The sequence below is a fragment of the Sarcina ventriculi genome (assembly GCF_900456775.1).
Classification (GTDB): domain Bacteria; phylum Bacillota; class Clostridia; order Clostridiales; family Clostridiaceae; genus Sarcina; species Sarcina ventriculi.
In genome coordinates, this window is sequence record NZ_UAUL01000012.1 from 1 (window position 1) to 57,671 (window position 57,671).

60 protein-coding genes, 3 tRNA genes, 2 rRNA genes, 1 other RNA gene and 1 riboswitch (1 of these 67 running past the window's edge) are annotated in these 57,671 nt (G+C 27.7%); of the genes, 8 read left to right on the forward strand and 58 right to left on the reverse strand.

All coding sequences use genetic code 11. The features are described 5' to 3' along the window. The 5 genes from DR020_RS11190 to DR020_RS11210 form a co-directional block, all read right to left on the reverse strand. Positions 1-378: ribosomal RNA gene (locus DR020_RS11190) — 23S ribosomal RNA — on the reverse strand; the annotation flags it as partial. A 198-nt stretch (positions 379-576) separates the two neighbouring features. Then, a 16S ribosomal RNA gene (locus DR020_RS11195) occupies positions 577-2,086 on the reverse strand. Between the two features lie 623 nt (positions 2,087-2,709). Beyond that, the gene (bioB, locus tag DR020_RS11200) at positions 2,710-3,660 is read right to left on the reverse strand and encodes a biotin synthase BioB (protein WP_112365997.1); all 951 of its coding nucleotides are present in this window, start codon (positions 3,658-3,660) and stop codon (positions 2,710-2,712) included. Positions 3,661-3,677: 17 nt separating this feature from the next. Then, complete coding sequence (locus tag DR020_RS11205) at positions 3,678-4,247, reverse strand: biotin transporter BioY (RefSeq protein WP_055260079.1); 570 nt, start codon at positions 4,245-4,247, stop codon at positions 3,678-3,680. Between the two features lie 177 nt (positions 4,248-4,424). Beyond that, positions 4,425-5,186, reverse strand: a complete 762-nt coding sequence (locus tag DR020_RS11210) for a tRNA threonylcarbamoyladenosine dehydratase (RefSeq protein WP_055260080.1) — start codon at positions 5,184-5,186, stop codon at positions 4,425-4,427. A 163-nt stretch (positions 5,187-5,349) separates the two neighbouring features. On the opposite strand from DR020_RS11210, the gene DR020_RS11215 reads away from it, so the two are divergent. Both DR020_RS11215 and DR020_RS11220 read left to right on the forward strand, forming a co-directional pair. Continuing rightward, on the forward strand, positions 5,350-6,186 hold the full coding sequence (locus DR020_RS11215) for a CPBP family intramembrane glutamic endopeptidase (RefSeq protein ID WP_112365998.1): 837 nt from the start codon (positions 5,350-5,352) through the stop codon (positions 6,184-6,186). A 110-nt stretch (positions 6,187-6,296) separates the two neighbouring features. Beyond that, positions 6,297-6,992: a 5'-methylthioadenosine/adenosylhomocysteine nucleosidase gene (locus DR020_RS11220; protein WP_055260082.1), complete on the forward strand. Its 696-nt coding sequence runs from the start codon at positions 6,297-6,299 to the stop codon at positions 6,990-6,992. A gap of 80 nt (positions 6,993-7,072) precedes the next feature. On the opposite strand, the gene DR020_RS11225 is transcribed toward DR020_RS11220, so the two are convergent. From DR020_RS11225 to dnaX, 10 genes are all read right to left on the reverse strand, one after another. Beyond that, entirely contained in the window at positions 7,073-8,314 is a 1,242-nt protein-coding gene (locus DR020_RS11225; protein WP_112365999.1) for a DUF1015 domain-containing protein, read from the reverse strand. Positions 8,315-8,340: 26 nt separating this feature from the next. Beyond that, positions 8,341-9,243 (reverse strand): NAD(P)-dependent oxidoreductase, encoded by a 903-nt coding sequence (locus tag DR020_RS11230; protein WP_112366000.1) that lies wholly within the window; start codon positions 9,241-9,243, stop codon positions 8,341-8,343. Positions 9,244-9,285: 42 nt separating this feature from the next. After that, positions 9,286-10,362 carry a pyridoxal-phosphate-dependent aminotransferase family protein gene (locus DR020_RS11235; protein ID WP_112366001.1) on the reverse strand — a complete coding sequence of 359 codons (1,077 nt, stop codon included), beginning with the start codon at positions 10,360-10,362 and terminating at the stop codon, positions 9,286-9,288. Between the two features lie 114 nt (positions 10,363-10,476). Beyond that, positions 10,477-10,656, reverse strand: coding sequence for a hypothetical protein (locus DR020_RS11240; RefSeq protein ID WP_112366002.1), 180 nt, complete (start codon positions 10,654-10,656; stop codon positions 10,477-10,479). A 72-nt stretch (positions 10,657-10,728) separates the two neighbouring features. Beyond that, positions 10,729-10,911, reverse strand: a complete 183-nt coding sequence (locus tag DR020_RS11245) for a hypothetical protein (RefSeq protein ID WP_055260087.1) — start codon at positions 10,909-10,911, stop codon at positions 10,729-10,731. A 153-nt stretch (positions 10,912-11,064) separates the two neighbouring features. Beyond that, complete coding sequence (locus tag DR020_RS11250; RefSeq protein ID WP_112366003.1) at positions 11,065-12,417, reverse strand: hypothetical protein; 1,353 nt, start codon at positions 12,415-12,417, stop codon at positions 11,065-11,067. Positions 12,418-12,605: 188 nt separating this feature from the next. Next, complete coding sequence (locus DR020_RS11255; protein WP_055260089.1) at positions 12,606-12,884, reverse strand: pro-sigmaK processing inhibitor BofA family protein; 279 nt, start codon at positions 12,882-12,884, stop codon at positions 12,606-12,608. 115 nt (positions 12,885-12,999) lie between these two features. Next, positions 13,000-13,596 (reverse strand): recombination mediator RecR, encoded by a 597-nt coding sequence (gene recR / locus DR020_RS11260; protein WP_055260090.1) that lies wholly within the window; start codon positions 13,594-13,596, stop codon positions 13,000-13,002. A 77-nt stretch (positions 13,597-13,673) separates the two neighbouring features. Then, positions 13,674-14,009, reverse strand: a complete 336-nt coding sequence (locus tag DR020_RS11265; protein ID WP_055260091.1) for a YbaB/EbfC family nucleoid-associated protein — start codon at positions 14,007-14,009, stop codon at positions 13,674-13,676. A 123-nt stretch (positions 14,010-14,132) separates the two neighbouring features. Then, positions 14,133-15,782 (reverse strand): DNA polymerase III subunit gamma/tau, encoded by a 1,650-nt coding sequence (dnaX, locus tag DR020_RS11270; protein WP_112366004.1) that lies wholly within the window; start codon positions 15,780-15,782, stop codon positions 14,133-14,135. A 111-nt stretch (positions 15,783-15,893) separates the two neighbouring features. On the opposite strand from dnaX, the gene DR020_RS11275 reads away from it, so the two are divergent. Beyond that, a complete protein-coding gene (locus DR020_RS11275) occupies positions 15,894-16,379 on the forward strand; it encodes a dihydrofolate reductase (protein ID WP_112366005.1) in 486 nt (161 codons plus the stop codon). 21 nt (positions 16,380-16,400) lie between these two features. Here DR020_RS11275 and wsfD read toward each other — a convergent pair whose 3' ends face one another. From wsfD to DR020_RS11295, 4 genes are all read right to left on the reverse strand, one after another. Next, positions 16,401-17,924 carry a glycan biosynthesis hexose transferase WsfD gene (wsfD, locus tag DR020_RS11280; protein WP_112366006.1) on the reverse strand — a complete coding sequence of 508 codons (1,524 nt, stop codon included), beginning with the start codon at positions 17,922-17,924 and terminating at the stop codon, positions 16,401-16,403. A gap of 22 nt (positions 17,925-17,946) precedes the next feature. Further along, positions 17,947-18,888 carry a glycosyltransferase family 2 protein gene (locus DR020_RS11285; protein WP_235865699.1) on the reverse strand — a complete coding sequence of 314 codons (942 nt, stop codon included), beginning with the start codon at positions 18,886-18,888 and terminating at the stop codon, positions 17,947-17,949. 215 nt (positions 18,889-19,103) lie between these two features. After that, positions 19,104-19,367: signal recognition particle sRNA large type (ffs, locus tag DR020_RS11290), an RNA gene on the reverse strand. 3 nt (positions 19,368-19,370) lie between these two features. Next, positions 19,371-19,460, reverse strand: a tRNA-Ser gene (locus tag DR020_RS11295). A 283-nt stretch (positions 19,461-19,743) separates the two neighbouring features. Here DR020_RS11295 and DR020_RS12295 point away from each other — a divergent pair. After that, a complete protein-coding gene (locus DR020_RS12295) occupies positions 19,744-19,905 on the forward strand; it encodes a hypothetical protein (protein WP_160110478.1) in 162 nt (53 codons plus the stop codon). Positions 19,906-19,995: 90 nt separating this feature from the next. Here the strand turns inward: DR020_RS12295 and DR020_RS11300 are convergent, their stop codons facing one another. From DR020_RS11300 to DR020_RS11330, 7 genes are all read right to left on the reverse strand, one after another. Next, the gene (locus DR020_RS11300) at positions 19,996-20,589 is read right to left on the reverse strand and encodes a GTP-binding protein (protein ID WP_055260095.1); all 594 of its coding nucleotides are present in this window, start codon (positions 20,587-20,589) and stop codon (positions 19,996-19,998) included. Between the two features lie 264 nt (positions 20,590-20,853). Then, a complete protein-coding gene (locus tag DR020_RS11305; RefSeq protein ID WP_055260096.1) occupies positions 20,854-21,315 on the reverse strand; it encodes a hypothetical protein in 462 nt (153 codons plus the stop codon). 48 nt (positions 21,316-21,363) lie between these two features. Then, positions 21,364-21,798 (reverse strand): nucleoside deaminase, encoded by a 435-nt coding sequence (locus DR020_RS11310; protein WP_082412358.1) that lies wholly within the window; start codon positions 21,796-21,798, stop codon positions 21,364-21,366. 20 nt (positions 21,799-21,818) lie between these two features. Further along, the gene (locus DR020_RS11315) at positions 21,819-23,063 is read right to left on the reverse strand and encodes a hemolysin family protein (RefSeq protein ID WP_265327747.1); all 1,245 of its coding nucleotides are present in this window, start codon (positions 23,061-23,063) and stop codon (positions 21,819-21,821) included. Between the two features lie 139 nt (positions 23,064-23,202). Further along, a tRNA-Arg gene (locus tag DR020_RS11320) sits at positions 23,203-23,277 on the reverse strand. Between the two features lie 95 nt (positions 23,278-23,372). Beyond that, positions 23,373-23,939, reverse strand: coding sequence for a TetR/AcrR family transcriptional regulator (locus DR020_RS11325; RefSeq protein WP_055260098.1), 567 nt, complete (start codon positions 23,937-23,939; stop codon positions 23,373-23,375). 72 nt (positions 23,940-24,011) lie between these two features. After that, positions 24,012-25,148, reverse strand: coding sequence for a Card1-like endonuclease domain-containing protein (locus DR020_RS11330; protein ID WP_112366007.1), 1,137 nt, complete (start codon positions 25,146-25,148; stop codon positions 24,012-24,014). Positions 25,149-25,257: 109 nt separating this feature from the next. Here DR020_RS11330 and DR020_RS11335 point away from each other — a divergent pair, with 109 nt between their 5' ends. Continuing rightward, entirely contained in the window at positions 25,258-25,767 is a 510-nt protein-coding gene (locus DR020_RS11335) for a hypothetical protein (RefSeq protein WP_112366008.1), read from the forward strand. Between the two features lie 29 nt (positions 25,768-25,796). On the opposite strand, the gene DR020_RS11340 is transcribed toward DR020_RS11335, so the two are convergent. From DR020_RS11340 to pepT, 4 genes are all read right to left on the reverse strand, one after another. After that, complete coding sequence (locus DR020_RS11340) at positions 25,797-26,630, reverse strand: RsiV family protein (protein ID WP_055260101.1); 834 nt, start codon at positions 26,628-26,630, stop codon at positions 25,797-25,799. Between the two features lie 10 nt (positions 26,631-26,640). Continuing rightward, complete coding sequence (locus tag DR020_RS11345; protein ID WP_058993957.1) at positions 26,641-27,144, reverse strand: RNA polymerase sigma factor; 504 nt, start codon at positions 27,142-27,144, stop codon at positions 26,641-26,643. Between the two features lie 345 nt (positions 27,145-27,489). Then, positions 27,490-27,566, reverse strand: a tRNA-Arg gene (locus DR020_RS11350). A gap of 269 nt (positions 27,567-27,835) precedes the next feature. Continuing rightward, positions 27,836-29,056, reverse strand: coding sequence for a peptidase T (gene pepT, locus DR020_RS11355; RefSeq protein ID WP_112366009.1), 1,221 nt, complete (start codon positions 29,054-29,056; stop codon positions 27,836-27,838). Positions 29,057-29,212: 156 nt separating this feature from the next. On the opposite strand from pepT, the gene DR020_RS11360 reads away from it, so the two are divergent. Continuing rightward, on the forward strand, positions 29,213-30,373 hold the full coding sequence (locus DR020_RS11360) for a L,D-transpeptidase (RefSeq protein ID WP_055260104.1): 1,161 nt from the start codon (positions 29,213-29,215) through the stop codon (positions 30,371-30,373). Between the two features lie 82 nt (positions 30,374-30,455). Here DR020_RS11360 and DR020_RS11365 read toward each other — a convergent pair whose 3' ends face one another. From DR020_RS11365 to cobT, 28 genes are all read right to left on the reverse strand, one after another. Then, a complete protein-coding gene (locus DR020_RS11365) occupies positions 30,456-31,463 on the reverse strand; it encodes an electron transfer flavoprotein subunit alpha/FixB family protein (RefSeq protein ID WP_112366010.1) in 1,008 nt (335 codons plus the stop codon). A 19-nt stretch (positions 31,464-31,482) separates the two neighbouring features. Further along, positions 31,483-32,262, reverse strand: coding sequence for an electron transfer flavoprotein subunit beta/FixA family protein (locus DR020_RS11370; RefSeq protein WP_055260106.1), 780 nt, complete (start codon positions 32,260-32,262; stop codon positions 31,483-31,485). A gap of 19 nt (positions 32,263-32,281) precedes the next feature. Further along, on the reverse strand, positions 32,282-33,421 hold the full coding sequence (locus tag DR020_RS11375) for an acyl-CoA dehydrogenase (RefSeq protein ID WP_055260107.1): 1,140 nt from the start codon (positions 33,419-33,421) through the stop codon (positions 32,282-32,284). 29 nt (positions 33,422-33,450) lie between these two features. Beyond that, positions 33,451-34,233: a short-chain-enoyl-CoA hydratase gene (locus DR020_RS11380; RefSeq protein WP_112366011.1), complete on the reverse strand. Its 783-nt coding sequence runs from the start codon at positions 34,231-34,233 to the stop codon at positions 33,451-33,453. Between the two features lie 103 nt (positions 34,234-34,336). Beyond that, positions 34,337-35,548, reverse strand: coding sequence for an acetyl-CoA C-acetyltransferase (locus DR020_RS11385; RefSeq protein WP_112366012.1), 1,212 nt, complete (start codon positions 35,546-35,548; stop codon positions 34,337-34,339). Between the two features lie 169 nt (positions 35,549-35,717). Then, positions 35,718-36,566, reverse strand: a complete 849-nt coding sequence (locus tag DR020_RS11390) for a 3-hydroxybutyryl-CoA dehydrogenase (RefSeq protein ID WP_112366013.1) — start codon at positions 36,564-36,566, stop codon at positions 35,718-35,720. 80 nt (positions 36,567-36,646) lie between these two features. Next, positions 36,647-36,979 (reverse strand): hypothetical protein, encoded by a 333-nt coding sequence (locus tag DR020_RS11395; RefSeq protein WP_055260111.1) that lies wholly within the window; start codon positions 36,977-36,979, stop codon positions 36,647-36,649. Positions 36,980-37,219: 240 nt separating this feature from the next. Beyond that, a complete protein-coding gene (locus tag DR020_RS11400) occupies positions 37,220-38,191 on the reverse strand; it encodes a 3'-5' exoribonuclease YhaM family protein (protein WP_112366014.1) in 972 nt (323 codons plus the stop codon). Positions 38,192-38,367: 176 nt separating this feature from the next. After that, a complete protein-coding gene (locus DR020_RS11405; RefSeq protein WP_070101209.1) occupies positions 38,368-39,168 on the reverse strand; it encodes a cobalt-precorrin-6A reductase in 801 nt (266 codons plus the stop codon). After that, complete coding sequence (cobJ, locus tag DR020_RS11410; protein ID WP_112366015.1) at positions 39,162-39,893, reverse strand: precorrin-3B C(17)-methyltransferase; 732 nt, start codon at positions 39,891-39,893, stop codon at positions 39,162-39,164. Before cobJ ends, DR020_RS11405 begins: the two co-directional genes overlap by 7 nt. Then, positions 39,893-40,879 carry a cobalt-precorrin 5A hydrolase gene (cbiG, locus tag DR020_RS11415; protein ID WP_112366016.1) on the reverse strand — a complete coding sequence of 329 codons (987 nt, stop codon included), beginning with the start codon at positions 40,877-40,879 and terminating at the stop codon, positions 39,893-39,895. Before cbiG ends, cobJ begins: the two co-directional genes overlap by 1 nt. A 2-nt stretch (positions 40,880-40,881) precedes the next feature. Further along, complete coding sequence (gene cobM / locus DR020_RS11420) at positions 40,882-41,631, reverse strand: precorrin-4 C(11)-methyltransferase (protein WP_055260115.1); 750 nt, start codon at positions 41,629-41,631, stop codon at positions 40,882-40,884. Positions 41,632-41,665: 34 nt separating this feature from the next. Then, complete coding sequence (locus DR020_RS11425) at positions 41,666-42,331, reverse strand: cobalt-factor II C(20)-methyltransferase (protein WP_058993942.1); 666 nt, start codon at positions 42,329-42,331, stop codon at positions 41,666-41,668. A 20-nt stretch (positions 42,332-42,351) separates the two neighbouring features. Then, a complete protein-coding gene (gene cbiT / locus DR020_RS11430; RefSeq protein ID WP_055260117.1) occupies positions 42,352-42,912 on the reverse strand; it encodes a precorrin-6Y C5,15-methyltransferase (decarboxylating) subunit CbiT in 561 nt (186 codons plus the stop codon). Between the two features lie 2 nt (positions 42,913-42,914). Next, positions 42,915-43,517, reverse strand: a complete 603-nt coding sequence (cbiE, locus tag DR020_RS11435; protein WP_112366017.1) for a precorrin-6y C5,15-methyltransferase (decarboxylating) subunit CbiE — start codon at positions 43,515-43,517, stop codon at positions 42,915-42,917. A 12-nt stretch (positions 43,518-43,529) separates the two neighbouring features. Next, positions 43,530-44,606: a cobalt-precorrin-5B (C(1))-methyltransferase CbiD gene (gene cbiD / locus DR020_RS11440; RefSeq protein WP_112366018.1), complete on the reverse strand. Its 1,077-nt coding sequence runs from the start codon at positions 44,604-44,606 to the stop codon at positions 43,530-43,532. Continuing rightward, complete coding sequence (locus DR020_RS11445; protein ID WP_055260120.1) at positions 44,606-45,229, reverse strand: precorrin-8X methylmutase; 624 nt, start codon at positions 45,227-45,229, stop codon at positions 44,606-44,608. The genes cbiD and DR020_RS11445 overlap by 1 nt, the downstream gene beginning before the upstream one ends. Positions 45,230-45,287: 58 nt before the next feature. Further along, on the reverse strand, positions 45,288-46,601 hold the full coding sequence (locus DR020_RS11450; protein ID WP_112366019.1) for a cobyrinate a,c-diamide synthase: 1,314 nt from the start codon (positions 46,599-46,601) through the stop codon (positions 45,288-45,290). After that, a complete protein-coding gene (locus DR020_RS11455; RefSeq protein ID WP_235865700.1) occupies positions 46,589-47,449 on the reverse strand; it encodes a sirohydrochlorin cobaltochelatase in 861 nt (286 codons plus the stop codon). Before DR020_RS11455 ends, DR020_RS11450 begins: the two co-directional genes overlap by 13 nt. Next, positions 47,446-48,957, reverse strand: coding sequence for a cobyric acid synthase (locus DR020_RS11460; protein ID WP_112366020.1), 1,512 nt, complete (start codon positions 48,955-48,957; stop codon positions 47,446-47,448). The genes DR020_RS11455 and DR020_RS11460 overlap by 4 nt, the downstream gene beginning before the upstream one ends. A gap of 117 nt (positions 48,958-49,074) precedes the next feature. Continuing rightward, on the reverse strand, positions 49,075-49,722 hold the full coding sequence (locus tag DR020_RS11465; RefSeq protein WP_055260123.1) for a Dph6-related ATP pyrophosphatase: 648 nt from the start codon (positions 49,720-49,722) through the stop codon (positions 49,075-49,077). A gap of 60 nt (positions 49,723-49,782) precedes the next feature. After that, positions 49,783-50,847, reverse strand: coding sequence for a threonine-phosphate decarboxylase CobD (gene cobD / locus DR020_RS11470; RefSeq protein WP_055260124.1), 1,065 nt, complete (start codon positions 50,845-50,847; stop codon positions 49,783-49,785). A gap of 14 nt (positions 50,848-50,861) precedes the next feature. After that, complete coding sequence (cbiB, locus tag DR020_RS11475; RefSeq protein ID WP_112366021.1) at positions 50,862-51,809, reverse strand: adenosylcobinamide-phosphate synthase CbiB; 948 nt, start codon at positions 51,807-51,809, stop codon at positions 50,862-50,864. A gap of 5 nt (positions 51,810-51,814) precedes the next feature. Then, positions 51,815-52,423: a histidine phosphatase family protein gene (locus DR020_RS11480; RefSeq protein ID WP_112366022.1), complete on the reverse strand. Its 609-nt coding sequence runs from the start codon at positions 52,421-52,423 to the stop codon at positions 51,815-51,817. A gap of 66 nt (positions 52,424-52,489) precedes the next feature. After that, positions 52,490-52,864 (reverse strand): bifunctional adenosylcobinamide kinase/adenosylcobinamide-phosphate guanylyltransferase, encoded by a 375-nt coding sequence (locus tag DR020_RS11485; protein WP_112366023.1) that lies wholly within the window; start codon positions 52,862-52,864, stop codon positions 52,490-52,492. A 29-nt stretch (positions 52,865-52,893) separates the two neighbouring features. Further along, the gene (locus tag DR020_RS11490; protein WP_055260128.1) at positions 52,894-53,649 is read right to left on the reverse strand and encodes an adenosylcobinamide-GDP ribazoletransferase; all 756 of its coding nucleotides are present in this window, start codon (positions 53,647-53,649) and stop codon (positions 52,894-52,896) included. Between the two features lie 100 nt (positions 53,650-53,749). Next, positions 53,750-54,283: a bifunctional adenosylcobinamide kinase/adenosylcobinamide-phosphate guanylyltransferase gene (locus DR020_RS11495; RefSeq protein WP_058993924.1), complete on the reverse strand. Its 534-nt coding sequence runs from the start codon at positions 54,281-54,283 to the stop codon at positions 53,750-53,752. Between the two features lie 7 nt (positions 54,284-54,290). After that, positions 54,291-55,394 (reverse strand): nicotinate-nucleotide--dimethylbenzimidazole phosphoribosyltransferase, encoded by a 1,104-nt coding sequence (cobT, locus tag DR020_RS11500; protein WP_112366024.1) that lies wholly within the window; start codon positions 55,392-55,394, stop codon positions 54,291-54,293. A 213-nt stretch (positions 55,395-55,607) separates the two neighbouring features. Beyond that, positions 55,608-55,791: riboswitch (cobalamin riboswitch) on the reverse strand. 159 nt (positions 55,792-55,950) lie between these two features. Here cobT and DR020_RS11505 point away from each other — a divergent pair. Both DR020_RS11505 and speC read left to right on the forward strand, forming a co-directional pair. Continuing rightward, positions 55,951-57,198, forward strand: coding sequence for a CCA tRNA nucleotidyltransferase (locus DR020_RS11505; RefSeq protein ID WP_112366025.1), 1,248 nt, complete (start codon positions 55,951-55,953; stop codon positions 57,196-57,198). Positions 57,199-57,298: 100 nt separating this feature from the next. Continuing rightward, positions 57,299-57,671: the 5' end (the start) of an ornithine decarboxylase gene (speC, locus tag DR020_RS11510; protein ID WP_112366026.1), read on the forward strand. 1,781 nt of this gene lie beyond the right edge of the window; the window shows 373 of its 2,154 coding nt (coding positions 1-373); the start codon lies at positions 57,299-57,301; its stop codon lies off the right edge, out of view.

Genomic DNA, 57,671 nt, shown 5'->3' on the forward strand with positions numbered 1-57,671 from the left:
TTCATTTACAGGACTATTACCTTCTACGGTAGAGCTTTCCAGCTCTCTTCAATTAGTTATAGTTTCTCGTTATGTTCTATCCACAACCCCGGAAACAAGTTTCCGGTTTGGGCTCTTTCCCTTTCGCTCGCCGCTACTTAGAAAATCGATTTTTCTTTCTCTTCCTCTAGGTACTTAGATGTTTCAGTTCCCTAGGTTTACCCTCGTTAACCTATTTATTCAGTTAACGATACATGGGGTTTCCCATGTGAGTTTCCTCATTCGGAAATCTTTGGATCTCAGACTATGTGCGTCTACCCAAAGCTTATCGCAGCTTATCACGTCCTTCATCGGCTCCTGATGCCAAGGCATTCACCATACGCCCTTTGTAGCTTGACCTTTGTTTCTATCTTTTAGATAGTTGCAATCAATTTTACAAAGAATAGTAAATTTAATTGGCTTTACTCTATTTATTAATACTTATGTGTAATTTTCAAAGAACATAATTTTGAAAGAACTTAGTCTTTCAAAATTAAACAGATATTTAAGAAGCATTCTTTATTATCATCTTAGTTTTCCTAAGATATTCTTCCTTAGAAAGGAGGTGATCCAGCCGCAGGTTCTCCTACGGCTACCTTGTTACGACTTCACCCCAATCGCTGACCCTACCTTCGGCCGCTGCCTCCTTACGGTTAGCTTACGGACTTCGGGTATTGCCAACTCTCATGGTGTGACGGGCGGTGTGTACAAGACCCGGGAACGTATTCACCGCGACATTCTGATTCGCGATTACTAGCAACTCCAGCTTCATGTAGGCGAGTTTCAGCCTACAATCCGAACTGAGACAAGTTTTTGAGTTTTGCTCCACTTCACAGTATTGCTTCTCTTTGTACTTGCCATTGTAGCACGTGTGTAGCCCTAGACATAAGGGGCATGATGATTTGACGTCATCCCCACCTTCCTCCCGGTTAACCCGGGCAGTCTCGCTAGAGTGGTCAACTTAATGGTACCAACTAACAATAAGGGTTGCGCTCGTTGCGGGACTTAACCCAACATCTCACGACACGAGCTGACGACAACCATGCACCACCTGTGTTCCTGTTCCCGAAGGAACTTCCCACATTACTGGTAATTCAAGACATGTCAAGTCTAGGTAAGGTTCTTCGCGTTGCTTCGAATTAAACCACATGCTCCGCTGCTTGTGCGGGTCCCCGTCAATTCCTTTGAGTTTTAATCTTGCGACCGTACTCCCCAGGCGGAATACTTAATGCGTTAGCGGCGGCACAGAGGCTTGGGGCCCCTACACCTAGTATTCATCGTTTATGGCGTGGACTACCAGGGTATCTAATCCTGTTTGCTCCCCACGCTTTCGAGCCTCAGCGTCAGTTACAGTCCAGAGAATCGCCTTCGCCACTGGTGTTCTTCCTAATCTCTACGCATTTCACCGCTACACTAGGAATTCCATTCTCCTCTCCTGCACTCTAGATATCCAGTTTGGAATGCAGCTCCCAAGTTAAGCTCGGGTATTTCACATCCCACTTAAATATCCGCCTACGCTCCCTTTACGCCCAGTAAATCCGGATAACGCTTGCCACCTACGTATTACCGCGGCTGCTGGCACGTAGTTAGCCGTGGCTTCCTCCTTAGGTACCGTCATTATCGTCCCTAAAGACAGAGCTTTACAATCCGAAGACCTTCATCACTCACGCGGCGTTGCTGCATCAGGGTTTCCCCCATTGTGCAATATTCCCCACTGCTGCCTCCCGTAGGAGTCTGGACCGTGTCTCAGTTCCAATGTGGCCGATCACCCTCTCAGGTCGGCTACGCATCGTCGCCTTGGTGAGCCGTTACCTCACCAACTAGCTAATGCGCCGCAGGCCCATCTCATAGCGGATTGCTCCTTTGATTGTTAAAAGATGCCTTTCAACAATGTTATGCGGTATTAATCTTCCTTTCGGAAGGCTATTCCCCTCTATGAGGCAGGTTGCCCACGTGTTACTCACCCGTCCGCCGCTAGAAAAGCTCCGAAGAACTTTTCTCGCTCGACTTGCATGTGTTAAGCACGCCGCCAGCGTTCATCCTGAGCCAGGATCAAACTCTCAAATTAAAATATACTAATTTCTTAGTTTTTATTTGAGTTTAATCTACTCATATTACTTATAAAAGAATTGCTGGTTTACTTAAATTATCTGTTTAATTTTCAAAGACCATTGTTTTTCTTTTTTCTTTGTCGCCCTCAAGCGACTTTCTTAGTTTAACATTTGATTAAACATTTGTCAACAAGTTTTTTAATTTTTTATTTTCAAACTTCATTAATTAAATAATCCTTGCGACAGGTGTTATCTTACCATATAAAACTTATTTAAAGTTTTTATTACTTACCTCATTATCTAAAATTATTTTACTTTTACTAAGTAATATTTCTATTTTCTCTATATTTTATTCATCGACACGCCAGGTATAGTATATTTTATTTTTTATAATATTAACTATAATACAATACTATAAAATATCACCTAGATAAAAACTTTCTTTATTCCATCTTTATTTTTAGATATTTAATATAATTATTAATTTTATATCACATTAAAAATAATATTTTAAAACAACGTATTTCTAAATTTTTATTATAAAAAAATAGAGACTATAAATTAATACAGTCTCTATTAAAAATAATAAATATTTTTTCTCCCATATACTATATAAAATTATTAATATTTTATATAGTAATCACTTTAAATTTAATCCTAAATCTTTTATTAACTTTTTATCATCTTTTATCTTATTTCCACATGTCGTTAATAAGTTTCCTGTAATCGTTGCGTTAGCCCCTCCTCTAAATGCTCTTTCTCCAAATCTTTTAAGATAATTCCTGCCTGCTGCAAGTCTTATTTGCGCTTTAGGGTTTACTAATCTAAATATAGCTATAGTTTTTAATATTTCCTCTTCAGTTAAACTATCCACATTTTCTAATGGTGTTCCTTTAATAGGCATAAGAACATTTATAGGAATTGATACAACTCCTAATTCTCTAAGTTCTATAGCCATGTCTACTCTATCCTCTCTTGTTTCTCCCATTCCTATTATTCCACCTGAACATATTTCAAGCCCAACTTCTTTTGCGCATTCTATTGTTTTTATTCTTTCCTCATAAGTATGCGTTGAACATATATCGCCATAATAATTTTTTGATGTTTCAATATTGTGATGATATCTTCTTACTCCACTTTCTCTTAACGCTTCTAAAGCTTTTTTATCTATAATTCCATGTGAAGCACATAAATTTATAAAAGTATCTTTATTTAATTTTTTATAATAATCTAATACCCTGACCAACTCTTCTCCATTTAATCCTCTTCCTGAGGTCACAATTGAAAATCTATTTACTCCCTCATTTTGATTTTCTAAAACACTATCTAATATGGTTTCATAGTCTACTAAGCCATATTCACTTATCCCTGTATCAAAATAAACTGACTGAGCACAGTATTTGCAATTTTCTGAACACTTTCCACTTTTACCATTTATTATAGAACATAAATCCACAGTATCTCCTACAAATATTTCTCTTATTTCATCAGCTATTTTTAATAATTCATCTAAATTTTTATCATAAAGTTTTAGTGCTTCATTCTTACTTATTTTATATCCACTTATAATATCTTGTTTTAACTTCTTCATTAGTTTAACAAACTCCTTTAATCCAAAATACCATTAATTATTCCTAATTTATTAAGTTTTCTAATTATATTAGGAGCTATTATACTTATTATTACACTTAAAAATATATCTCCTGGTAAAAATGGAACAGCTCCAACTAATATAGATTGTCCAATTGTCATTGTTGCTCCTAAATATAAATTTTCAATAAACATAAGATATATAACACCAAAAGCATATATAACAATTAATCCTATTGTAACTGATATAAATACACTTACAAAATTTATTTTTTTAATTTTATACATTATTAATCCTATTATATATGCACCTACTATAAACCCTATCAAGTATCCAAAAGTAGGCTCAAATATGTATTGTGGTCCCCCACCTTTTGTAAACACCGGTATACCTATTAATCCTATGCCTACATATACAAGTTGTGCTATCATCCCATTTTTTTTCCCTAAAATTATCGCTCCCATAGCACAAAATAAATATTGTAATGTAAAAGGAACATATGGCAATGGAATTCTTATAAATGCTCCTATTGCAGTAAGGGCCGCAAAAAAAGATATTAATACTAGTTCTTTAGTTGTGGTCTTCATTCATTTTCCTCCTAATTATTTATTTTTGTAATTAAATTATTTAATTTAAAAACCTTTCTTTAATTATATTATTATCTCTTTATTTACAACCCTCATTTTTATTTATTCACTTATTTTTAACATTTAAATAAAAATTTTGTTATTTTTTAATACTATAATCCTATAAAATTTCTATGTTTATAGATATTCTTTTATTAAATCTTTCACTACTTCCGATGCAATTATCATTCCTGCAACTGGTGGTACAAATGATATACTTCCTGGAATTTGTCTTTTAGCAGTACATTTTTTTGTTCCTCCTGTACATACACAACCTGTTTTACAAGTTACAACATCATCTTCTTTAGGTTTTCTCGGAATTTCCTCTGAGTAAACAACTTTTAGTTTTTTAACACCTCTTTTTTTAAGCTCATATCTCATAACCTTAGCAAGTGGACAAACCTTTGTTTTATATATATCAGATACTTTAAATTCAGATGGATTTAACTTATTTCCTGTCCCCATAGAACTTATTAAATTTATTCCTTTTTTTTCACAGTATACAGCTAATGCTATTTTAGATGAAACTGTATCTATTGCATCTACCACATAGTCTACATCATTTGGTATTATCTTTTCTAAATCTTCTGGTTTCACAAATATTTGTTTAGTTTCAACTTGGCAATTTTTATTTATTGATAATATTCTTTGCTTCATAACATCAACTTTATTTTTACTTATAGTTTCGTAAGTTGCATGTATTTGCCTATTTAAATTAGTTAAGCATACCGTATCATCATCTACTAATATCAAATTTGAAACACCACTTCTTACTAATGCTTCTACTGTAAAACTACCTACACCACCAATACCAAAAATCATTACTTTACTTTTCTTTAATTTATTTAACGCTTCTTCTCCTATTAAAAGCTCAGTCCTAGATAATGAATGTTGTGCCATATAGAATTTTCTCCTTTTCTTAAAACAAATTAAAATTTACATATAATTATAACACTTACTTTTTATTTATAAACTATAAAATAAAATTTTAATATGTATATCATACATTACATTAATTTTAAATAAACATATTAAAGAAAATAATTAATTTATTGAGGATTTTATGAATTTTTTTTCAAAATTAAATATTTACAAAAGAATGAATAATGGCGAAATAAACATATGTAAACTTTCTATGATAGGAATTATTATTATTGCTTTATTTAATGATTATATATCTGCTACACTAAACATAATTGTAATTAAAACATTATTAATGTTTAATTTACCAATTAAGATATTACAATTAGGGATTATACGATTTATACTTGAATTTCTTTGTACCACACTATCTTTATTGCTAATATGTTTTATTTTAGTCAAAATAAATAGATATTCTAAAAAATCTTATAGAGATCTATCTAAACCTATAAAACTTAAACATGGGTATTATTATGCTGGATTGCTAATAATAGGTCTTAGAATTTTTTTTGAAGGCTCTTTAAGCCACATAACAAAACTAATTCCTATGCCAGAAAATATTTCAAAAGCCTTTGAAACTATGAGTTTAGACCCTATATATTTATTATTAACTGTTTGTGTCTTCGCTCCATTTATAGAAGAATTCATATATAGAGGATTATTTTTAAATGGACTTTTAAAGAAATATTCGCCTAAGGTTGCTATAATCTTATCAGCATTAATATTTGCAATTGCTCATAGAAACATCCCTCAAGGAGTGAATGCATTTTTTCTTGGACTTTTTCTTGCAACAGTATATTATAAAACTCATTCTCTTTATATATGTATATTCATGCATTTTATAAATAACTTTTGCGCTCAGTTTATTGCCTTACTATCTTTGGGCACAATCTCAATAATAGTTCAATCGATTATTTATGTAATTATAGGGCTATACTTAATGTATAAAGGGTTAAAAGGATTAAATGTTATAATTTAATTTAAAATAACTTTTTAAAATTTTATAAAAAGCTGTTAGTAAAATCTCTTTTGCTATATAATAAGCAGTAGAGATTTTATTATATACATAATTTTAAGGAGGATTTATTGATGACATTAGGTATCATAAGTGCAATGAGTGAAGAGCTTGAAATACTTTTACAAGACATGAAGATAGATAGCAAAGAAACAAAAGCTAATATGATTTTCCACAAAGGAATGGTTTGGAATACAGAAGCTGTTGCTGTTGTTTGTGGTATAGGTAAAGTTAATGCTGCTGTTTGTGCTCAAATTCTTATAAGCGAATATAAAGTTGATAAGGTAATAAATGTTGGAGTTGCAGGTGGAGTTGGCAAAGAAATCTATCCTGGTGACGTAGTTATTGGTGATAATTTAGTACAATATGATATGGATACAACTGCATTTGGTGATCCAATTGGGCAAATTCCTAGATTAGATACATTTGATTTTAAATGTGATGAATCATTGGTTGCTTTAGCTAAAGAAGCTTGCAAAGAAAATGGAAATATTAAAAGCTTTGTTGGTAGAATAGTTACAGGAGATCAATTCGTTGCAGATCCTGCAAAAGTTAAATGGTTTGATGAAGAATTCAAAGCTTTAGCATGTGAAATGGAAGGCGGTAGCATAGCGCAAGTTTGCTATCTTAATAAAATACCATTTGTTGTTATAAGATCAATTTCTGATAACGCTAATAATGGTGCTCATATGGATTTTGCTGAATTTACTGCTATAGGAGTTAAAAACTCAACTTCTATATTAAAATCTATGGTTTTAAAAATGAACTAATTCTATAAAATTTATTTAATGTTGATATTAGATATCTTAATATCAACATTTTTACTTAAATTCTGTTTTTAATATAGTATCTATTCTAAACTATGAATAAAAAGCCCACTCCTTAGTTTTGGCTCAAACCAAGTTGACTTAGGTGGCATAACAAAACCGTTATCTGCAATTTCCATTATTTCATCTATCGAAGTTGGATACATTGAAAAAGCTACATCAAAATCCTCACTTACCTTTATCTCAAGTTCTTTAAGACCTTTTATTTCACCTACAAATTCTATTCTTTCATCTTGTCTAGGATCTTTAATATTTAATATTGGATCCAAAATATTATTTTGAAGAATTGACACATCTAAATTATTCACTATATCTAAATCTTTTAATACATCCTCCTTAACCTTTAGTCTATACCAAAAGTTATTTAAATACATGCCAAATTCACCTTTTTCTTTTGGTTTATATTGAATACCTAACGGCAACTTATTTATATGAAAATTTTCTTGTACCTTCCTAATAAATTCATCATAACTATAGCCATTTAAATCTTTTATAACCCTATTGTAAGCTAATATATTTAATTGATTATGAGGAAAGGCTATTCCTAAAAAATAATTAAATTCTTCATTCCCTTTAAACTTTTTATTTTCATTTTTTCTTTTTAATCCCACTTCTACTGCAGATGCTGCTCTATGATGACCATCTGCTATATATAAACTTTTTATATTATAAAATACATTTATAATATTTCGTATAATATTTTCATCATCTATTTTAAAACACTCATGTTTTATTCCATCATCAGATATAAAACTATAAATATTTTTCCTCTGTATACATGCGTTAATTATAGATTCTAACTCACTATTATCTTTATATGTTAAAAAAATTGGGCCAGTATTTGCATTACAAGTATCTACATGATTTATTCTATCTATTTCTTTTTTCTTTGTTGTATATTCATGTTTTTTTATATTATTATTTAAATAATCATCAATTGAAAAACATGCAACTATTCCAGTTTGAGTCTTTCCATTCATTGTTTCGCTATAAATATATATACAAGATTTTTTATCCTTGATTAAAATTCCAGAGTCTATCATATTATCTAAATTTTCTTTAGCTCTTTTGTATACTTTATCACTGTATACATCTATATTATCATCTAAATCTATTTCCGCTTTATCTACATGAATAAAAGAGTATTTGTTTTTTCCTTTTTCTACAGCCTCTTCATAAGTTACAACATCATAAGGAAGTTCTGCTACATATTTTGCTAGTTTTTCTTTAGGTCTTATAGCATTAAATGCTTTAATCTTAACCATCTTTAACTTCTCTCCTTAAAACATTTTTATATATCAAATTTTTCTTTTATTATACATATTATTTCTTCACCTATTTTATCTTGAGCTTCTTTAGTTGATGCAGCTACATGTGGACTTAAACTAACATTTTTGCAACTCAATAATTTTTTATTTTTAATAGGTTCACTAGAAAAAACATCAAGACCCGCTCCTAAAATTTCTTTATTTTCTAAAGCATATAGAAGAGCTTGCTCATCTACAACGTTCCCCCTTGAGCAATTAATTAGAAATGAATCATTCCTCATGATTTTAAATTCATCTTTTCCAATTATAGCCTTATTCCCCGATACATTAATAGATAGAAATTTAGAATTTTTTAAAACATATTTAAAATCTTTAAATTCACCATATGTCTTGTCTATTTCCCCTAATATATCATAATAAATTACATTCATACCTAAAGCCTTTGCTTTTAATGCTAACTCTTTTCCTATTCTACCCATACCAATTATCCCAAGAGTTTTATTTAAAAGTTCTATTCCTAAATATTGTTTTTTATTCCAAGCTCCTTCCCTCATAGTTACATTAGATTGATTTAAAAATTTAGCTAAGCAAAATATATGAGCTAAAACCATTTCAGCCACTGATACTGAGCTTGCATAAGGTGTATTATAAACTTCTATACCTTTTAACCTAGCATAGCCTACATCAATATTATCTATTCCTACTCCACCTCTTATGATTAACTTTAGTTTTTTCCCTTCAACAGCTTTATCAATAATGTCTTTTCTCACTTCTGTAGCCGATCTAACTATGATAACATCAAAGTTTTTTATCTCTTTTTTTAAAGATTCATTATCATAATGAAAATCTAACACATCAACTCCTAAATCTTCTAACTGCTTTTTACAATTAAAATCTAATCCGTCATTAGCCAACACCTTAATCATAAACTCACTCCTTGAAAATCTTTTTAATCACATATTTTTAACTTAATTTAATTTTAAAATGTCATTAATATTTTCAAGTAAATCATTCAAACTTTCTATTGTACAATCAGCCATATGAGCTATCCTAAACGTCTTATCTTTTAAAATCCCATATCCATTTGATATTTGAAATCCTCTTTTACCTAATTCGTTATTTAAATAGGAAAAATCTATATTTCTAACATTTTTTATAGTTGTTACAGTATTAGATAAATATTTTTTATCAGCAAAAAGTTCAAAATATTTATCTGCCCATTCCTCTGTTATCTTAGCCATAACTTTATGTCTTCCAAATCTATTCTCTATACCCTCTTCATTAACAATATAATTTAATTGATAATCTAAAGCATACATATGAGATATCGATGGAGTTGATGGGTATTGATAATTTTTATCCTTAATATATTTATATAAAGACAATAAATCAAAATATTTTCCCCTATAAGTAACTTTTTCAGCCCTCTTTATTGCTTTAGTAGAAAATGTACAAACAGACATACCAGGCGGAAGTCCTATACACTTTTGAGAAGAAGTTATTAATATATCAATCCCTAATTTATCAACTTCTATTTTACTACCTACCGCTGAGCTTACAGCATCAACACAAAAAATTATATCAGGATATTTACCTATAACCTCGGCTATTTCCTCAATTGGATTCATCACACCTGTTGATGTTTCATTATGGGTTATTGTTATTAAATCATATTCCCCAGTTTCTAAAACCCTTTCTATTTCTTCTTTTGTAAACGCTTCTCCCCATTGTTTTTGAAACTTATCAGCCACAATATTATTACTTATAGCCATCTCATACCATCTATCTCCAAAAGCACCTATGGAAAATACCGCTGCTTTTTTCAATGTACAGCTCCTAATAGCACCCTCCATAAGACCACTGCCTGAACTTGTTGATAAAAGTATTTGTTCATTTGTATAAAATATTTTTTTGAAATTATTAATAATGTTTTCTTGAAGCTGAGACGCATCTTTTCCTCTATGTCCTATTAGCGGTAATGCCATTTGGCTTAAAACTTCTTGTCTAACCTCTACTGGTCCTGGTATAAATAACTTCTTATGCATATAATATCTCCTTAAATTTTATTTTATAATTATATGCTTTTAATCTTTTTTCTATTATTTTTCAAATAAAAATAAACCTTAAATTTATCACAATTTAAGGTTTATAAATTATATTTACTTACTATTTTCTAGATTGTTTTTAAACTCATTTTCACACTGTCCTCTTTTTGAGCTTAAACAATTATTACAACTTTTAGTAGAAATTTTACTAGATACAACCCCATTTATAACTGATGAAAACACAAAATCACTACACTCTTGTACTATTCCTACAAACTGTTGCTCTTTATCCATAAAATACACCTCTTTTAAATAAATAATAAAAGTAGATACATTTTATTGTTTACCTAAAATAAGAATTATATTCTATTGCTCATTATCATCTTCCCAAATTAAAACAGATTCAGTTTCTCTACAATATTTTACACATATACATTGTCCTAAATTTCTTGGACATATCCTACATAAACAATTTTTTTCTGTACTATCACACTTATTCTTTTTAAAATCTATGCAATATTTACAGTTTAATGCCGTTCCTACGCTCATTAAAACTTCTCCTCTCATGTTTAAAATTTTATACTTTTAACAATATAAATATTAAATTTATTCTACTACATAGAAAACATTAGTCAATGTGATAAATTCATACGTTATATTTTTTAATAAATATGGTTTGTCTAAATTTTTAATCATTGAGATTTAATTTTTGATTACATTATCACTATTCAAAAACTCTATTAAATTTTTATCATCTTTATCTATCTCATTGTTGATTTCTTTAACTTTAATACCATTTAAATCATTCTTATACTCTTTTACACTATCATCTTCATTCAGTGGGTATTCTTCCATCTCATTAAATGAAAAATTTTTTATCATTTCACAATCTAATAATTCATTCTCTAAATTTAATGATTTAAATATTTGAGTCTTTTGTAGACTCTCTTTATAAATATTTTCATTTAATTTATTATGAACATTTTTTAAAATATCATCTTTCTTTAAATTTTTATTATCTTTAACTAATTTTTTATTTTTTAAATTTTGTTTATTTAAATATAATGTATTTAATTTCATGTATATTATTCCAGCAAAAACAACTTGAATTAAATTAATAATAAGCATTCCTACATCATAAGTTAAAACATTGAAACTTATTAACAATGTAAATCCTATTAAAAATACTATATAACTCATAGCTATTGCGCCACATATAAAAAACATTTTTTTCAATATAGAATTTATATAAAACTTCTTAATATTATCTTTATTCAACATATCGCAAAAATTTTTAAAAACGTATTTTAATAACAAAGTTACTACACACATTGAAAAAATTATTCCAATATTAGCTGATAAACTTCTATTGTATACATCGTAAAAAGCATAAAAAGGCATTATTACAGGATTGTATACAGCATAAATCATATTTAAAATATTTTGAATCCATAAAATTTTTTCACTTATAAATAAACTTCCTGCTCCAAGTACTACACTTACAGTACCCAAAATCACACAATAAACAAAAGTCCCATTTACAAAATCCTTAATTGATACATAATTTATAACAACTAGTAAATATAAGATGCAAGTAACTAAAATCACATAAAATGAAAACAATAAAACATTATTAAATCCTATATTAAACATTGAAACTAAAGTTTTTCTAAAGATAAAATATAAAATAAATTTTATAAATAAATTTATTAAAATAGATATACTAATTATTGTACTTAAAAATTTTAATTCCTTATCTAAAACGCTATTGCTTTTCATTCTAGCTTTTACATAGTTTTTTAATACTTGTTGTTTATCTTTCAAAACAGTATGCACTAAAATACACAGTGTAATATATAGGATTGATATATCAAAAATTGACATTGAAAAACCTCTTTTTAATATATCAATTTTACTAAGATTTAAAGTATCACCACATAACATGACAATTAAATTTAAATTTCCTATAAGTATAAAAATTATAATCGTTAATATACCTGAATATAATATTGTTTTGTTATTCAAATTTTTCTTTCCGTCAATTATGTTATCCATAAAAATCTCCTAAATTAAATAAAATTAAGTATATTTATTTATAGTATTTTTTAAATATATTTATGATTAAATTCTATCAATTTAGTAACACTTTTACAATACAACCATATATTATTATTAGATATATTTACTCCTCCCAATATAATATAAAAAACAGGTAGCAAAATATTTGCTACCTGTTCTTTGTATTATCTTATAAAATTTTGGAATACAACAAGAAATATTATACCCGGAATACCAAAAATTCCTACAATAATAGCTGTAAGTAAATTTATATTAACACTTATACCTACGTATGCTCCAAAGAAATTTACAATCATTAAAAGTATTACACCTAAAACACTATTTATCATTAACCCTACTATTTTTTTTATAGAACTAAATATTAATTTTAGAACTATTATTCCCAATATCAATCCTATAAGTATCATTATAATATTTTGAAGTGTTAATGAATGTATATTCATATTAAATACTGAAGCTATCTATTTATGATAAAATAGCAACAGCGCACCCCCTTTTTACTATTTTTTTTAGATAACATTATATCATTATATAAATATATTCTAAATTAATTTTTTGTTAAATCTCTTTCCTTCCTTCTAATGCTTTAGATAAAGTCACCTCATCTGCATACTCTAAATCTCCACCAACTGGTATTCCCGCAGCAATTCTAGTTACCTTAACATCTAATGGCTTTAATATTTTCGATATATACATAGCAGTAGCTTCTCCTTCTATATTAGGATTAGTAGCAACTATAACTTCCTTTATATTTCCATTCATCCTAGACACCAATTCTCTCAACCTAATATCTTGAGGCCCTCTTCCTTGCATAGGCGATATATTTCCATGAAGTACATGATATACACCATTATAATCCTTAACTTTTTCCATTGTCATTATATCTTTAGGTTGTTCTACTACACATATTTGAGTTTTATCTCTACTTGGGTTACCACATATCGCACAAGGATCTGAATCTGTAAAATTTCCGCATACTGAACAATATTTTATAGTTCCTCTTGCCTTAACTAATGCATTTGAAAATTCCTCAACCTCATCTTTTGGCAAATTTAATACATGAAGCGTTAATCTTTGAGCAGTTTTCTTACCTATTCCTGGTAGTTTAGCAAACTCTTCTATAAGTTTTTCTATAGCAACTGGATAAAAATCCATAATAACCCTCCTAAGTAATTGATAAAACTCCGTTGACTATTCAACAGAGTTTTATCACACTAAATTATTTTTTTATCTTAGAATAATCCTGGCATATTCATTCCACCAGTTAATTTACCCATTTTTTCTGATGTTTCTTGTTCTGCTTTACTTAACGCCATTCTTACAGCAGTTATTACTAAATCTTCTAACATTTCAACATCATCTGGATCAACTATTTCTGGTTTTATTTTTAAGCTTAAAAGTTCTTTTTTACCATTAACTTGTGCTACAACAAGATCTCCATTTGCATTTCCTTCAAATACTGTATTTGAAATTTCTTCTTGCATTTCTGCCATTTGCTTTTGAAGCATTTGTGCTTGTTTCATTAAGTTATTCATGTTTCCCATTCCTGGGAATCCACCTCTTGCCATAAATATATCCTCCTTTTAATTAAGTCTCTAATTATTATATAGTATTTTATTCTTCTTTTCTATAATAATAACCTTTTATTATAATATGAGCATTGGTATTTTTTTAGTAACTATCCTATAAAGCTATTCATCTAATATCTCTAAACCACTACCTAATTTACTTATAAGCTCTTGCTCCAAAGTTATAGATTCCTCATCAGCATCTTGCTTATCTACAACACATCTAAATTTAACTGTTTCCTTAAAAACTTCTGATAAGACATCTTCTACTAACGCCCTATATTCTGGCTTTTCTAACCTATCTTTATTAAACTTAAATTGTTCTTCATATTCTATTGTAATTATTCCATTTTTACAAGCTATAGGTTTACCAGTCCTAAGAGTTGCAAATAAAATCATTGCCCTTCTTGATTTTAAATGCTCCAAAACATCATTCCAAGCCTTCTTAACATCATCTATTTCTAAAGTTGATTCAGAATTTACGTCTAAAAGCGTAGTTGAATCTTTTTCTTCATTAACAATTTTACTTATATCATTTATATTATTATCTGGTACTACACTAACACTAGACGCTTCTATACTTGAGCTATTTTTATCATGTACAGCTTTAATCTTTATATTACCGCTTTTTAATATTTCTTCTAATTTATTTATTCTATTTAATAAAACTTCCTTTGAAGTATCGTATTCTATTTTGCACATTTTAATTATAGCAAGCTCTAAATCAATTCTAGATTGCTTGCTTAAAGCTAAACTATCTTCACCTTCTTGCAAAATTTTAATACATCTCATTATTTCTTCTACTCTAATTCTTAAACTTTGCTCTTTAAGTCTTTCTATATTTTCTTCAGATGTATCTAAAACATCTTCTGGATTATGAGTTATTTTTATCATTAAAAGATTTCTAAAATGATTCATCAAATCCTTAATAAATATGCCCATATCCTTACCGGACATTACAAGTTCTTCAATTATAAGCATGGATTTTTCTATATTTCTTTCAATAATAGCATCTATTAGTCTAAATAGATTATCATTTGTTACAAGACCTAGTATCTTAAGTAAACTATTATAATCAACCTTTTCATTCCCCATAGATATTGCTTGTTCTAATATACTAAGGGAATCCCTCATCGCACCATCTGACACCCTAGCTATTAAATTTAAACTTCTATCATCTGCAAATATACCTTTTTCTACGGTAATTTTTCTAAGTCTAGATACTATTTGTTCTTTATTTATTCTTTTAAAGTCAAACCTTTGACATCTTGAAAGTATAGTTATGGGTAATCTTTGTGGATCTGTAGTTGCTAAAATAAAAACAACGTTTTTAGGTGGTTCTTCTAAAGTTTTTAAAAAAGCATTAACAGCACCCATAGATAGCATATGAACCTCATCCATTATGTAAACTTTAAAATTAGCTTCTTGGGGTGGATACTTTACATCCTCTATAATTTCTCTTATCTTATCAACACCATTATTAGATGCCGCATCAAGTTCTACTACATCAATAGCTAATCCATCATTTATCTTTAAACACATTTCACATTCATTACAAGGTTCCCCATTTTTAGGTTTTAAACAGTTTAATGCCTTTGCAAATACCTTTGCTGTAGATGTTTTTCCTGTACCTCGAGTTCCACAAAAAAGATATGCATGAGATGTTCTTTTATTTATTATTTCATTTTTTAAAGTAATAGTTATATGTTCCTGACCAATAATATCTTCAAAATTTTTAGGTCTCCATTCTCTATATAAAGCTTTATATGACAAAAAATTCACCTCTCTAAGCTTAATTAATTTCTTAAACTCTTAATCTAAATTCTAAAATTAATTATATATGATAAAATTAAATAAACAAAATTAAATTTAAGGAGATATACTATGTTTTCTATAATAGTTGCCCATAGCAAAAATTATGTTATTGGAAATAACAACTCTTTAATTTGGAATCTTCCAACAGACTTACAAAGATTTAAATCACTTACTACTGGCAAAACAATTATTATGGGAAGAAAAACCTTTGAATCCCTAAAAAATCCTCTACCAAATAGGTTTCATATAGTTTTAACAAAAAATCCTAATAAATTTAAGAATCAAGAAAATGTTATATTTACTAATAATTTAGATGAAATTATTAGTAAATATAAAGATTGTAAAAATGAAATTTTCATAATAGGTGGAGAAGAAATTTATAGAATATTTTTAAATTACACATCTAAAATATATTTAACAAAAATACTTAAAGATTTCAAAGGTGATGCGCACTTTCTTAAAGTAGATTATTCATTATTTAAAAAAGACTTTGAAAGTGAAGTCTTTTTAGAAAATAATATCCATTTTATTTTTAAAGATTTCTCTTTAAAATAACTTTAAAGATGAGTAAAGAAATTAATCCTTACTCATCTTTGTCTTTTTCTTTAAGAATATCAAATTAAATATTTTACTTACAATCCAATAGATAGCTATAACTATCAAAATATCGAATATAAAATTAAATAAATATAATTGTTTTGATGTATCACATCTTCCATTTCCAACAAAAGGCATTGGGAATTGCAAAATAGCTATAAGCATTAAACACCATAAAAATTGTATTTTATTTTTTATATAGTAACTTTTTTTATTTTTAATATATTCAAAAATAGATATTATAAAAATTAAAGCAAATGAACCAACTATAAACAATAAATTTTTAGGTAAATAAGTTTTCAAATCTGACCAATAAGTAAATCTATTAAATTTTCCTATAGGTTCCTTGTTATAAGAATAACTGTATTTTCCTAAATTATTTGATGTATTCAAAGCCATTGTCGCTGTATATTCCATACCCTTCATTAAACTTGAAAAATGTGTTAAATAATATATCGCAAGCTTTGAATTGCTCATTTTACTATAAAAAACTTCATCCATATACTCTGTGTGAGGTATAAATCCATCTTTATAGTCATCTATAGCTTGATATGAATTCGTTCCAGAATTCACTTCCATTTTCGGATTTAAACCTAAATCTATTAATGCTTGCTCTTTTTGCTCTTTACTACTAGCATTCTCTAAAACCCCTGTAAACACGGAATTATAATGAGTATCATCACCTATGTCTACGTGTCTAAGATTTATTCCTATAGGATAAGCCACTATAAGAATGAATGCTATTATTAAAACTATAAATTTTTTCTTACCAACTATCTTCCTATTATTCCATATGATTTTCCCTAAAATAAACATTATAATAGGAAGTGCAGATAATACCTGCATTTTAGAACCTATAAATAACCATGCACTTATATATACAAAAATTATGTTTATAAAAACATGTTTATCATTTTTCATAATATGCTTTTTATATATGTAATGTAAATATGATGCTATTAATAACATTAAAGTTGTTATCATCATAGGTTCACCATAAAGTGAATTAAAAAACACTAAATAATTACCATCTAAAAATACAAATAATCCCAATATAGCAAGGACTGTAAATTTAAATTTACTCTTTATATTAAAGTTTTTTAATATTATCACCATAGAAACGATATATATAACAGCATATAAAATAGCTAGGTAGTTAGATTTAAATATATCACTTCCAAATAACTGACAAATTAAATTAATAAATGTTATAAAATACCCCATACTAGTAGATATGATTGTAAGTCCTATATTATATAATGTATACGGCATTATTAAATAATCTGATGTTGTATACTTATAGTATCCTATATGATTTAATATGTAATTATCATAATGTGTTCTAGTTAGTCTACAAACGTCCATGACTCTTTGAAAATCACCTTGGTCAGCTACCCCTGGATAGGGATACGTAAACAGCACATAATAAGTTATGCCAATTGCAACTAAACAAAATAATACTAGTATAACCCTCTTATATTTCTTATTCTCATCCATATTCATAACCTTTCCCCAAAATTATATACTACTTATTATCAAAATTTATTTTTTCTTTAACTAAATATAAAGGCCTATTTTTACTTTCATCGTAAATTCTTGCTATATACTCGCCAATAACACCTAAAGATAATAGTTGAACCCCACTAAAGAAAAGTATGACACACATAGTTGATGCCCATCCCATACTAGTATCGCTCATAATCTTTGTTATTATTGTATAAATTATAAGTAGTATTGATATACCTATTGTACCAATACCAAATATAGCAGTAAGCTTAAGCGGTTTAGTTGAAAAACTTACAATTCCATCAGTTGCAAATTTTATCATCTTCCTCAATGGATATTTTGTTTCTCCAGCAAATCTATCATCCCTATTATATTCTAAAGGCACTTGATCAAATCCAATCCAACTTACCATTCCTCTTATAAATCTATTTTGTTCTGGCATTTCCTTAAACGCTTCAACAACGATTCTATCCATTAACCTAAAATCTCCGGTATCTTTAGGTATCTCTATACTAGCCATATACGATAACACCCTATAAAAATATTTCGCTGTAAGAAGCTTAAATTTACTTTCACCACTCCTTATTTTTCTTTTTCCATAAATAACTTGATGACCTTCTTCCCATTTACTTATCATATCCGGTATGATTTCTGGTGGATCTTGCAAATCAGCATCTATTATTACTATCGCATCACCGTTACAATTAAAAAGTCCTGCTGTTACAGCTGCTTGATGACCAAAATTTCTCGAAAAATCTATTATCTTAACACATTTATCCCCTTTGGCTATACTTTTTAAAATCGCTAATGTTCTATCCTTACTTCCATCATTAACAAAAATTATTTCATGATCCATAGACTCTATACCATTAACAACATTTTTTATTCTATGATAACATTCATAAGCTACTAGTTCCTCATAATACATGGGAACTATTATACTTAAAAGCTTTTTTTCCACTTATATCACCTCATAAATGCGATTTAAAACTACAAAATTATATGATCTTAATATAGCTAAAATATTATATTTAATTGCAATTATATAAAATAATTATAAAACAAAAACCAGGTAGTTAGCACCAACTCGATGTTAAATTACCTGGTTTCTTTATGCATAACTCCCAATGAACTATTTATTAATATCATTGTTTGTTCAATAAATCAATATTTGAGTTGTGCACCCTACTCTGGCAATAATCTATGGCCGTTACCTATGTAGTTAACTCAAATTAGACTTATCCACGGCACATGAAAGTGACTGCTTATCGCTGCTTCCTTCCGGACCTGACGAGGTTCACAGGGTTCCATCGCGTGGGGCCTAACTCTCAACATCACTTGCATAGGTCGACACCACAAATTAAGACCTCGGTAGGGAATTCAATCCTGCTGTAGCGGATTGCAGGTTACAGGGCACCGCTAACTCCCCATCTAGCACAACCTTGGCGGAGAGAGCGGGATTCGAACCCGCGGTAGAGTTGCCCCTACACACGCTTTCCAGGCGTGCTCCTTCGACCACTCAGACATCTCTCCATACTTCGTATTATATTTTTATTTTTGCATTAAATTAAATATTTTATTATTAATTTTAATTAAAAATTTGCATCTAAAATTCAAATCAATTACTTTTTCATTTTATCATATTAGTTTTGATAGTTCAATATAAACATTTAATTTAATAAGTAAAATGTAAAAAATAATATATTTTTTTTAAATATTACAAAACTAATTTTTATATAAAATATTTACAAAATATGTAAATATTTTATATAATTATAGTATAATAACTTTTTAATTTCATAGAGGGGATATTTTTATGGAGAATTCTATAACTAAAACTAAAAAAAAAGAGTCTAAAAGTGCTGTATTTTCGATAAGAATAAAAAGTAGTCAAAAAGAATTACTTAGTAAAAACCCTTGGATAAAAAGAGAGCTAGAAGATTATATAAGAACACATTTAGATGGTTTTTCAAGCTAAACTCTTCTTTAATATACTTTATCAACAAAATTAAAAATAAAAGATGGACTATATACAATTATTTTTTGCAACTAGTCCTCCTTTTATTATTTATCCTAACAACCTATTAACTAATCCATTATCTAATATATTTTCCATATCATTTTTACTTCTATTTACTATTATATGTCCATGTAAATTTAAAGTTTCTATCGTTACAATATGTTCATCAACTAATTTTTCACTTATCTTATTACATTTATTAAGTATTATAAGGTTACTTACTTGTAAACTTGGTAATATTGCCGTAGACATATTTTTAAGTAATATATTTAAAGTAGTGACATCAATTACATTAGTTATATTCCCTATTCTTAAATAAGGCTTTAGTTCCCTGCTATTTAACACTTCTAATAAACTATTTATATCTTTACCTACACTACATTCTATAATTATTCTATCTGGATCATAAAACCTTAATAATCTTAATATTCTCTCCACATTCATTTCATAATTTATAGAAAAATCTTTAATTGTTATCCGTTTTTTATTTATGAAACCTAAATCAAAAATTTCCTTTCCATTCTCACACTGTATCACAATAATTTCTTCTCTATAATTTTTTTTATTCAATATAGATTTTATTAAACTACTTTTCCCTGCATCTAAAAAACCTGTTATTAAATCAACTGTACACTTAGCCACACCGATTCCCCCATGTAATATTAATTTAAATTTACACTCATATATCTCTAATTTTTAATAAAAACAGATTATTTTATATTTTATCCCAAGCATGATATATCTTAAAATTACATATTATATAGTAAATTTATATTCTTTAAATTAAATTTTATTACACAAAAAAAGCCTTATTAAATACAATAAGGCTACAAATTTTAATTCTATTTTTAAAATCTATAAAATAAATTATTTATGTTTCTAATATGTTTAAGTTTTATTCTTATTTTAAGCTATTACCAATGTTTTTATCTCAGATTTATTAGATAAAAACTCTTTTTTTATGCATTCAAAAGCTTTTTTATATCCATGTTTTCCATATTGATAAATTAACATCAGATTTAAACTAGTCCCAAACCAAATTCTACAAAATGTATTATCTAACACTAATTTTTCATAATTATTTCCCTTTATAATTATGTTTTCTTCATCTTGTATCAATTTTGAAAACTGATTCACTAATTCCATTAAAATTTTTTTAGCTTCTTCAGGTCTTTCTTCAATTATATTTAAAAAATAATATGACCACACCTGTAATAAATTTTCATCTATCGATATTCCACAAACCTTATTCCCTATGGTTTTTTTTAAAAAATTATACAAACAGGTAGCTACTTTTTGAGAATTATCATTAAACTTTTTTTCATAAAAATTAATATCATAGCCTACCATCATTTCAATTTTATCCATAAATTATCCCCCTTTTATAATTATATCACAAAAGAGGGATTTAAAGGATTATTTTAATCTTTTACTTTTAAAGAAATTAATTAAAATATCACTACATCTTTTATCATGATACCACACTAAATCAACAAAATAAGGAAGATTAGCATTTTGAAGTATATTTATTATAGAGCCACCAGCACCAGTTGTATCATCTAAAGTTCCTATATGAACCCTAGATATTCTACTTTGAAGTATCGCACCCGCACACATAGGACATGGTTCTAAAGTAACATACAATTCACAACCCGAAAGTCTCCAGTTATCAAGCTTTTTACACGCCTCATTTATTGCTAATATTTCAGCATGAGCTAATGGATTTTTTAAATTCTCTTTAAGATTATGAGCTGTTGCTATCACTTGTCCATCTTTAACTATAACAGCCCCTACAGGAACTTCCCCTAAATTTTTTGCTTTTTTAGCTTCCTCTAAGGCTAAATCCATCAAAATACTATTCCTCCTAAATTTTAGATATATATTCTAACCTTTATTATTCTATTCTTTTTAATATCTTCTACTATAAACTTTATATTTTCATTAACTATCTCTTCGTTTATTTTAGGTATTCTTCCTAATATCCCAATAATATATCCGCCTAAAGAATCAAACTCCTCAGATTCAATTTCTATACCTATTTCTTCACTTAAATGAGTAAGCTTTATACTTCCTTCAGCAAGATATTCATTATCTTTTATCTTCCAAATTTCATTCTCATGATGATCATATTCATCTTCTATTTCTCCAACTAACTCCTCAATTAAGTCTTCTATAGTCACAATTCCAGCTGTTCCACCATATTCATCTAAAACAACAGCTATATGATTTCTAGTCTTTCTCATTTCATTTAGAAGTTCAGTTATTTTTTTAAACTCAAAAGTATAGAAAGGTTCTCTTATAAACTTATTAATATCAAAATCTTCTTCTGAATCACCAAGCAAGACCAAATCTTTAACATTTAGTATTCCAACAACATCATCAATATTTTTATCAAAAACAGGAAATCTAGAAAACTTATCTTCCCTTAGTGTAGCCAATATATCTTCATAGTTAGAATCTTTATTTAATCCTACAATGTCTAATCTTTGAATCATTATATCTTTAACTTGAAGAACCCCAAATTCAAAAACATTGTAAATTAATTCTTTTTCTTCTTCCTCTAAGACACCTTCCTCTTCTCCTACAACTACCATAGTTTTAAACTCTTCTGCAGTTATAAAAGGTTCTGTTTTATTAACGCTTCCGCCTAAAATTTTTATAAAAGCATTCGATATCTTATTACAAACCCATATAATAGGTCCACATACCTTCACTATTATAGTTATAGTTTTTGCTACTTTAAGAGCTATTTTTTCACTGTTTTGTTGTGCTAAATTTTTAGGTATTATCTCTCCAAATAAAAGAACTAACATAGTCATAATAACAGTTGATATAACTACTGCATTAGAACCAAAAAAACTTGCCGCTATAGCACTTGCTAAGGACGCTGAACCTATGTTAACTACATTGTTAGCTAAAAGTACTGCACCTAAAAATTTATCTGGGTTCTCAATTAACTTTTCAACTAATTTAGCCCCCTTAACTTCTTCCTCTACCATGTGTCTAATTCTAATTTTACTTAATGACAGCAATGCTGTTTCTGAAGCCGAAAAAAAACCTGATAATATAAGCATTATTATAAGTATTATAATCTGAAACGTATCAGACTCTCCCAAGAAAACCACTCCCTATTTCTTTTTATTATAGTTTATCTAATCATATATATTTCTAATACTTAATTTATTAAAGGCAACATTAGAAATTGACTATTTACTTGTAAAAAAAAACCCCATATAAATATGGAGTTTTATTACATGGTATCCCCAGTAGGAATCGAACCTACATCTATCCCTTAGGAGGGGATTGTTCTATCCATTTAACTATGAGGACTTACTATGTATTAATTATAATTTTATAGCCTTTAGAATATTATGTCAATACATTATTAAATTATATTTAATAATAAAGTTATTAATATTAAATAATCATATTAATATTCCATTTAAATATATATCTGTAAACTCTTCTATAACTTCATCAATATGTGCATCATCATTATCTAAAAGCTCACGTATTGCAGTAGACATTAAACTACCATAAAAAATATGAGCCATTAAACTTGTATTTCCTTCTTTTATTTCGCCTTTTTCTTGAGCTTCATCTAATATTAACTTTATTCTATTAATATATGAATTAACTCTCTCTCTCAATTCTAATTGTCTTTTTTCAGTTCCCCAAAGCTGACTTAATATTATACTAAAAAAATCTCTTCGCTCAGATAAAAGTCTTAATTGAGTTGAGCATATACATTTTAATTTATCAACAGAGTTTAAATCTGAATCAACAACCTTCTTAAGATTATTTTCCCATCTCTCAACTCCTCTTCGTATTACAAATTTAAATATATCCTCTTTATTTTTAAAGTTATAATACAAGGTGCCTTTTGCAACCCCCGCAACAGCTGCTATTTCATCCACAGTTGCACCAGCATATCCATTAGTTGAAAATACTTTTATAGCAGCAAAAAATATAGCATCTTTAGTATTACTCATAATTAAATTAATCCTCCAAATTCTTTTTATATTCTAATAATATATCATTTACCTTTGTTAAACAATATAAAGTTATTGTTTACATATTATATTTTGTAAATCATTTTTAAATTTATTTCTATTACCATTATATACTACAATACTAATTCCCATTTCTTTTGCTCTATTAATAACTATACTTTTAGATGGTTCCATGGTCGCCACTAAAATTTTTTTTACATTTGCTCCACCTAATTGATTAGCATATATATTTAATTCATTTAATGCAACTTCATCATATTTTTTTGAATCTTTACAAGATATACATATTAAAACAGAATCTTTAACTGCAACTACATCCAATTCATTTTTAATATTTTCCTTTTCTTTGCTCCAAAAAAACACTACACCACTCTTTACATCATCAATATTTTTTATTTCTTTTATTATAAGTTTTGTAAAAATTTCAAACCAAGTACCACTTTTAAAAATAAAACCTTTTATATATTCATTTAAAAACTTAATTTCTATACAATCACCTTTTTGTGTATACGTTATTTGATTATTTTCCTCTAAAAAATGTATACACTTATTTATTAGAATTATCTCATCATTATTTAAATAAGTCGTATTTATCTCTAGCATTTCAGGATTAAAAGGATTATGAATAAATAAATTAGAATCAGTAAGTCTTACTCTATATTTCTCCCAAGTTTCTAAATTATTAGCAATTATAAATGTCATTTTATTTATAATCTCTTCATTAAAAGAATTTTCAGAATCTATTGCAATAGAACCTCCTATACTTTTTATAATTTCTTCTACATTGAGGTCATAAATATTTTCTTTTTTTATAGTTATATCATCCAAAGACATATTAATTATTTGCTTATTTTTTATATCTAAAAATTTACAACAAATATTATTTTTTAACGATAATGTATAAAATATTAATACATCTAAAACATTTTCTGATGTTAAATTAAATAAAGCATTGTTTTTTTTATATTTTAAAATTAAATTTTCTAATTCATCAATGCTCTTATTATCTATATTTTCTTTTAAAAAAGTACATGGTAAATTGGTGTAATAATCTTCTATAGATTTTAAAATATCTAAGTCCTTATTTCTATATAAAAACAAAACACTTTTAGGCTTGTATTGATGAGTCAATAGAATTGAAGAATCATTATGGCAACTTATAAGATTTATAATTAATTCAAATTCCATAAAAATAAATACCTAACTTTCTTTTTTTATGTTATTTTTCCCTTGCAATTTATTTATATTCATTTAATAAATAAGTTATAATTAAATGAATTATAAAGGAGGATAAATAATGAAAAAACTATATATTATTATAAGTATTTTAATAGCAATAATAATTATTATTGTAATTGGTATTCTTATAGCACTTAGGTCAAATCCTACTCTTGCATACCTACAAAATACCAATGAAACTATTATACAAGCTACTGATGCTTTAACTAATATGCAAAAAAATATATCTATAAATTCAAAAAATGACCTTATCTATAATCAGGGTGAAGCTTATGAATATGGCAAGCAATTTGAAAATATTTGGAATAATTATGATAAAAACAATAAAAATACCCCCAACATAAAAGACTATTATACTAAAACTAAAATAATAGAAACTCAAGAAAAACTTGCATATAATTTTCTAACAAATGGGGTAACACTATATTTAAACGGTAGCGCTAACAACGAAGCAACTGGAATATCTTGTATAAAAAAAGCTTATTCAATAATAAACACATTAAATAAAGATACTATTCCAAATACGACAAATGATTTTAAAGAAAAAATAAATAAAATACAAACTTAGTATTCCCAAGTTTGTATTTTTAAATTTACTTATTTTATACTATTGATTACACTATTTGGTATAGTAAATTCTACTACCCCCATATATCCTGGAGCTACTTCATACTCATCAAAAGATATAACTATTTCACCATTATTATTTATATAAAAGTTTTGATTTTTATCTATTTTTTCAAAATCACTATTATCAATGTTCTCATCATCTATAAAATATAATTTATTTTTATCATTTTTCATTTGTTCTCTCATTTGTTCTTTTATATTAGAAGAAATAACATCAACATAATTTGTACCTTCAAACAATCCTTCTAATGTTAATACACATTGCTTTTCTTTATCTATAGTGTAATATTTTACTGTATTATATCCTGAAGCTTCTACCTCTGATGTTTCTACCTTTATAGTAAGATACTTATCATTGTCAGTTATAATCTTAAAGTTGGAATTTATACTTATCTTTCCATTGCTATCAATTATTTTGTTATAAAGAGCCTTTCCATCTTCAATAAATTGATTATTCATAGAAAGTTGCAAATCATTGTTTTTCAACCCTTGTATATTAGGTACATTAATATCTGCATTTTTATTTCCATCATTTACAGTGTAATTTTGAAAATTAATAACCTTAACTATTCCACCTACTACTGGTATACTTTCTAAATTCTCTGCAAATACTTGATTAGTGTTTATTCCTAAAGTTAACGCCATCGCAGCTGCTGTGGTTCCAATTCCTAATCTCTTCATTATCATCATATTTTTATTTAATTTTTTTTCTCTTTCAAAGTTCCTTATAGTTTCATTTACTACTTGATCTAATCTATTTGGTATTCTTATATCTTCATATTTTTCTTTCATATTTTTCATAATTTACCTCCTAAAATTGCATTTGTATATTTAATTTCTTAATAGCAGAATATAATCTTGTTTTTATGGTATTAATATTTTCATCTAACACCTCTGCAATTTCCTCAATTTTCATATCCTCAAAGTATCTAAGTATTACCACAGTTTTATATTTTTCTGGAAGCTTATCCAATGCATCCTCTAAATCGAAATCCTTGTATATATCATTTGAACTAATATTGTTAAAATAAACATCATCATCAACATAAACATATTTTTTATTATCTCTTATAAAATCTATGGAACATCTTAAAAGTATTCTATAAAACCATCCTTTAAAATTTTCTATTTCACCTATAGAATCAATAGATTTTAATCCTTTATATATAGCATCTTGAACTATATCTAATGCATCATTTTCATTTTTAACGTAGCTATATGCAATCCTATAAAAAGTTTCTTTATTTTCAATAATATAGGCTTTAAACTCATTCTCTAAATTTTTCTTTTTAGCTTTAAATTTAAAAACATTCATAACTACTAACTATACCCCCTCACATATTAATCTTTTGAATTATCATATATAAAATCAATTTTATCTTGTATCCTTTACTCTATTTAATTCTTACATTTATAAGACGATTTATTATAATAAAAAGTTTTAAAATTTTATATTTTTTATATTAGTAAATTAAAGAAATCTTTAAATATTAACTATACTAATAAGACGCTGAAAACTTATAAAAAGTTTTTATTTTTTATAAAAAAAATAAGAGCAATATATTTAATAATTGCTCTTATAGTTATGTATAAAATACTTTTTTATTTTATATGCAAAAAAGTCTAATCTTCAATAATGAAAATTAGACTTTTAAAATATTGGTGCGGCGGAGAGGATTCGAACCCCCGACCAATCGGTTCGTAGCCGACTACTCTATCCAGCTGAGCTACCACCGCATATCAATATTATAATATCATAATTATTAAAATAAATCAATAAATACTGAGTTTTTAACAAAAAAAGTTAATTACATATATAGATAAAATATATTGTAAAACAACATTGTTCTACTTAAATTAAAACTATTTTATTCCTAATAAAAATATTTAAAATCAACATTGTCTAAAACAATATTGATTTTAAATAAAAATACAAAATATCTATTTAATATAATATTACTTTTTACACCTAAAATAAAATTATTTTAATAAAACATTATTTTTAGTTATAGATTATTATTCTCTTTTACTATATTTAAAATTACATCTACTGCTTTCCTCATAGATTCTACAGGTATATATTCATATTTTCCATGAAAATTTTCTCCTCCTGTAAATATATTAGGAGTTGGAAGACCCATAAAAGATAATCTTGCTCCATCTGTGCCACCTCTTATAGGTTTCACAAGTGGAGTTACATTAGCACTTTCCATAGCTTTTTTAGCCATATCCACAATATACATTACAGGTTCAACCTTTTCTTTCATGTTTTTATAGCTATCTTTTATTTCAACGGTTACACGATTTTCTCCATATTTTTTATTTAATTCTTTTTCTATTTCTACAAATCTTTCTTTTCTGCTTTCATAAGTATCTTCAAAGAAATCTCTAATTATAAATACTAATTTTGTTTCTTCAACTTCACCACTCATTGATATAAGATGTGAAAAGCCCTCATATTTTTCTGTTTTTTCAGGTACTTCATCTAAAGGAAGTTTGGAAATAAACTCATGCGCTAACATCATTGAATTAACCATCTTTCCTTTTGCATAACCAGGATGTACATTAGTTCCTTTTATTAAAACAGTAGCAGTTGCTGCATTAAAATTTTCATACTCTAATTCTCCAATATGTCCACCATCTAATGTATAAGCAAAATCTGCTCCAAAACCTTCTACATCAAAATGGTCAGCCCCTTCTCCAATCTCTTCATCTGGTGTAAATGCTATTTTTATATCACCATGCTTTATTTCTGGATGATTAATTAAATATTCTACCGCTGTCATAATTTCAGAAACCCCAGCTTTATCGTCAGCTCCTAAAAGCGTTGTTCCATCAGTTGTTATTAAAGTTTGACCTATATATCCTTTAAGTTCTGGCGAAAACTCCGGTGATAAAATAACACTATCATTTAACTTTATATCTTTCCCATCATAATTTTCCACTATTTTAGGGTTAACATATTTACCATCCATATCTGGAGCTGTATCCATATGTGCTATAAAACCTATTGTAGGAACCTTTTTGTCTAAGTTCCCCTCTAATGTAGCATAAATATATCCATCATTACTTATCTTAACATCTGATAATCCTAAATTTTTTAATTCACTAGCTAATACTTTTCCAAATTCTAATTGACCTTTAGTGCTTGGAGTAACCTTAGTTGTTTCATCAGATTTAGTATCTATTTTTATATATTCTAAAAATCTTTCCTCAACTTTTTTCATAAAAACACCACCTTAAATTCTTAAATTTAATTTGTCATTAATTGCATAAACTTATTATACATTACTAATGATTATTTTAAAACTAAACTTATTGTTTAAACAGTTATTTTTTGGAAATAATTTAAAATAATTATTAATAAAAGGAGATTTGTTTTTATGAATAAAAATAAAAAAATAAAAACTTATATATTAATAAGTATAAATCTTACAATTTTATATTTACTAGTGTGTTTTTTATTTTATAAAAATAACTTAAATAAGTTTAAGGAATACATAAATTCTGAAAATTATATAGAAGCTAATAATATTTTAACTAATAAACATTTAAACTTAATAAATACTTTAAAATTAAAAAATACATGCAATGACATATTAAATGAACATTTAGATCAGTTAAACAATAATTATTTATCAAACAACATATCTCAAGAAAGTTTACTTTTAAAATTAACAACATTAGAAAATCTTAACTTAAACACAACTCAAACTACAACAATAAAAAAAAATCTTCCTTTAATTTCTTCATCAAACGAAGCATATTCAAAGGCAGTATCTTTATTTAATGATAAAAATTATGAAGAATCTTTAAATTCTTTTAATGAAATAAGTTCTTTTTATCCTAATTATAGTGAAATTTTAGATTATAAAAAACAATGTATAGATGTTTTAAAATCAGAAATTTTTAATAAAGTAAACAATCTAATAGAAAATAATGCGTTTTCTGAAGCTATAACCATCATAGAAGACTCTCTAAAAAAACTAGATTACAATATAGAACTGCTTAACAAATTAGAAGAAATAAAAAAACTTAGAATGAATTATCTAGAAGAATATAGTGAAGATAGCATAAACAGTAATGCAAATTCAGCCCAAGCAATGTCTTCCTTTTACAATAAATTAGACTCATCAACAATAAATACCTTCGATATAGATAGTAAAACAGATAAATTAGTCTTTGTTAACATCAGTGAACAAAAAACCTATATATACACGGGAAATTCAAACAATTGGCAATTAGAAAAGGAATTTGTTTGTTCTACTGGAATTGAAAATAAAGAAACACCAATTGGAATATTTGAAGTTCAAACTAGAGCACCTTGGTTTTTCGCATCTAAATATGGTCAAGGAGGTAAATATTATGTGCAATTTATGGGAAACTATTTATTTCATTCTATCCCATTTGCAGAAGACCAAGAAACTATTTTAGATGAAACATTAGGAGAACCAGCTTCACATGGTTGTATAAGACTTGATACCGAGGATGCTAAATGGCTATATGATAATGTTTTAGATGGAAGCAAAATAATAATCTATTAATTTTAAATTACTACAAATAAATTTTAAAAGGTATTATTAAGTTTTAATAATACCTTTTTTCCACTCAATCTATATACTTTAATTATTTTCCTTCTTTTATAGCATTAACTTCTGCTATCATTTGAGGAATAACTTTAACTATATCTCCAACTATTCCATAGTCCGCAATCTTCATAATAGGTGCTGACTCATCTTTATTTACAGCTATAATTAAATCTGAATCCTGCATACCAGCAACATGTTGTATTGCTCCTGATATACCACAAGCTATATATATATTAGGTCTTACTGTTTTACCAGTTTGTCCAACTTGATACGCCTTATCTAACCATCCTTTATCTACTGCAGCTCTTGATGCTGCAACTACTCCGCCTAATGCTTCAGCAAGTTCATAAAGTAATTTGAAATTTTCTTGTGAACCCATTCCTCTTCCACCAGCTACTATAAAATTAGCTTCAGAAATATCAACTATTTCTTTATTTTCCTTAACAATTTCTAAAACTTTAGTTCTTATATCCTCAGAAGATAAATTAACTTGAATCTCTTCAACTCCGCCTTCTTTTTCCTCTTCTTCAAGCTTTTCAAAAACACCTGGTCTTACTGTTGCCATTTGCGGTCTATGATCAGGACAAACTATTGTAGCCATTAAATTTCCACCAAAAGCAGGTCTTGTGGCAAGTAAATTTCCATTTGTAATATCTACATCTAAAGAAGTACAGTCAGCTGTAAGTCCAGTTTCTAATCTTGCAGCAACTCTAGGTCCTAAATCTCTTCCTATAAATGTTGCTCCTATAAATAATATTCCTGGTTTTCTTTTATTTACTAAATCACAAATAACTTTAGTATATCCATCTGTTGTATAATGCTCTAACTCTTTATTGTCAACAACTAAAACTTCATCAGCACCATGATTTCTTAAACCTTTGCCCAAATCCTTTATTCCACTGCCCAGTAATAATGCTGTTAATTTAATACCTAACTTATCAGCAATTTTTCTTCCTTCTCCTAATAATTCTAGAGAAACTTTTTCTAAGTGACCTTCCCTTTGCTCTGCAAACACCCATACTCCATTGTAATCTGCTATATTCATTACTTTTCTCCTCCTAATCTTAGATGTAATGTTTTTCTTTTAATTTGCCAAATACATAACTTACTGCTTCCTGTGCTGGCTTATTAACTATTTCTCCAACCCCTTTAGCTTCTTTAGTCATTGATTTTTTAACCTTTGTTGGAGATCCTTTAAGTCCCAATTCTGCCTTATCAACATCTATATCATCAGCTGTCCATATAGTTACTTCTTTATCTACCTTTCCAAATATATTTCTAACATTCATATATCTTGGCTCATTTAATTCTTTTATAGCAGTCAAAAGAACTGGTTGCTTAACTTCTAATAATTCATATCCATTTTCTAAAGCTCTGTTTATTATTAAACTATCATCCTTTACTTCAATACCTTGAACATAAGTTACTTGTGGTATATTTAAATGCTCAGCTATTTCTGGACCAACTTGAGCTGTATCTCCATCAATCGCTTGTCTACCAGCAAATATTATGTCATAATTTAATTTTCTTATAGCTCCAGCTAAAGTTTTTGATGTTGCTAAAGTATCAGATCCTGCAAATGCTCTATCAGATATTAAAATGGCTTCATCCGCTCCCATACATAATGCTTCTCTTAAGGCATTTTGTGCTTGAAGAGGTCCCATACTAACTACTGTTATATGAGCTCCATGCCTATCCTTTATTTCAAGTGCTGCTTCTAAAGCATGCTTGTCTTCTGGATTTATAATTGATGGAACACCATCTCTTATAAGTGTTCCTGTTTTTGGATCTATTTTAACTGCTGTGGTGTCTGGTACTTGTTTTAAACAAACTACTATATTCATATCTAATGTCCTCCTTAAATTATCTTAAAAGACTTCCTGCAATAACCATTTTTTGAACTTCTGAAGTTCCTTCATATATTTCTGTTATCTTAGCATCTCTCATCATTCTTTCTACTGGGTATTCTTTAGTATATCCATATCCACCAAATAATTGAACAGCCTTAGTTGTTACTTCCATAGCAACTTCAGCAGCAAATAATTTTGCTCTTGCAGCATCTACTGTATATGATTTTCCTGCATCTTTTAAACATGCAGCTTTATACACTAAAAACCTTGCTGCTTCTATTTTAGTGCTCATTTCAGCTACCATCCATTGTAAACCTTGGAATGCAGATAACGATCTTCCGAATTGTTTTCTTTCTTTTAAATAAGTTATCGCTTCATCTAAAGCACCTTCAGCTATTCCTAAAGCTTGTGCAGCTATTCCGATTCTACCGCCATCTAAAGTTTTCATAGCTACTTTAAATCCTTGACCTTCTTTTCCAATTAAATTTTCTTTTGGAACGACACAATTTTCAAATATAAGTTCAGTTGTTGATGAAGCTCTTATCCCCATTTTATTTTCAACTTTACCTATTGAAAATCCTGAAAAGCCTTTTTCAACTATAAATGCTGATATTCCTTTTGTTCCTTTGCTCTTATCTGTCATAGCAAATATTATAAAAGTTTCAGCAACTCCACCATTTGTTATGAATATCTTACTTCCGTTTAAAATATAGTTATCCCCTTCTAATCTAGCTGTAGTTTGTTGACCTGCTGCATCTGTACCAGCCCCTGGTTCTGTTAAACCAAATGCCCCAATTTTTCTACCTGAAGCTAAGTCTGGTAAATATTTATTTTTTTGCTCTGGTGTACAAAATTCATTTATAACTGATGCACATAGAGAAGTATGCGCTGATAACACAACTCCTGTTGTTGCACAAACTTTCGATAATTCTTCAACACATAAAATATATGATAATACATCTCCACCAGCTCCTTCATACTCTGGTGAAAAAGGAATTCCCATTACTCCAAGCTCAGCCATTTTCTTTACTGTTTCCATAGGAAATCTTTCTGTTTCATCTATTTCAGCTGCTAATGGTTTAACTTCATTTACAGCAAATTCTTTAATCATTTGTCTAACTAGTTCTTGTTCCCTTGTTAATTCAAAATTCATTTGAATCTCCCTCCCAATATTTTATAACATTATTTATTTTGAAAATTCTTTTCTCTTCTTTCTATAAAGGCAGTCATTCCTTCCTTTTGATCTTTAGTTGAGAAACATTTTCCAAAATCATAAGCTTCTATATCAATAGCATCATCTATATTAACTTGCATTCCTCTATTTATGGAATCTTTACATAATTTAACAGCTATTGGTGCATTTTGTGCTATTTTTTTTGCCATAGCCTTAGCTTCTTCTAAAAGCACTTCTGGTTCAACAACTTTATTTACTAATCCAATTTTTAAAGCTTCATCAGCCTTTATTATATCGCAAGTATAAATAAGTTCCTTTGCCTTTCCAATTCCAACAATTCTAGGAAGCCTTTGAGTTCCGCCAAAACCTGGAGTTATTCCAAGACCTACCTCAGGTTGACCAAATTTTGACTTTGTAGATGCAATTCTTATATCACAAGCCATTGCAAGTTCACATCCACCACCTAAAGCAAATCCATTCACAGCTGCTATCACAGGTTTATCTAATTTTTCAATTCTTCTAAATATTCTATTTCCTAATAAACCAAATTCTCTTCCTTGTTCTTCATTTAAATCTTTCATTTCTGAGATATCTGCTCCTGCAACAAAAGCTTTTTCCCCAGCACCTGTTAATACAACAGCATATATTTCACTATCTTTTTCTAAAACTTCTATAACCTTATCTAACTCTTTTAATGTTTCAGAGTTTAAAGAATTTAAAGCTTTAGGTCTATTCATCGTAATAACAGCTATATTACTATCCTTTTCTAAAAGGACGTTTTTTAACTCCATGCCACATTCTCCTTTTCAATACGCCTAGTCTCTCTAAAATCTAGTGACTAGGCTTTTTGAATTTATTTAACTTTATTATAATTTATAAACTACAATGGGTAAATTATTTTACTAATTTAACAGTTACTGCAACTCCCATTCCTCCACCTATACAAAGTGAAGCAAGTCCATTTTCAACATTTCTCTTTTTCATTTCATGAACTAGCGTAGTTAATATTCTAGCACCTGATGCACCTAATGGATGTCCTAATGCAATAGCTCCACCATTTACATTAACTCTATTATTAACCCACTCATCATCTATTTCTTCATATTGATTCTTTAATTCATTAATAACGCCCAAACTTTGAGCTGCAAATGCTTCATTTAATTCAACTAAATCCATATCTTTTAATTGAACATCACACCTTCTCATTGCGTCATTTATAGCAGCTACTGGGCCCATTCCCATAATTGATGGATCTACTCCACCTTGTCCTATGGATGTTATCTCAACTATCGGAGTTAATCCTTGTTCTTTAACAGCCTTTTCTGAAGCCACTAACACTATGGTTGCCCCATCATTTATACCTGATGCATTACCAGCTGTTACCGTACCATCACTTTTAAAAGCTGGTCTTAATTTTGAAAGTTTTTCTAAATTTGTAGTTCTATTTGGATATTCATCAGTATCAAATACTACCGTTCCTTTTTTCCCTTTTATTTCTATAGGAACTATTTCATCTTTAAATCTACCAGAATCAACAGCTTCAATCGCTCTTACTTGAGATTTATAAGAAAATTCATCTTGCATTTCTCTTGTTAATCCATACTTTTTTGCAACGTTCTCAGCAGTTATCCCCATATGATAATTATTAAATACATCAGTTAATCCATCTGATAATAAAGTGTCTTTTAATTTTAAATCTCCCATTTTATTACCTAATCTAGTTTTACCATCTACTGCAAAAGCCGCTTGAGACATAACTTCAACACCACCTGCTAATACTACGTCTGCAAGTCCTGCCTTTATTGAAGTATACGCATTTATAACACTCTTCAATCCACTCCCACAAACCATACTAACTGTATATGCTGGAACTTCCACAGGAATCCCTCCAGCTATTGAAGCTTGTCTTGCTATATTTTGACCATGACCAGCTGACAAAACATTACCTATTGCAACTTCATCTATAGTTTTTACATCAACACCTGATTCATTTATAACATTTTTAATAACTTGTGCTGTTAAAGCTGCTGGTGCAACTGGTGCAAGTGTTCCTAAAAATTTTCCTATTGGACTTCTTTTTGCTTGTACTATATACACTTTTGACATAATAAATCTCCCCACTTTTTTAAAATTTTCTATATATCATTTACCCCTAATAAGCTATGAAAATTATGTAAAATAAATGACAGCTTTTTCATTATACCTATTCAGAAAGATAATGAAATCTAACTGAATAAGCACTCACAAATAATTATATATTTAAACTAGCTTCAAATTATGCATTATAATCGTAAAAACCTTTTCCTGATTTTCTACCAAGCCATCCAGCTCTAACATATTTTCTTAAAAGACTGTGTGCTCTATACTTTGTGTCACCTGTTTCGTTATATAACACATCCATAATTGCTAAACACACATCTAGCCCTATTAAATCGCCTAAAGCTAAAGGTCCCATTGGATGATTAGCTCCTAATTTCATGGCAGTATCTATATCCTCCACAGATGCAACCCCTTCTGCAAATATTCCTACTGCTTCATTTATCATTGGAATTAATATTCTATTAACAACAAATCCAGGAGCCTCTGCAACTTCAACAGGCTCTTTTCCTATAGCAAATGATAATTCCTTAACTTTATCAAAAGTTTCTTGAGAGGTTGCCATACCTTTTATAACCTCAACTAATTTCATAATTGTAGCTGGATTAAAGAAATGCATTCCTATTACCCTATCAGGTCTATTTGTAACAGATGCTACTTCTGTTATTGATAAAGATGATGTATTTGAAGCTAAAATTGTTTCAACCTTGCATATTTTATCAAGTTGTGAAAATATATCTTTTTTTATCTCCATATTTTCAACAGCAGCCTCTATAACCAAATCACAATCAGCTGCCAAATTTAAATCAGTAGTCCCTGTAATCTTTGATAAAACATTTTCTTTGAATTCTTCAGTTACCTTTCCTTTTGCAACTAATTTAGAAAGGTTTTTATTTATTGTTGCAATTCCTCTGTCTACAAATTCATCCTTTATATCTCTAACTATTACTTCATATCCCTTTTGTGCAAACGCTTGAACTATTCCAGAGCCCATTGTTCCAGCTCCAATTACAAAAATCTTTTCCATTATATTTTATTCCTCCTAAAATACATTAAACTTTAATGTTACTATTATATATTAAACTATACTCATAATTATTTCTTTAATTATTTACATTTACAATTACTATTTCTAATTACAGTTATATTTATAATTTCATTTTGAAAAGCTTTTAACAAAGCTTTTTCTAAAACTAATTCTTTGTCAAAATTTTGTATATCTTTACAACAAGCAAAAACTTTATTTTCTTCTCCTTTTGCATTAACATAAGTTAAAGTTACATTGGGTCTATCATATTCAACATTAACAATCTTTATTCCCCAAGATAAAGTTGAATATTCTCCGTCCACTTTTAAAAAAGTAGAATCTTTTAATTTTTGAGCTTCCTTGTTTGGATCCTTTATTATCAACAATTCATCCCCAACTTTATACTTTGACATGCGATCATCCCCTAAATATAAATTTTTATATATTTTATAATTATTTTTTTAACAATCACAAATAAATTATAGCATAGCTACTCTTATATTACTACCACAAAATAACTAATATTACAATTAATTGAATATTTTATGTAATTATTAATCAAAGTATATTTAAATTTATTTTTTATAAAATGTTTCAATATTCAATTCAAAATTTTAGGGATAAAAAATATTTTTTATCCCTAAAATCAAAATTTAATCATTTAATCCATGATTATATATTCTCCTATTTTCTAAAGACCATAATCTTTCTGAAAATTTTCCAACCTCAGTTTCATTTGTTACTTTTCTCATATCATACATTCGTGCATCTATTAAATCAATATAGTGAAGAATTTCAGCCTCTGGAATCATTGGTTTTATAGGGCTACCGTATTCTGGCTCATAGTGATGAGATAGTACTATATGTTCTAATAAAATCATGGAATCTCTATCAGCCTTTACCTCTTGCCCTGCAAGTTCAATCTCCTTAACCCCTTGAGTTATATGTCCTAAAAGAGTCCCTTCTAATGTATAATCATCAACTATCCCAAGTTCACTAGAAGCCATTTCTTTTATTTTTGCTAAATCATGAAGAATTATCCCGCCATAAATTAAGTCTGTATTTAAAAAATCATATATACTACAAATTTTTTCACCAAGATTCAACATTGTAGTTATATGATATAAAAGTCCGCTTTTTATAGAATGATGATTTTTTTTTGCTGCCGGGTAATACATTAATTTTTCTTTATTTTTTTCTACCATTAAATTAACTATATTTTTTATATCTTCATTTTTCATATTATTAATATAAGTTTTTATAGTTTCAAACATTGTCTTACTATCAATTGGTGCACTTTGAACATAATCATCTATATTTACCTTATCTTCTGAAACTATATTCCTTATTTGTTCTACCTTTAGTTGAAGAGAACTTTGCCAACTTGTAACCATTCCTCTAACTTTAACTATAGTATTAGCTCTAAATTCACTCTCCTCCCCTTCTTTAACTTCCCACTTCTTAGCAGTAATTTCTCCTGTTCCATCTGCTAGAACAAAATCTAAATACTTTTTGCCATTGGAATTAGTAGTTTTTAAATCTACAGATTTTATTAAATAAAATCCCTCACTTCTTTCATTTTTTACAAACTCATTTATCTTTCTAATTGGAATAGTATTACTCATAAAATTATCATCTCCACATTAAAATATTTTCTACTAAAAATTAATCATTTTATCTTTCTAATTATACTAATATTATACTATGTTTTATTAATAATACATTTAAAATAAAAAAATAGACTAAAAATCCTAGTTTATTTTTAATCTATTTTTATAAAAAAATTAATATATTTTCTTTATTATATTTTATCTAAAATTAAATTCTTATTTTTAACTATATAATTTTCCATTATATAGTTAAAAACATCTTTTTCTTTATAAAAAACGTTATGTTTATCTATTTTTTCTCTCTCTATAATAAAACAATCAATATTAAGTTCTAATGCACTTTTTACTTTATCTTCAGTTGCACCTTTTTTACCACTATCTTTAAATAAAAAAATTTTTATATCATAATTTTTTAGAAAAGCTAAGTCTAATTCATAATTTATAGGACCCTTTATAGCTATTATATCATCTATTTTTGCTCCTCCATTAATAGCTTTTTCAATGGATTCTTTAGTTGGAAGTATTCTATGAATTATTCTATTATTTAGATTCATATTTATAAGATCAGAAACTCTATTTACCCCTGTTGCATTTAATATATTTCCAGATTTATTTTTTATCTTTTCCTTAAAATCATCTAAATTTTTTATCATATGAATAAGAGGTTCATCTTTATATTTTTCAATGGAAGATTCTCTTTCAAACCTTATATATTCAATACCACAAATACTGCAAGCTTCCACAACATTTTTACTTACGTTAACAGCATAAGGATGACTAAAATCGCAAAAAATATCTATATTATTTTCTTTTATGACATCAATTAACTCTTTTTTATCTAATGGTCTAGTGTTTAAAACTTTACATTTTACATTACTTAAAAGTTCTCCTCCATATTCTGTAGATACCGATAAAAATAAATCATCAGTATACCTATTGATATCTTTTAAAAGATTTTTTCCATCTGATGTACCTAAAATAAATCCTAACATCTTGTATTATATCCCCTTGGAGTTATAAATTGTCCATCTTTAATATAACTCTTGGAATTCCCTACTATAACAATAGTCATCATATCAACTAAATCATAATCTATATTATCAATTGTAGTTACTAATGAATTTTGACCTTCTCTTAATGCATGTTTCACAATAGCTACTGGTGTTTTACCATCTCTATATTGCCTTATGATATCTATGCATTCTTTTAAATAATGAGGTCTTCCCTTGCTTTTAGGATTATATAATGAAATTATAAAGTCTGACTTAGCAGCAAAATCCACTCTTTTTTTTATTTCATCATATGGAGTCATTAAATCACTTAAACTTATATTGCAATTATCATGCATAAGTGGTGCTCCAACTATTGAACCTGCAGCAGATGATGCAGTTATTCCTGGAACTATAACTACATTTTTTATTTCTTCTTCGTTACAAAGTTCTAAAATAAGTCCAGCCATTCCATATATTCCTGCATCTCCAGTACTTATTATTGCTACATCTTTTTCTTTAGCAAGTTTTATGGCAAGTCTACATCTTTCCTCTTCACTTCTCATTCCTGTAGAATAAAGTTCTTTTCCCTCTATTATTTCCTTTATCATATCTAAATATTTAGTATAACCAACTATAACATCACACTCTTTTATAACGTTATAAGCTTTAAGTGTCATATTCTCTATTGAGCCTGGCCCAATTCCTACAACATATAATTTTTTCATTATTTTATCTCTCCTATACAAAGTGTTACACCATCTAATTTTTGTTTTTTCAAAATAATTTCTCCACCTAAGAGCCTTACTGAAGGTTCACAAACATTCCCAACACCTATAGTCTTCTTTACAAACTGACTTATCTCAAACTGACTTTCTATTGGAAGTATATCTTCTTTAGTAAATACCTTAAAATCACAATTTAAAGTATCCTTTAAACTTAAAATTGCTTTTTCATCTTTTTTAATATCTATGCTTCCTATAGCCAAAACTGATCTCTTATCTATATTATTCTCTCTTAAACATTCCAAAACCTTAGAAATTAAGTGTTTTTCATCAGTATCTTTCTTGCAACCAACACCCAAAACTATATTTCTTTTTATAAGTTTTAAAACATTCTTGCCTTTTAAATCATGTCTTTGAATTTTATTAGTAATCCATAGAACATTATTTAAATTATCATTAAATTCATTATATCCTTTAGGTGTATTTATACATTTAAACTCATCTAAAAACCCTATAACTTCTTCATCTAAAAGCTTAACTGCAAAATTTTTTGCAATCTTTAAATCATCTATTATAAAATTATTTTCTTTTGCAATAATATCAGGAGCTACAACATTTTTTATATCAGTTGCAGTAGTTACAACATTTATAGCACTTAAAATTTTAGAAACTTTACTTGACAGCAAATTTCCACCTCCTAAATGCCCTGATAAAAGACTTATGGAAAATTTACCATAACAATCTACAACAACTACAGCTGGATCATTTGTTTTACTTTTTATATAAGGAGCTATAGCCCTTACAGCTATACCTGTTGATGATATAAAGATAATACCATCATACTTTTTACTTTCAAAAATATGCTTAACACAATTACTAAAATTAAAATTTTCATCTATATATTTTGAGAAAATTTCACAAGTAAAATATTCTTTTAACTTTAATAAAATCCTATCTCCTTGCTTCGTTACACTTATAATAGCAATCATTTTTAGATACCTTTTCTATATTCATGGGTAAATGATTTATCATATAAAAGACTTTTTTCATAATCACAATCTATAAAATCACCAACTAATATTTGAGCACATTTTTTAATGCCTGCTTCCTTTACCTTTTCGCTTATATCATCAAGAGTTCCAAATATTACTCGTTCATCTTGCCAAGTAGCCCTTTCAATTACAGCTATAGGAACATTCCTTCCATAACCTTTTCTAAGCTTTGCAACAACTTTATCTATCATAGATATTGATAAAAATAATGCCATAGATGCTCCTATTGAAGCTAATTTTTCTAAATCCTCTTTTTCAGGAACCTTAGTCCTTCCTTCAACTCTAGTTAAAATTACCGTTTGAGATACTGAAGGCAATGTAAATTCTCTCTTTATTGAGGCAGCCGCTGCTACAAAAGAACTAACCCCTGGCACTACTTCATATTCTATATTAAGCTTTATAAGTTCATCCATTTGTTCTTTAATTGCACCATAAATACTAGGATCTCCAGTATGAAGTCTAACTGTTTCTAAATTATTTTCACTAGCTTCTTTCATAACACTTATAACTTCCTCTAAAGTCATAGAAGCTGAATTATAAATTTTAACTCCATTTTTACAAAACTTTAAATGCTCAGGGCTCACTAGAGAACCTGCATATATAACAACATCTGCTTTCTCTAAAATAGAACGTCCTTTAACTGTTATTAAATCCACATTTCCAGGACCTGCTCCTATAAAGTAAATCATAATTTTACCTCCATAATACAATAAATTTTATAATCTATTCTCTATTAGCTATTATTAAAGACATATAATCTCTATGATTTAATATATCTTCTTTTTTGTGCAATATTTTTTGCCCATCTCTTCCAGCCCTTGAAACTAAAACATAATTAAATCCTTTTTCTTCAAGAACATTTATTATCTTTTCTTCTAATTTATAAACCTTCATAACAACTACATACTTTTCATCTTTTATTTTATCAATACTTCTACCTGGAAGTATTAAAAGAGGTTCATCTCCTAAACAAAGAGGCATATCTGTAAGACTTGCTGAAGCACAAAACGATGTTATTCCAGGGATAGTTTGAACCTCATACTTTTCACTTTCAAAATGCTTTAAAATATGAGTATATGTACTATAAATATAAGGGTCTCCTAAAGTGAAAAAAGCTACGTCTTTACCTTCATTTAAAAGACCTTCTATAAGATTATAAGCCAATTTTACCTTCTCATTAGTATTTGATTTTCCCATAGGAAAATGAATTATTCTAACGTCTTTTTCCTGCTTAACATAAGGCTTTATCGTTTCATATGCAATACTTTCTCCCCCCTCTTGAGAGCTTGGACATATTAAAACATCACTTTCATTTATTATCCTTATAGCTTTTGCAGTTAAAAGCTCACTATCTCCAGGACCTACTCCAACACCTATAAACTTCGCCATTAAAAATTCTCCTTTTATATTTATTTTTTTACACTTATTATAAAAATCGGATTATTCGCAATTAACATCTTCAATCTTCCTTTAGCTTTAGAAACCTGAAGCATTGTTACATCAACCTTTAAGCCTTTTTTTTCTACATAATCACAAAAAGCATTAAGGTTAGTTATGGTAATAAAATTTGCAACTAACATACCATTATTCTCTAAAAGTTCTAATGATTTATCTATAATACATTCCATATTTCCACCAGTTCCACCTAAAAATATTCCGTGAAACTTCATTTTAATATTACTTAAAACTTCTATTGCATCTCCTTCAATAAGATTTATATTAGTGCAATTAAACTTATCTATATTAATTTTAGTAGTCTTTATAGCTTCTTCATCACGTTCAATAGATACAACTTGCCCATTTTTACATATCTTTGAAGCTTGAACAGTCATACTTCCCGTTCCACTCCCTATATCTAAAAAATTAGAAGTTGAATCCAGTTCTAATTTAGCAAAAGTAAGTATTCTTATATCCTCCTTAGTCATAGGAACATCACTTCTTATAAATTCCTCATCCTTTATAAATTTCAAAGCTATTTCACCTCCACCATCATAACAGATAGATTAGAAAATTCATAATTTAATATCTCTCTAGGATTCCCCTCAACTATCCTTTCATTTTCATAAGATAAATTTTCACCCACAATAATAGTACAATTTATATTATTTTTAATGAGTATTTCACATAGTGATTTTGGAGTATTTTTATTATCAGTAAGCCAAATGGTCTTACAATTGTTCTTTACATGTTCTAAAAATTTTTCTTCTCTACCATGCATACTTCCTAAAAATGTCTTATTCCAAACCCTTTTAGTTTTAGCTGTTAAATACTGAAAAGAACTTATACCAGGAATTACTTCAAAATTTCTATTAAAATTTTTTGATATATAATCTGCTATACCGTAAAATAAAGGGTCTCCAGAGGCTAAAATTGATATATCTCCCTCTAAATTCTCCATATAAGTTAATATCTCTTTTAAATTGTTAACTTTTATTTTTTTGCCCTTTATCATAGATTCTAAAGTATCTATTGACCTTGAAAATCCTATAACATAATCACTATTTTTTATAATATTTTCTGCCTTTTTTAGTATATAATCAATATGCCCAGGACCTATCCCAACTATATAAATCATAAATTTTTCTCCTTAAGCTTTAGCTAAAATTTCCGAATCTACGGTTCCTTTATAGACTAAAACATCGATATCAATTTCTCCATGAATGTATGTTATTGCAGATGACTTAATCTTTTTAGCTATATTTTGATATAATTTTTCATTTCCTTTTCCTAAAGTATTTACTGCTCCATCTGTTGTTTTCTCATTTAAAATTCTTTTTACAAACTCCATATCATAGCCTAAAAGAGCCATTTCAAGAGCTATAACCTCAAGTCTAACACCACACACTTTGCTATGAGTATTAAAACATCCATAAGCTATTTTGCACATTTTTCCTATGTGCCCTATTATAGTAACCCTAGTAGCCCCCTTATTTACACAAGTTTCTAAAGCAAATCCCACAAAATTAGACATTATGACCATTTTCTTTTCATCATATCCTAAATTTTTAGCAAATTTTTCTCCCATATGCCCAAATACTAAAATAATTTCTTTGCTATATAAAATTTTTTGACTTATCTCAAGGGCTATTGATGCTTTTAAAGCTTCTTCTGACATAGGATAAACAATACCAGTCGTACCTAAAATAGATATCCCATTTAAAATATTTAATCTACTATTGAAAGTCTTTTTTGCTACTAATTCTCCATCTGGCACAAATATCTCAACAGCAACCTCAAATCTTTCGTTTTCACTAATTTCTTTAACAGCCTTTTCTATCATAAGTCTTGGTACAGGATTTATCGCAGCCTCACCTTTTTTTATACTAAGACCATCAGCATAAACCCTTCCAACCCCTTCGCCTCCATCAATAGAAAATTCATTGGCTTTTTTAACTCTTGCACCTATTAAAATACCATCAGTTACATCAATATCATCTCCGCCATCCTTTCTAACTAAACATTCAACGTAATCTTCATAAAAATTTGTTTCATGAACCTCTATTTCAATATTTATATTATTAGGAGTAAGTATATTAACATAATCTAATGATTTCCCATTAAAAAGTGCATAAGTAGCCGCTTTTGCTGCTGCCGTTGCACAAGAACCCGTAGTATATCCACATCTTAGCTTTTTACCAAAGCTTTCAATATACATTTCAAACATTATCTATCAACCACCATGTACATAAGGGCATTAACAATTGCAACCGATACAGTACTTCCGCCTTTTCTTCCCCTTATTGTTATGTTATCTAAATCAGTTTTTAAAAGTTCCTCTTTACTCTCAGAAGCTCCAACAAAACCAATAGGAGCACCTATAACAAATTTAGGTTTAGCTTTTCCTTCTCTATAAAGCTCTATTAATCTGTAAAGGGCAGTTGGTGCATTACCAAAAACGAAAAACTCTATTCCTTCATTCATTGCTATTTCAATGGCTGCCATAGATCGTGTAATATTTTTTTCTTTAGCTATTCTAAAAGCCTCTTCCGTTGAAACATAATTTACAATTTCGCAACCTAACTTTTCTAAAGCTTTTTTATTTATACCTGATTTAATCATTTGAGTATCTGTATATATTTTACACCCCTTTTTTAAAAGAGAAAGCGCCTTATCTATACTTTGTTCATCTATTCTAATTAAATCTTTATATTCAAAATCAGCTGTTGTATGAATAACTCTTTTTACAACATTTAGTTCTCTATCAGAAAAATCATGGTTTCCCATTTCTTCTCCAATTATTTCAAAACTTCTCTTTTCTATATCCATAGGAACTTTTATATAGCCCATAAAATTCCTCCTTAAACTATACTTATTTCACTCATATATAAAATTAACATAATAAAGTTTATTTTAAAATATTTTTTATAAATTCAATATTACCAAAGAAATGAACATGTGCATAAGTTGCCAATGTATTGTTTTTTAAATATCCACATCTCCAATAATTATCCTTTAAAAATATATCTTTTTTTCTTATTTCATATATTGTTTCTTCATTAATTTCTACCTTTGATTTATGAAATTCATGAGCATTTATTTCTAAATTGCTAGGTAACATATTATTATCTTTTAAGACTCTTGCTGTATTATACCCAAAATTATTTAATGAATTTGTCATATAAGAGCATCCACTAAAATATTTAACCATATCAAATCCATCTATATTTTCAGTTAAATACATAAGTCCTCCACATTCTGCATAACATTTAAGACCATTATTCAATTTTTCTTTTATATCTAAAAGGAGTTCTTTATTTTTACTTAAATCTTCTTTAAATATTTCTGGATATCCACCACCTATATAAAGAAAATTTATATCTTCAGGTAATTTTTTATCCCTTAATGGGCTAAAAAACGTTACCCTCCCAGCCTCTTTTAAAAGCTCTATATTTTCCTTATAATAAAATCTAAATGCTTCATCATAAGCAATTCCTATATTTAAATTTAAATTTTCTAGTTTAAACTTTTCTCTATTTGCTATTCTAATGTCACTTTCTTTAAAGGAACTTATAATACTATCTAAATCAACATATTTTTCTATAATATCACTAAATATATCAATTTTATCTTTTAAATCCTTAATCTCTATTCCCTGAACTAACCCTAAATGTCTTGATTTAAACTTAACTTCTTCTGTTTTTGGTATGTATCCAAAAACCTTAAGTTTAGTATGTTTTTCTATTATAAATTTTAAAAGATTATAATACTTTTCACTTACTTTATTTAAAACTATACCAGCAATATTAGCATCCTTAAACTCTAATATTCCTCTAAGTTCTGCTGCTAAAGTTGTACTTTTTGCCTTTGGAGTTATTACTAAAACTATCGGAAGGTTAAGAATTTTTGATATATGATAGGTTGAAAATTCAGTATCTATGCCTTTCCCATCATAAAGTCCCATAACGCCTTCTATTATTCCTAAATCTCCTTCACCTCTTAAATAACTCTCCTTAACTCCTTCTTCCCCCATTAAATAAGCATCTAAATTTCTTGAAGTATTCCCAGTAATAAGTGTATGAAAATCTCCATCTATATAATCTGGCCCCACTTTATAACCTTGAACTTTATATCCTCTTTTCATAAGAGCTTTTAAAAGCCCTAAAGTAAAAGTAGTTTTTCCTCCACCACTCTCATTAGATGATATTATTATTGAGTGCATAACACTTTAGCTCCTTTTTTCGTTTCACCTTTTCCTAAAACTTTTCCGTCTATTGTTTCTCTTAAATGATTTATATACATATCCCATATAGCTTCAAACTCTCCAAGACCATGTAAAAATACATTAACATTAAATCCATTAGCCTTAAGAATAGACTTCCATGAATCTTCATCATCACCCGCTATATCATTTTTAGCATGATCTCCTGCTACAAGCAAAAATGGCACCAAAGTAATATCTTTTATATTTAATCTTCTCAATCTTTTTATTACATTATCAACTGACGGATACCCCTCTATAGTTCCAATTAAAAAGTTTTCCTTATCATTTTCACTTAATATGTTTTGAAGACATCCATAAGTTGCAAAGCTTGGATGGAAAGTCCCATGTCCCACTAAAACATATCCTTCACTCTTTGGTAAAAAAGTATCTAAAGCATTTATAAAGCTTGTATAATCTTTTTCTTCCTCATTTTCAAAGTATAAAAGAGGTCTTGATAATCTTAATATTTCAAAATTTTGTTTATAAATTCTAACAACATTTTTTATATAATCAAACTCTTCTCCTGAAATAATGTGAAGAGGTTGAATAACAATTTCCTTATAACCCTCTCTATAAAGATTATCTAATACCTCTTCTGGTTTATTTATCTTTATACCATATTTTTTATCTAAAGCTCTTATTATCATATGAGATGTAAAAGCTCTAAAAACATCATACTCTTTAAATGTTTCTGCTATTTTTCCTTCCACTTTATCTATTGTTTTTTCTATTGTGTCTAAATGGCTTGTACCAAAACTTATCACTAAAATTGCTTTTTTCATTATTTCTCCTCTTTCTTTAATCATTTTAATCCTAAGATTCTATCTAATTCTTCCATATCTAAATTTTCTTCCATTAGCTTTAAAAGTTCATCATATTGTTTTTCTCTATACTCATCATAACTTAATTTTTTATTTTCTTCTGTGATTAATAAATCTTTATTAAATTTTTCTTTAAAAGTTTCTACTAAAGAATTTAAAAATTCTGTTGAATCAAAAATCCCATGGATATAAGTTCCATAAACATTTCCTTTTTCATTAGAAAGTCCTAAAATGTTCTTATTTTCATCTTGTATAAATACATTTTTATCATCTAAAATCTCACTTCTACCATTATGTATCTCATATCCTATAACCTTTTTTCCAAAAGAATTACTGATTAAATCATGCCTTGAAACAATATAACCGTTTGTATGCTTTAATGTTTTCAATTCATTAAATTCTGTTGAAATATCTAAAAATTTAAATCCTTCTTCTTCTCTTATATTTCCTTCTATACCTAAAGGATCTTTAATACTTTGTCCTAACATTTGATATCCACCACAAATGCCAAATAAAATAACTTTTTCTTTATTAACTAAATCTTTTATTTTTTCAAAAAGACCATTATTTTTAAGCTCCTTTAAATCAAACAAAGTATTTTTAGTACCTGGAATTACTATAACATCAGGATTTTTAAGCTCTTCTAACGTTTCTACATATCTAACTGAAATTCCAGATACTCTATTAAATGAATTAAAATCAGTAAAATTAGACATATGTTTAAGCCTAATTATTGCTACATCTAAATTATTTTCTTTAGAGTTCTTATTTTTTATCTTGTCACTAACCCCATCTTCATCCTCTATATCCAACATAAAATAAGGCATTACTCCTAAAACTTTAACGCCTATTAAATCTTCAAGTTGCTTTATAGCAGGTTTAAATTTATCTTTATCTCCTCTAAACTTATTTATTACAACTCCCCTTAAAAGTTTTCTTTCATCTTCATCTAAAAGCATTATAGTTCCCAAAACTGAGGCAAAAACTCCACCTCTATCTATATCGCTTACTAGTATTATTGGTGCTTTCACACTTTTAGCCATATATGTGTTTGCTATATCCGTATCCTTCAAATTTATCTCTGCACAACTTCCAGAACCTTCTAAAACTATAAAATCAAATTTCTTAGAAATATCTTCATAGCTTTTTTTAACCTCTTTTCTAAAAAACTCACACATTTCTTTATACTTATAAGAATCCATATTTGAATAAACTTTACCATTTAAAATTATTTGAGTTTTATTATTTCCACATGGTTTTAATAAAAGTGGATTCATAATAGCCATAGGCTCTATTCCACAAGCCCTAGCCTGTACAACTTGGGCACGCCCCATCTCATCTCCATTTATTGTTACATAAGAGTTTAATGATATATTTAAAGCCTTAAAAGGAGCAACCTTTAAATCTTTCTTTTTTAAATACCTACAAATAGCACTTGCTAATGTACTCTTTCCAACACCAGAAGCCGTTCCAAGTAAAATAACATTATTCATTTAACTCCTCCTGCATTCTTTATTTATAAATAATCAATTTTATATCAAAATAACTAAAAATATGCTCATATAGATAGAATTTTTACTAACCATTCTATCTAGATCAACATTTTTCTATTAATAAATATTTAAATGAGCAAAAATCCCATCTTTTTGTATAGAATCAATTTTAAAATTAACCCTTTCCTTAAATAATGGCCCATCATAAACAAAGGTATGGTACTCACCATTTTCACCACAAACATCACAATTTTTTGCCTTTATCTTGTCCAAAACCTCCTTATTTAAATCAGTCCCTAAAAAACTTTCATCTAAATAATTCAAATTGACTTTTTTTATCACAGCTTTAAAATCACAATTTACAAACTCAGATACTAAATCCTCTCTTGATTCTTGCCAAAGTGGAAACCATGATTTCATATAAACATTCTTACATCTATCATCACACCATTTTCTATGATTCTCTATATCAATGTCTCCAAAAATACAACAAGTTGCTCCAATTTTTTTCCCTTGTCTAAGACCATCCTCAAAATTTTTCTCATAATCTTCACCCGACGCTTTAACTAATATAAGAGGAATTTCTAAAGATTTTGAAACACTCCTTATCAAACTTAGTGATACATCATGAAACCACGATATATCCTCCTCATCATGTGCTATGACCAAAAGTCCTACAACATCTTTGCCTAATCTTATAGCCCTGTATAAAGCTAATACACTATCTTTACCTGTACTATAAGAAACTATATACTTTTCTTTCAATAATTTTACCCCTTTCTTTTCTGTTACAATATTGCAGATTAAAATTTTAAAATCTGATAATTACATCATAATTAATCTCAAAGCTTCTATAAGTTTTTTATTTTCTTCTCTAGTCCTTACTGCAACTCTATAAAACTCATCACTAAGTCCGTAATAATTATTACATCTTCTAATTATTATTTTGTGCTCTAAAAGTTTTTCATACAAATCTTTTTTCTGTGTTTTAATCATAATAAAATTAACACTTGGCTTAAAAACTTTTAATCCTTTTATATTTTTTAAGTTCTCATATAAATAATTCTTTTCATTCTTTGCAAACTCTAAAGAAACTTTTATATACTCCTTATCTAAAAATCCAGCAATCAATGCTTCCTTAGCCAAAGTATTTACCGACCATGAAATACCTACCCCGTCTATCTTTTTCTTTAACTCATTATTACTAATGAATCCATATCCTATTCTTATACCAGGGAAGGCAAAAAACTTTGTTGCAGATTTTACAATAATAAGGTTTTTAAAAGAATCTAAAAGTTTTTTGCACTCATAAATGTTTTTATCTTGTCTAAAATCTAAAAAAGATTCATCTACAACAATCACAGTATTAGTTTCCCAAGCTTTAAGTAAAATTTCTTTAATATCTTTAGATTTAGTTAAAACTCCTGTTGGATTATTAGGATTACAAATAAATACAACATCTAAATCTTCATTTATTTTTTCCAAAATATCATTTGTTATAGAAAAGCTATCTTCTTCTCTAAGATAAAAATGCTCTATACTACATCCTATACTTTTAAGCGCTTCTTCATATTCTGAAAAAGTTGGTGCCAGTACAAGAGCTTTTTTAGGTTTTATCCCTCGCACAATATTAAAAATAATCTCAGCTGCACCATTTCCTAAAAGTATGTTTTCATAAGATACTCCCTCAAAATCTTCTATGGCTTTTTTTAAATCATAATATGTTATATCAGGATATCTTTCTATTTTTAATATATTTTTTTCTATACTTTTTTTTACCTTTTCTGATAAACCTAAAGGGTTTATGTTGGCAGAAAAATCTAAAAATTCTTTTGAAGATATGTTTAGTCTTCTTGCTACTTCTTCTATATTTCCACCATGTTTACTCAAAATATCCCTCCTCATCATAAAAATAAACACATTAAAAGTTTTATTATTAAACTTAAAACTACTCCTAAAACTGTAGTTAAATATAAAATTTTTACACACGTATCAAAGTGATTGACTTTTATTCTACCTAAATCATCTCCAATAGTAGGCTTTATGACTTTTTTACCAAAATAATAGTTTGTCCCTCCAAGCTGAATACCTAAAGCTCCAGCCATAGCAGCCTCTGGATGTGCACTATTAGGACTTGAATGATTTAATCTATCTCTTTTATAAATCCTATAACTTTCTCTCCAATCAAGCTTTAATATACGTGATGCTAAAACTATCAAAAGCCCTGTAATTCTAGCTGGTATGAAATTAAATAAATCATCTAATTTAGCTGGAAAATATCCAAAATCTTTATACTTATCATTTTTATAACCAAACATAGAATCCATAGTGTTTACAGCTTTATATATTAAACCAAAAACAGGACCACCAATTCCTATATATATAAGAGGTGCAATAACTCCATCTGACATGTTCTCAGCTATAGTTTCTATAACTGCTCTTAAAATTGCCTCTTCATCTAAATTTTCAGTATCTCTACCAACTATATAAGAAAGTCTCTTCCTTGCTCCCTCTATATCTCCATTTCTTAAATACTCTAATACTTTAAAACCTTCAACCTTTAATCCCTTAGCTGAAATACAGAAATAAATAAATACACCTGCTATTAAAAAACCTAAATAATAATTCATAAAGTAAGTACCATATATTAAAAAATAACCTATAGCCCACGTTATTAAAATAACTATACACCAAGTTATTCCTCCTGCTATTTTCAAATGATTTTTTAAAAGCTTTCTACTTCTCTTTTCTACTTTTCTAGCAATAAACCCTATTATTCTTACAGGATGAACTGGATTTTCAGGTTCCCCTACAATAAAATCCGCAATAACACCAAACATGATTTCTAACATAAAAATTACCTCTTCATTGGAATTTTATTTTTTATACTAACCTCAACATTTTCCTCATAAAAACTAATCTCAAGTTCATACCCTTGTCCATAAGAAGGTTGTAAATCATAAAAGCTACTATTTTTTTCATTTAAAAATTCGCTTAAAATAGACACAATAACTCCCCCATGAGTAACCAAACATACATTTTCTACATTTCTTTCTTGTAAATCATTTAAAAATTTAACAAATCTTTCTTTAACCCTATTATTAAAATCTATTCTTGATTCACCATTAGGACAAGATATTCTACCATCCTCATCCAATATCCACTTTATATATTTATCATTTCTTCTAAGCTCTTCATAAGATTTAAGTTCAAAATCACCAAAATCATATTCCCAAAAATCTTTAATAGATTCAAAATGAACATTATTAAATAGTATTTTTAAAGTTTCATTAGCTCTTTTAGCGCCACTTGTAAAATATACCTCACTTAAAGGATAATAAAATTTTTCTTTTAAATCCCTAAGATTTAAAATTCCACCTTCACTAAGACATACATCCTCTCTTCCACAATATAATTTTTTTTCATTGCAATATGTATTTCCATGTCTTATTATATAAAGCTTCAATCTTTCCCCTCCTCTAAACCCTTAAATACTTTTAATATTTAAAATAAGAGTATAAAGTTAACACTACTATTTAAGTTTAGTATCCAATCCAAAGAAAACTCTATATGTGCTTTGAGATTTTGAAATTAAATATTGCATACATTTACCAGTTTCCTCTCGCCACCTTCTATTCATAACTTCCATCGGAACAATTCCTGAACTTATATCGTCACAAATAATTATTTTATCTTTTAATTCTCTCTCATTTTCTTTTAAAATTTCTAAAGGCTTAAATCCTCTTTCTAAACATTCTAAAACAAATATATGTAGCCCACTTAAAACTCTTTTTTCTAAATTTAATTTTTCATCTTTAAAGTAATATATATCATCTTCTAATATATTAAACTTTTCTTTGACAAAATTTAATTTACCACAGTATGCTCCACCAAAAACAACAATCATAAAAATTCTCCTTATCTTTTAATTTATAATTATATAATAGCTAATGCCAATATAAGTAATGTTTCACAAATTACTAATCCATAACCTGCTATATCACCTGAAATTCCTCCAAGCTCTTTTATAGGTTTTTTCATCATATAAAATACTATGAATAAAACAATCAAAGATACTATTAATCCAAAAATTCCAAATAAAATTACAAACACACATAATATTATGCACAAAAACATAATAGATAACACCTTATCTACTTTTCCTACATTTTGCTTGAAATATTTTACTAAAGAACTTTGCTCCATTGATTCATTAAAAAACATCATAATTGCCATAAAACTTCTTGATATAGCTGGAATAAATATAAGACTTAACATTAATTCATTTTTATTTATCAAAGTACTTACTCCTGAATAATTTAAAACAAAAAGACATGCCAAAGAAATTACTGCAAAAGCACCTGTGTGAGAATCTTTAAGTATTCTAAGCTTTTCTTCCTTATTACGTCTAGATAGCATAGCATCACAAAGATCCATAAATCCATCTAAATGTAAAAAACCTGTTATAAAATATGGAAATAACATTAAAATAGCTGTTATTATTATTACAGGAAGATTAAAAATTGTTAATACCTTAAAAAGTAAAAACCAAAGCATTCCTATAATAAACCCAACCAAAGGATAAAAAATCAACATATGTTTAGCACCATCATCATCCCAATTGTGATATCTTACAGGAATTGACGTAAACATCCCCATAGCCATTAAAAATCCTTTTAAATAATTTTTCATTCTAAATCCTCTTTACAATTACAATTTATTTTATCATTACAAACTTATATTAATCTATTAACTCATCTTAAATTAACATTAATTTTAAAAATTTTCTTTTTTATAATTTTTCTTTATGACAATAAACTTTTCCATAAGAACATTCAAAAACATAATCCATATCCTTAGTCAATATCCTTGTTGCATAAGATAATTCCTTTAAAAATTCATTTGTATAATTATCATACAAGAAACTATTTGAAAAAATATAATCAGAAACTACTATCAAACTTCTAACCTTTTTTCCTATTTCTAATATTTCATTAGCTATTTTTGAATATATGTTTTTGTTAAATTCTTTCCCATTAAACATTTCATTAACTAAAAGAGAAGTCAGGCTATCTATTAAAATAATGTCTCGTTTATTAACCTTCTCTAAAATGCTTATAATATTTCTATTACACTCTATGGTATGAAATCCATAACCTAATCTAGCTTTTATATGATTTTGTATTCTCTCCTCATCTTCTTTATCGCAAGGTTTCATAGTTGCTACATAATATAATTTTCCATCTCCATTATAAATATCTCTTGCTAAATTTTGTCCGTACATAGACTTTCCGCTTTTACTTCCACCTAAAATTAAATAATTCATACTACACCTATCTATCAACTATATAACAAGATTTATCTCTAACATTATCTATATAATCATCATTTATATCAGCTTCTTCAAAAGTTGCCATATTATTCATAACAGCACAAGAAGCTTCAACTACTGAAAATGCTATGGGACACCCACTTCCTTCCCCAAGTCGCATATCTAAATTTAACATTGGCTCAAGACCAAGTTCATCAATTATTATCTTATAACCTATTTCTTTTGATGCATGAGATGTTATTAAATATTCCTTTACAATAGGATTTATCCTAACTGCTATCAAGGCTGCTACCGCTGATATAAAGCCGTCTATTACAACAGGTATTTTATAATAAGCACTGCCTAAAAAAACTCCTGCCATAGCAGCTATATCAAACCCTCCTATTTTAGATAAAACATCTATAACATCTTTTTTATTAGGCTTATTTATCTCTATAGCCTTCTTTATAACATTAATCTTATTTATATAATCCCTTTCTAAAAGCCCTGAACCTTTTCCAACCACTTCTTCTACCATATGTCCTGTTAAAACCGCTGTTATAGCACTACTAGTTGATGTATTTCCTATACCCATTTCTCCAACTCCCAATATATCAAAGCCTTCATCCTTAGACTTTTTAACCATTTCAACTCCTATATTTATAGCTTGTACAGCCTCCTCATAAGTCATTGCAAAAGTTTTTGCCATATTGTTAGTTGATTTTCTTATTTTTTTATTTAATACATTAGGACTATCAATATCAGAATTTACTCCCACGTCTACAACAAGCAAATCACAATTATAAAATAATGCTAAAGCCCCAACTCCAGTTATCCCTTTTTTAAAATTTAAGGTTTGCTTTGTTGTAACATACTGAGGACATGACGAAACTCCTTCTTCAATAACCCCATTATCAGCACACATTATTATAATTCTTTTATTTATTATAGAGTTATTAAGCTTTCCTGTTATCCCAGCTATTTTCCTTGCTATATCCTCAAGCTTTCCAAGGCTTCCCAAAGGCTTAGCTAATGAATTTAATCTATCTTGTGCCATCTCACAAACTTTAAAATCTATATGCTCTATTCCATTTATGATATTTTCTAAAGATTTAATAAAAATCACCCTCTTAAAATTACTTGAATAAATAAGTACTATTCTTAAAATTATTAATATGATGTAAAAAAGTATTTTAAATATCAATATCTAAATTAATCAAAAATAAAAACGCCATACTCTAAAGTATAACGTTTCTAGAATCAAAACATAATAAATACAACTATTAAAATATAATAGTTTAAATCTGTAAGATACTAATTCCCTATACATCGTAAAGCATACTAGCAAAATTTAAAGGCAAATATTCCGGCTTGATTTCATTGCACCTTTTCACCTTCCCAAAGAAACTCTTTAGTGGCATAACAAAAAAGATACTCCATCTTACGGCGGCGGGACCGCACAGGACTTTAACCTGTTTCCTTTTTAATGCAAACAGCTTGCAACCTTTAAATTGTAATATTAAATTCTAAATAATAATTTATATTATAGTTTATTTAAAAAAATATGTATATAGTCAAATTTTAACGCTACTTTATTGTAGTTATAATATTTATTTAAACAAAATATTATATTAAACTAATTCTTGTAAGTATAAAAATATTAATTTTAAGGAGAAGCTATTTTGAATTTACCTAATGATGTTAAGCTTATTTTAAATAAATTTTATGATAATAATTTCGAAGCCTTCATAGTTGGGGGTTGCGTACGAGATAACTTACTCAGAAAAACTCCACATGATTATGATATAACAACTAACGCACTCCCCAATGAAATAAAACTTCTTTTTGAGAAAACAGTTCCAACTGGAGTTAAGCATGGAACTATAACAGTTATCATAAATAATACTCCCTTTGAAGTCACAACTTACAGAACAGATGGAGAATATTTAAATAATAGAAAACCTAAAAGCGTAAAATTTGTAACTAATATTAAGGAAGATTTAGCTAGACGCGATTTTACTATAAATGCTCTAGCCTATAATCCTAAACTTGGATTAAAAGATTTTTTTTATGGTAAAGAAGATTTAAAAAATAAAATAATACGCTGTGTTGGAATACCTGATAAAAGATTTAATGAAGATGCCTTAAGAATTTTAAGAGCCATAAGGTTTAGTTGCCAATTAAATTTTGAAATAGAAATAAACACTTTAAACTCTATAAAGAAAAATTTTATCCTCATTAAAAATATAAGCAAAGAAAGAATTAGAGATGAATTTTCTAAGATACTTTTAAGTCCAAACTCTTTTAATGGTGCATGCATTTTAAAAGATATAGGCATTACCGATTTAATTATCCCTATTTTTAAAGAAAACTTTAATTTAGATTATAATACCTTAAAACACAATTACAAATTTTTGCAGTTTGTTCCCAATAAATTATCATCTAAATTAGCATCTTTTATCATTGCATCTTGCAATTTTGAAGGAACGAATAATTTAACTCAACATATATTAAAAACTTTACACTATGACAATAAAACAATAAAAGAAACTTTAATTCTTGTTAATGAATTTAATACACCATTAACTTTAAATAGATATGAATTAAAAAAATTTATCAATAGAGTGTCTAAAGAGTTAATTTTTGATTATATTGATTTAAAAAAATCCTTTTTAAAATTTAACAATGAAACCTTAGAAGATATAAATATTATAGAAAAAAACATACGAGATATCTTAGATAAAAAAGAACCATTAACTATAAAAGACTTAAATATAAACGGAAGTATGTTATCTAAAGAATTAAAGCTAAAACCTGGCAAAGAAATAGGACTAATCTTAAACTATCTTTTAGATAAAGTTTTGCAAAATCCTAAACTAAATATTTATGATACTTTAATTAATATTGCTAAAAACAAATACATCACTTAAATTTATTCTTTCTTTTTATAAATAAGTATTGAAAGATTTATACTAAAGCTATAACATTAAAATATTGTATTTTTAAATTCTATATTTTAAGGAGATTTTTATGGACAATTTAAAAATTATTTATACACCTAAATCTAGAAAATATATTAATAGCAATAGAGAATTAATTTTGTCTAGTTCTAATAATTATACAGATGTCTGTGTTGCTGTATTAACAGATAGTGATTTAAACTTAATCGATAGTATCTACAATACTAAATTTGGTATACCAATATTTGTTGTTTTAGAAAATACAACTAATCTTAGCGATAATTTTAAAACTAAGGTTGATAACATAACACTTTCTTCTAATATTAACATAGAATCTTATAACAAAGAAATTGAATATTTAGCTAAAAAATATGAAGAAACTATGCTTCCTCCATTTTTTAAAAAATTAAATGATTATGCTAAACGAGGAAATTTACAATTTG

Excerpts from the sequence above, each read along its gene's own strand:
- bioB (WP_112365997.1), bottom strand. The coding sequence starts at position 3,660 with ATGAAGAAGTTAAAACAAGATATTATAAGTGGATATAAAATAAGTAAG.
- DR020_RS11205 (WP_055260079.1), bottom strand. The coding sequence starts at position 4,247 with ATGAAGACCACAACTAAAGAACTAGTATTAATATCTTTTTTTGCGGCC.
- DR020_RS11210 (WP_055260080.1), bottom strand. The coding sequence starts at position 5,186 with ATGGCACAACATTCATTATCTAGGACTGAGCTTTTAATAGGAGAAGAA.
- DR020_RS11215 (WP_112365998.1), top strand. The coding sequence starts at position 5,350 with ATGAATTTTTTTTCAAAATTAAATATTTACAAAAGAATGAATAATGGC.
- DR020_RS11220 (WP_055260082.1), top strand. The coding sequence starts at position 6,297 with ATGACATTAGGTATCATAAGTGCAATGAGTGAAGAGCTTGAAATACTT.
- DR020_RS11225 (WP_112365999.1), bottom strand. The coding sequence starts at position 8,314 with ATGGTTAAGATTAAAGCATTTAATGCTATAAGACCTAAAGAAAAACTA.
- DR020_RS11230 (WP_112366000.1), bottom strand. The coding sequence starts at position 9,243 with ATGATTAAGGTGTTGGCTAATGACGGATTAGATTTTAATTGTAAAAAG.
- DR020_RS11235 (WP_112366001.1), bottom strand. The coding sequence starts at position 10,362 with ATGCATAAGAAGTTATTTATACCAGGACCAGTAGAGGTTAGACAAGAA.
- DR020_RS11240 (WP_112366002.1), bottom strand. The coding sequence starts at position 10,656 with ATGGATAAAGAGCAACAGTTTGTAGGAATAGTACAAGAGTGTAGTGAT.
- DR020_RS11245 (WP_055260087.1), bottom strand. The coding sequence starts at position 10,911 with ATGAGCGTAGGAACGGCATTAAACTGTAAATATTGCATAGATTTTAAA.
- DR020_RS11250 (WP_112366003.1), bottom strand. The coding sequence starts at position 12,417 with ATGGATAACATAATTGACGGAAAGAAAAATTTGAATAACAAAACAATA.
- DR020_RS11255 (WP_055260089.1), bottom strand. The coding sequence starts at position 12,884 with ATGAATATACATTCATTAACACTTCAAAATATTATAATGATACTTATA.
- recR (WP_055260090.1), bottom strand. The coding sequence starts at position 13,596 with ATGGATTTTTATCCAGTTGCTATAGAAAAACTTATAGAAGAGTTTGCT.
- DR020_RS11265 (WP_055260091.1), bottom strand. The coding sequence starts at position 14,009 with ATGGCAAGAGGTGGATTCCCAGGAATGGGAAACATGAATAACTTAATG.
- DR020_RS11275 (WP_112366005.1), top strand. The coding sequence starts at position 15,894 with ATGTTTTCTATAATAGTTGCCCATAGCAAAAATTATGTTATTGGAAAT.
- wsfD (WP_112366006.1), bottom strand. The coding sequence starts at position 17,924 with ATGAATATGGATGAGAATAAGAAATATAAGAGGGTTATACTAGTATTA.
- DR020_RS12295 (WP_160110478.1), top strand. The coding sequence starts at position 19,744 with ATGGAGAATTCTATAACTAAAACTAAAAAAAAAGAGTCTAAAAGTGCT.
- DR020_RS11305 (WP_055260096.1), bottom strand. The coding sequence starts at position 21,315 with ATGGATAAAATTGAAATGATGGTAGGCTATGATATTAATTTTTATGAA.
- DR020_RS11325 (WP_055260098.1), bottom strand. The coding sequence starts at position 23,939 with ATGAGTAATACTAAAGATGCTATATTTTTTGCTGCTATAAAAGTATTT.
- DR020_RS11330 (WP_112366007.1), bottom strand. The coding sequence starts at position 25,148 with ATGGAATTTGAATTAATTATAAATCTTATAAGTTGCCATAATGATTCT.
- DR020_RS11335 (WP_112366008.1), top strand. The coding sequence starts at position 25,258 with ATGAAAAAACTATATATTATTATAAGTATTTTAATAGCAATAATAATT.
- DR020_RS11340 (WP_055260101.1), bottom strand. The coding sequence starts at position 26,630 with ATGAAAAATATGAAAGAAAAATATGAAGATATAAGAATACCAAATAGA.
- DR020_RS11345 (WP_058993957.1), bottom strand. The coding sequence starts at position 27,144 with ATGAATGTTTTTAAATTTAAAGCTAAAAAGAAAAATTTAGAGAATGAG.
- pepT (WP_112366009.1), bottom strand. The coding sequence starts at position 29,056 with ATGAAAAAAGTTGAGGAAAGATTTTTAGAATATATAAAAATAGATACT.
- DR020_RS11360 (WP_055260104.1), top strand. The coding sequence starts at position 29,213 with ATGAATAAAAATAAAAAAATAAAAACTTATATATTAATAAGTATAAAT.
- DR020_RS11365 (WP_112366010.1), bottom strand. The coding sequence starts at position 31,463 with ATGAATATAGCAGATTACAATGGAGTATGGGTGTTTGCAGAGCAAAGG.
- DR020_RS11370 (WP_055260106.1), bottom strand. The coding sequence starts at position 32,262 with ATGAATATAGTAGTTTGTTTAAAACAAGTACCAGACACCACAGCAGTT.
- DR020_RS11375 (WP_055260107.1), bottom strand. The coding sequence starts at position 33,421 with ATGAATTTTGAATTAACAAGGGAACAAGAACTAGTTAGACAAATGATT.
- DR020_RS11380 (WP_112366011.1), bottom strand. The coding sequence starts at position 34,233 with ATGGAGTTAAAAAACGTCCTTTTAGAAAAGGATAGTAATATAGCTGTT.
- DR020_RS11385 (WP_112366012.1), bottom strand. The coding sequence starts at position 35,548 with ATGTCAAAAGTGTATATAGTACAAGCAAAAAGAAGTCCAATAGGAAAA.
- DR020_RS11390 (WP_112366013.1), bottom strand. The coding sequence starts at position 36,566 with ATGGAAAAGATTTTTGTAATTGGAGCTGGAACAATGGGCTCTGGAATA.
- DR020_RS11395 (WP_055260111.1), bottom strand. The coding sequence starts at position 36,979 with ATGTCAAAGTATAAAGTTGGGGATGAATTGTTGATAATAAAGGATCCA.
- DR020_RS11400 (WP_112366014.1), bottom strand. The coding sequence starts at position 38,191 with ATGAGTAATACTATTCCAATTAGAAAGATAAATGAGTTTGTAAAAAAT.
- DR020_RS11405 (WP_070101209.1), bottom strand. The coding sequence starts at position 39,168 with ATGTTAGGATTTATTTTAGGTACATCAGATGGAAAAAATCTTTTAAAA.
- cobJ (WP_112366015.1), bottom strand. The coding sequence starts at position 39,893 with ATGAAAAAATTATATGTTGTAGGAATTGGGCCAGGCTCAATAGAGAAT.
- cbiG (WP_112366016.1), bottom strand. The coding sequence starts at position 40,879 with ATGATTGCTATTATAAGTGTAACGAAGCAAGGAGATAGGATTTTATTA.
- cobM (WP_055260115.1), bottom strand. The coding sequence starts at position 41,631 with ATGATTTACTTTATAGGAGCAGGTCCTGGAAATGTGGATTTAATAACA.
- DR020_RS11425 (WP_058993942.1), bottom strand. The coding sequence starts at position 42,331 with ATGGCGAAGTTTATAGGTGTTGGAGTAGGTCCTGGAGATAGTGAGCTT.
- cbiE (WP_112366017.1), bottom strand. The coding sequence starts at position 43,517 with ATGATTTATATAGTTGGGATAGGTCCTGGGCATATTGATTATATACTA.
- cbiD (WP_112366018.1), bottom strand. The coding sequence starts at position 44,606 with ATGTTTGAAATGTATATTGAAAGCTTTGGTAAAAAGCTAAGATGTGGA.
- DR020_RS11445 (WP_055260120.1), bottom strand. The coding sequence starts at position 45,229 with ATGGGCTATATAAAAGTTCCTATGGATATAGAAAAGAGAAGTTTTGAA.
- DR020_RS11450 (WP_112366019.1), bottom strand. The coding sequence starts at position 46,601 with ATGCACTCAATAATAATATCATCTAATGAGAGTGGTGGAGGAAAAACT.
- DR020_RS11455 (WP_235865700.1), bottom strand. The coding sequence starts at position 47,449 with ATGATTAAAGAAAGAGGAGAAATAATGAAAAAAGCAATTTTAGTGATA.
- DR020_RS11460 (WP_112366020.1), bottom strand. The coding sequence starts at position 48,957 with ATGAATAATGTTATTTTACTTGGAACGGCTTCTGGTGTTGGAAAGAGT.
- cbiB (WP_112366021.1), bottom strand. The coding sequence starts at position 51,809 with ATGTTAGAAATCATGTTTGGTGTTATTGCGGATTTTATTGTAGGGGAA.
- DR020_RS11485 (WP_112366023.1), bottom strand. The coding sequence starts at position 52,864 with ATGATTGTTGTTTTTGGTGGAGCATACTGTGGTAAATTAAATTTTGTC.
- DR020_RS11490 (WP_055260128.1), bottom strand. The coding sequence starts at position 53,649 with ATGAAAAATTATTTAAAAGGATTTTTAATGGCTATGGGGATGTTTACG.
- DR020_RS11495 (WP_058993924.1), bottom strand. The coding sequence starts at position 54,283 with ATGAATTATTTAATTTTAGGTGGAAGTAAAAGCGGAAAGTCTATGTAC.